The sequence below is a fragment of the Streptomyces sp. NPDC012769 genome, from assembly GCF_042901205.1.
Lineage (GTDB): Bacteria > Actinomycetota > Actinomycetes > Streptomycetales > Streptomycetaceae > Streptomyces.
The window spans coordinates 778,370-835,745 of sequence record NZ_JBIBCP010000003.1; the positions used below are offsets into that span (position 1 = coordinate 778,370).

Consider the following 57,376-nt stretch of genomic DNA (forward strand, 5'->3'; position numbering starts at 1 on the left):
TTCGGTCACTGGACCGGCTCGTCACGGGGCCCGAGCCGCCACGCGGCTCCGTTGTCACCCGGCCCCGCTGTCACCGGCCTCGGAGCCGTTTCCCGATCGCCGTCGTCCCTGGCCGTGGTGTCGGCCCGGCCGTGACTTGCCCCCCTTCGGACACCAGACTGGCTCGTCCGAGCCGCCAGGCGGACCCGCCGTCGTTGGGTCCGAGCGGCGACACGAGCCGTCACCCGGCCCCGCCGTCGTGCCCGGAGCGGTGATCCGGCCCGGTGCCATCACCCGGCCCCGCCGGTCGCCCGCCGGGGCACCGGGTCGGTCGGCGAGCCCCCGGTCACCCGGCGCGTCACCGGCCGCTCGCCCATCCGCCCCCCCGTCGATCACCCGGCCCGCATCGCCAGCCGCTCGCGCGCCTCCGCCAGGTCTTCCGCCGTCGGGGCGTCGTCCTGGGTGAGGCGGCGCCAGTAGCCGGCGAAGTGGATCGCGCGGCGGTCGACAGCCCGCTCCTCCACGAGGTGGCGGCGCAGCGCCCGGACCGTCCCGGCCTCGCCGGCCAGCCACACGTACGGCGCACCCGCCGGGAAGCCTTCCGTCGCCGACCGGACGGCCGCGATCAGGGACTCGTCCCCGGCGGGCCCGTCCCCGTACACCCAGCGCACCGCCAGGTCCCCGGGCGTCGGCAGCGGCTGCCGCTCGGCCGCATCGCCCTGGGCAGCGCGCAGGCGTCCGTCACCAGGAGCGCCCAGTCGCCCGCGCCCGGGTCGACGGGCACGACGAAGTGGTCCGAGGGCCCGAACATCCCGAGGACGTACCCGGGCCGGGCCCGGCGCGCCCAACGCGTCGCCGGACCGTCCTCGCGCCGCCGTGCACCAGGAAGTCGACGTCCACGGTCCCCGCGACCGGGTCGCGCGCCCGCACGGTGTAGCTGCGCATCCAGGGCCGCCGCTCCTCCGGGATCGCGCCGTACGCCGCGAACCGGCGCACCACGTCGCCGTCCGGGTCCGGGTCCGGGGCCGGCAGTACGGGCTCGGCCTGGCCGGGGCGCGGGAAGAACAGCTGCACCTGCGCGTCGGGGGCGGGCGAGGGCCGCCGGGGCAAGGTGACCTGGATCCTACGGGGCGTGAGCGGCCGGACGGCCACCACGCGAACGTGGCGCAGAGGAAGGGGCAGGGACTGGCCCTCGTGCGGGGAGGTCATCGGGGCTCCCGGTCAAGGTGTCGGTCTCGGTGTCGATGTCTCCGCGTCGATCGCGTGACTCGGCGGCCGGCCTCCCCGTCCCCGTCGACACGCCGACGACACGGCGTCGGCACCCACCGCCGCCCCCTCCGCCCCGCGCCCGGATGCGGGACGCGGAGCCGGACACGAGAATGGCCAGTGCCTGCGAAACCAGAGGAGGCGGCATGAACGGTGACACCGACAAGACGTCCCGGGGGGACATCCCGACGCCCGACAGGTTGCTGCACGCCGGGTCGGAGGGTGAGTTCACGGCCGAGGACCTGGTCCTCGCGTCCGGTCGCGACGTGAACCCGAAGAACCTTGCCTGGGCCGAGCGACGCATGGCGGAGAAGGGACGCGCCTCCCTCGACGAACTGCTCCCCTGAGCGGAGCGGCCCGCTCTCCCGAGCGGCGCGGACGAGCCCGTACGCCACCGGCCGGCGCACGGGCCTTCCGCATTTATGGAACACGTTCTACCGTGGCGCCGCACCGCGCGGAGCATCGGAGCGCCGAGCCACGGGAGACGCCATGCACCTCGAGTACACGCCCGCCCAGCACCGTCTGCGCGCCGAACTGCGTGCCTACTTCGCCGAACTCGTCCCCGAGGACGTCCACGCGCGGTACGCCGACCCCGCCTCCCAGAAGCGCTTCTACCGCGAGACCGTGCGCCGGCTCGGCTCCGACGGCTGGCTCGGCGTCGGCTGGCCCACCGAGTACGGCGGGCGCGGGCTGACCCCGATGGAGCAGTTCATCTTCTTCGACGAGGCCGCCCAGGCCGGCGTACCGCTGCCGCTGATGGCCCTCAACACCGTCGGCCCGACGATCATGCGGTTCGGCACCGACGAGCAGAAGGCGTACTTCCTGCCGAAGATCCTCTCCGGCGAGATCGACTTCGCCATCGGCTACAGCGAGCCCGACGCCGGCACCGACCTCGCCGCCCTGAAGACCCGCGCCGTCCGCGAGGGCGACGAGACCACCGGCCACTACACCGTCAACGGACAGAAGATCTGGACCACCAACGGCGACACCGCCGACTGGGTGTGGCTGGCCGTCCGCACGGACCCCGCCGCCCCGCCGCACAAGGGCATCACCATGCTGCTGGTGCCGACCACCGACCCCGGCTACTCCTGCACCCTTATCAACACCCTCGCCTCCCACGACACCACCGCGAGCTACTACGAGAACGTCCGCGTCCCCTGCTCCCGCCGGGTCGGCGAGGAGAACAAGGGCTGGCGGCTGATCACCAACCAGCTCAACCACGAGCGCGTGACCCTCGCCGCCCACGGCACCATGGCCATCCGCGCCCTGCACGACGTCCGGCGCTGGGCCGCCGGCACCAAGCTCGCCGACGGCCGCCGCGTCCTCGACCTGCCCTGGGTGCGCCGCACCCTCGCCCGCACCCACACCCGCCTCGACGCCATGAAACTCCTCAACTGGCAGATGGTGAACGCCGTCCAGAACGGCACCCTCACCCCCCAGGACGCCTCCGCCGTCAAGGTCTACGGCTCCGAGGCCCGCCGCGACGCCTATGCCTGGCTCATGGAGGTCACCGGCTCGGCGGGCGCCCTCAAGGAGGGCTCGGCCGGCGCCGTCCTCCACGGCGAACTCGAACGCGGCTACCGCTCGGCCGTCATCTTCACCTTCGGCGGCGGCAACAACGAGATCCAGCGCGAGATCATCTCCTGGATCGGCCTCGGCATGCCCCGGGTCCGCCGCTGACCGTCAGTGGGGCCGGGCGCGGTCAGGTGACGGGGTGGCCGTCCTCATCCGTGTGGGACGCCTGGCTCGAGAACTTGTTCAGGAAGACGTCGTACCGGCCGTCCGGGCGCTGGGTGAGCGTCGCGCCGTCCTGCCAGACGCCGTTCTCCTGCCACCACTGCGACCCGGCCGGGTCGCCCTGGTTCTGGTGGACGTTGTGCATGCCGAGGTCGCCCTCGGGGTCGTCGGTGAACGGTTCGCCGAAGACGAGGATGCGCCGGCCCACCAGCAGCATCGGCTCCAGTGCGGCCGCCGCGTCGAGGTTGGACCCGGCGTGCCAGGGCCGTGAGCCGAAAAGGTCGAGGAGGTCCCGCAGCCAGGACGGCGGGCGGCGCTGGAACAGCACCCCCGACCGGTCCACCAGGGCCGGGTGGCGCAGATAGTCCAGGGCTCCGGACTCCGGCCGGGGCGCCAGCTCGTGGTAACCGGGGGCGAGGGCGGCGCTCGGCCCGACGTCGACGGGGTCCAGGACGAAGGACTTCCACTGCACGCCCACGTTGGACTTGTGGCTGTCCACGTCGATGGCGCAGCGGTAGCGCCCGGCGGGCGCGTCCACCTCCAGGTTGACGTGGAACCACCGGCCCTGGTCGTCCGGCTGGTCGCGGTAGTGGCGGTAGAGGGTTCCCGAGAGCACTCCGTAGTGCGCGAAAGGCATGCGGCCAGTCAATCACCGACCGTCACCCCTCGTCACGATCCGATGACTGTGTGTGGCGGCGTGCCGGAACCCGGCGCCGACAGGCCCAGGCTCAGAAGCGCGGCCTTCCCCGCCGCGGTGTGCTCGCCGCCCGCGAGCAGCAGCGTGCGGGCCGCCTGGTAGCGGGAGCCGGCCGCGTCGAACGCCGCCGCGGCCGCGAGCAGCCCGGCCCGATCGCCGTCGAGCAGCGCCCGCGCCCGGTCCACCAGGGCGCCGGCGACCGGATCGCCCGCGACCACGGAGCGCGCGGCGACGATCCGGTCCCTGGCGTCCGGATGTCCGGCGAGCACCGACGCCTCCGCCCGCAGCGCCGCGTACCCGTGCGACCAGACCCAGGAGACCCACTTCCAGACCCGCTCCGGTTCCGGCGCCACCCGGTCCAGGGCCGCGCCGGCGTCCCCGTGGTGCAACAGGACCATGGCGTCGAGGACCGCGCCGTAACCGTGCCGGTACTCCTCCTCCGTACCGGCCAGGTCCGCGACCGCGCACCAGGCCGCCCGGGCGTCCCGGTCCCCGCGCAGGCCGTGGACCATGGCGACCGCGGCGGCGGCCGGGCCCAGGGAGAACGACCGCCGGCGGCCGTCGCGCTCCCACGCGTCGAGGAAGACCGCGCTCCCGGCCAGCACGTCGTCGAAACGGCCGGCGAACGCGTCCGCGACCAGCAGCCACGACAGCGCGTGATGGCCCACCTCCGCGAGCAGCGGATGGTCGGCGAGCCGCCTGCCCCACCGCCGCGCGTCCGCGAGCGCGCCCACCCCGACGGCGGTCCCGGCCGCCATGGCGAGGGCGTCCACCAGCTCCCGCGTGACGGCGGGCGTACGGGGCAGCGCGTCCAGGACGTCGATCCGGCGCCGAGCGGCGGCCGCCGCCCCGAACGAGTCGCCCGCCCAGCTGCGCGCACCGGACAGCGCGTCGAGGGCGGCCGACTCGGCCACCGGATCGCCCGCGAGCCGGGCCAGCCCGACGGCCCGGTCCGCGGCGGCCACGGTCTCCGGCACCGTGTTCGCCGTGGCGCCCTGGACCGCGCCGAAGGCGTCCGCGTCCACCGCCGCCTCCGCCAGCGCGACGGCCGCCCGGGCCGCCGGGTCGTCACCGGAGAGCCGCCGCGCCTCCGCGAGCACACCGGCCACCTCCGCCACGGCGGGAAGCCTGGCGAACGCGCTGGAGAAGCGGTACGCGACGGTGGCGGCGGCCGCCAGGTCCCGGCCCGCACCGGGGGTGTCCCCGGCCCGCAGGGCGGTCTCCCCGGCGGCGCGGTACAGGCGGTACATGTCGTCGCCGATCCTGCGGCACCCGGCCACCGCCGCCGCCTCCCGCAGAGCCGCCGCCACATCGGCGCCGTCCCCGGCGAGCCCGGCCGCCTGCTCGTACCGCTGCTGGGCCTCGCCGAGCAGGTGGTGGGCGAAGGCGAGCCCGGCCAGGGCCAGGGCGAGCCGGTGGGCCTCCTCGCGCCGCTCCGGCAGCTCGGCGGCTCCCGCGAGAGCGGCCCGGCAGTCCTCGGCAACGGCGTCGAACCGGCCCCGGGCCTCCGGGCCTTCGGCACCCGACAGAGCGGACGCGCCGGCCAGGCACCACTCCAGGTGCCGCGTACGGACCTCCGCCCGCTCGCCCGCGGCGGCCAGCAGCTCCGCCCCGTACTGCCGGATGGTCTCCAGGGCGTGGTAGCGGGTGCCGGCAGCCGACGACACCACGGACAGCAGACTCTGCTCGGCGAGCCGGCCGAGACCGTCGGCCACCGCCGCCGCCTCCAGCGGGGCGGCCCCCGCGACCTCGGCGGCCGCCTCCGCCGTGAACGGCGCCGCGAAGACCGACACGCGTCTGAGCAGCGCCCGGTCCCGCGGCTCGAGCAGGTCATGGCTCCAGTCGAGGACCGTGCGCACCGACCGGTGCCGCTCGGCGGCCCGCGGACCGCCCGCCAGCACCCGCAGCGGGTCCGACAGCCCCGCCTCCAGCCCGTCCAGACCGAGCGTGGCGCACCGCGCCGCCGCCAGCTCGATCGCCAGGGCCATGCCGTCCAGCCGCTCGCACAGCGCCGCGACCCGCTCGCGCACCACCGGGTCCGCCGCCGGGACGGCTCCCGCCGCCCGGTCGAGGAAGAGCGCCACCGCGTCCGACTCCGTGCCGCCCGCACGGGACAGCGGCGGCACCGGGAAGACCCGCTCGAAGGGCACCATCAGCCGGGCCCGGGTCGTCACGAGCACCCGCAGCCGCGGGCAGGCCGCGAGGAGCCGTTCGAGGAACGGGGCCACGCCGCCGAGCAGATGCTCGCAGTTGTCGAGCACCAGCAGGGCCTGACGGGCCGCCAGCGCGGCCGGCACGGCGTCGTCGATGCCCAGACCGGGCTGCTCGCCCACGCCGACGGCCGCGGCGACCGCCGCCCCCACCCGCCCCGGATCGGTGACCGAGGTCAGGTCCACGAACCACACCCCGTCCGCGCCCACGGCCTCCGCGCCCACCGCGCCGGGGTCCGCCGTGTCGGCACCGGAGGCGGCGGCGGCAGCCTCCGCGGCCACCGCCAGCGCGAGCCGCGTCTTGCCGACCCCGCCGGGGCCGACGGCGCTCACCAGCCGGTACGAGGCCACCGCCTCGGCCAACTCCCGGCGCTCCCGCTCCCGTCCGACGAACGTGCTCAGCGGCGCGGGGAGCGCGGGAAGCGCGGGGCGTACGGGAGACGGCGGCGGTACGGGCTGCGCGCGCTCGACCGCGCGCCGGGCCAGCGCCCGCCGGTCCGGCAACTCCCACTTCCGCAGCATGGACGAGACATGCGACTCGACCGTGCGCACGGAGATGAACAACCGCGCGGCGATCTCCGCGTTGGTGAGGTGTTCCCCGAGCAGTGCGAGGACGTCGGCTTCCCGGGCGGAGATCATCGGAGTGGACACCGCCTCATTATCCGTACCTCGAACTCCCGTGCGCGGGCGAGTCCGTGGTGCGGTCCGTGGCGCATTCCGTGCCCGGCACGGAGGCGGGCCGTGGCGCCGGCGGGAGAGGTTGTGACCACCACCGCACACCGAACGAGCCGACCACCACCGCAGGGAGCCATCGATGAACAACGCCGAAGCCCGTTCCCGCGTCCAGCGCCGGCGGGACACCGAGCACCGGCTGACCCACGACGTCGACCTCTGGGTCGCGAGCGCCGCCACGGACGGCGCGCCGTACCTGGTGCCGCTGTCCTTCGACTGGGACGGCGAGACCCTCCTCCTGGCCACCCGCGCCGACACGCCGACCGGTCGCAACCTGGCCGCCACCGGAACCGCCCGCCTGGGCCTCGGCCCCACCCGTGACGTCACCATGATCGACGGGGACGTCGAGGTCCTCGCCATCGACGCGCTCGACCGGGAACAGGGCGATCGCTTCGCCGCCCGCACCGGCTTCGACCCCCGCGCCCTGGGCCCCCGATACCGCTGGTTCCGCGTCACGCCGCGCCGTATCCAGGCGTGGCGCGAGGAGAACGAGCTGCGCGGCCGGAACCTGATGAGCGACGGCCGCTGGCTGGTCTGAACCCCAATGGACCTTGGCCGCGTCACATCCCGACCCCGTCACGTCCCCGGCGCGCGGGCGAGCAGCCAACGCCGGCTGCGGGTGCCGGCCTTGGCGATGACCGACTTCAGGTGGTCCTGGACCGTGTGCTCGGACAGGAACAGCACGGCGGCGACGGCGTAGCTGTCCGCGCCCTCCGCGAGGCGCCCCAGCACCTCCCGCTCCCGCGTGCTCAGGCCGTACGCGCGGCCGAAGACGTCGAGGCGCTCCGGCCGGGTCGTCTCCTCGATGGTCACCGCGATCTCCCTCTCGTCCTCGGGACTCTCGGTATCGGGACTCTCGTACTGGCGATCGCTCTCCCCGGCCTCCTCCGGTCCGCCCGTCCGCCCGCCGATCCTCGCCGCGCGCAGCGTCCGCCAGAGACCGTCGGCCAGCGGGACCGGGGCCCGTGGCGGACGGGCGTCCACGCCCGCCTCCCGGGCGAGCAGCTGGGCGGCCACGTCGTAGACGGCGGCGTGCACCGGCGCCCGGCCCTTGTCCGGCGGGATCAGCCGCGCGAGACAGGCGTCCGACTCCGGCGTCCGGCCGCGCACCCGCAGGTCGGGCGAGAGCAGCAGCACCAGCGGACCCGGCCGGACGGCGCCCGGCGGCCGGACCGTGAAGGTCGCAAACGCCAAGGCCTCGAAACCGCGAACCGCCCTTCCTGGCCACCCAGGGCCGGGCGGACCGGGCGAAGTCACCCGCGCTCGCGGGACGACCGGAGGCCCGCCTCCGCGCGACGGAGGAGGAGTGGCACACTGACGCGGGTCGATCATGAAGGAAGCCTCCACCCCCTCACGAGGAGCCTCGCCGTTGAGCATCACCATCCCAGGACAGATAGACATCGCCGGCCCGGTGGGCAAGCTGCTCCACCGGCGCCGGCTCCAGAACGGCACGGTCATGCAGTCCTTCGGCATCGACCCGGTCTCCGGTGACGTCTTCGTGCTCCAGGTCATGGAGGGTGGGCTACGGCTCCCCGACGAGGCCGCCGCCGTCGACTACGCCACCCGCAAGGCGCGCGGTGACCTGTGCCTGAGCCGGCTCAGCCGGACCGGCACCCTCACCGGCCACATGTATCTGCGCGGGTTCGGACACGGCGTCAACCTCGGCGTGGAGAACCGCGGCGGGACGATCTGGCTGTGGACCGAGACGGCGTCCCTGCCCAACAGCAAGAACGAGGGTTACGGCTCGGCCGTCACCAGCTTCGCGTACGGCGACGGCGACATCGTCGACCACGGCACCGCCCGCCACACCACTCCGTACACCCCCGACCCGGCCGCCCGCTTCGTCACCCCCACCATCGACCACGGCGCGGGCGAGCTCGTCATCCGCTACACCCTCGGCGGCGTCACGAGCTATGCGCGGTACGACCTGGCGCGGGCGACGGCTGGGGACTGGCAGGTCCTCGGGCGGCTCACCCCGGCCGTCCCCGCGGCCGGCACCGACTTCCAGGGGTACGCGTCCCACGCCGGCGTGCTCTACACGCTCAAGGGCCAGAGCCTGGACGCCGTCCCGCTGCCCGGCAACACCTACATCACCGCCTTCGAGTGGGCCACCGGCAACCAGCTCGACCACCAGCACATCACCGCCGGCCCCGGCCTGGTGTGGCGCGAGGCCGAGGGCATGACCGTCTCCGTCCTCGACGGCGTCCCGCACCTCCACTTCGGCTTCGCCTGCGACGACCCCGGGCCCCGCACCTGCACGATCATGTCGCTGTCCGCGGCCCCCGAGACCGACGGCGTGAAGGTCCTCACGGACTGGCGGCCGATCACTCTCGCCGCCGGGGTGACAGCCGATCAGCACACCCCGCGGGGGCGGCTGATCAGCCTCGCCGGCACCACGACCCTCCAGCTCTCCGGCGGGGTCAGGGGCACCTTCACCGCCGACACGGTCATCGGCACGCTGCCCGACTCCCTCACCCCGAGCGTGGTCGCCCGCGCCACCGTGCCGCGCGACAACACCGCCGGCGGCGCCAGCGTCGCCCGCGTCGAGGCCGGGACGGACCGCATGCTGCGCCTGTACGGCGGGCGCTCGACGGACCCGATCACCTGGGCGCAGCTCGACGCCTTCAGCGCCGTCTGGCGCTGACCCCGACTCTTCCTCCCTTTCGCCCTCCCAAGGAGCCGACCACCCATGTCCCCCGTGTCCCGCAACCGCCGCAGCGTCCTCGGTGCGGCCCTCGCCCTGCCCGCCGCCCTCACCGTCGGCGGCCTCGCGGCCGCCACCCCGGCCGCCGCCGCCGGTGTCGACGCCGGTGCCTGGACCCCGCTCGTCCTCGAGCCCGGGATCACCCCGAGCGCGGGCTCGACGCCCGAGGTCCGTCTGGTGACGATCGCCGGCACCACGTTCCTCCAGGCCCGCGGCCTGGTCACCTGCAGCCTGGCCGCCGACGCCCGCATCGGCCGGCTGCCCGACGGCTTCACCCTCCCGACGGCGTACGTGCGTGCCGTCGCGCCCCGCAACAACAGCCAGGGCGTCAACGCCTGCCGCTTCGAGATCAACCCGTCCGGCTCGGTCAGCGTCTACGGCGGCAACGCCGGGAACCCGATCACCTGGATCCAGTTCGACTCGGTGCAGACGGTCTGGCACTGACCCGATCCGGTCTGGCACTGACCCGGTCCGCGACCGATGATCCGGTGGCGGCCCGTCCGGTTTCGACCGATCACGTACCGACCGTCGACCCCGGCGGGCGCCGGGCCTAGCCTGAGGGAATGCGGCCCGAAGCGACGACGCCCGACGGCACGAACGACGACACCAGGACGCCCGACGACGCCCCGGCACCCGGCCCGACGCCCGCCCCGGCCCCCGGCCCGGACCCGGGGCTCTTCGGCCCCCGGTCCGTCACCTGGCAGCTCCACGGCGACCCCGTCATGTGGATCGGCGGGGTGCGCGCCCTGTACCTCCAGGCGCTGCACCCCGTCGCCGTCCGCGGAGTCATGATCAACAGCGATTTCCGGCGGGACGCCTGGGGCCGCCTCCTGCGGACCGCCGCCTTCGTCGGCGCGCTCAGCTACGACACCACCGAGGCGGCCGAGGCCGCGGGCGCACGGATACGCAAGATCCACCGGCTGCTCGGCGTGGACGACCCGCACCTGCTGCTGTGGGTCCACTGCGCCGCGATCGACTCGTACCTCCACGTCGTACGCCGCTCCGGCATCCCCCTCACCGACGCCCAGGCCGACCGGTACGTCGACGAACAGCGCGTCTCCGCCCGACTGGTGGGCCTCGACCCCCACGACGTGCCCGGCAGCACCACCGCCCTCGCCCGCTACTTCGAGGACATCAGGCCGGAACTCGCCGCCGGGCAGGACGCGCGCACCGTCGACGCCTTCCTGCGCAGGCCCCCGGCGCCGCCGGTCCTCCGCCCCGCGCGCGAGGTGATCTGGCGGCGCGTGGCCGCCCTCGCGTACGACACCCTGCCTCCGTACGCCCACGCGCTCTACGGCCGGCCGGCGCCGCCGCCCGAGACCGTCACCCACCGGCTCACCGCCACCGCCAACCTGCTGCGCCGCGTGCCCGACCGGCTGCGCTGGCGGCTGCCCCCGAGGCACATCCTGCGCGCGATGGACCGGCTCGGCCCGGAGACCCGACCCGCGCCGTACGGACTGCGCGCCACGGCCGCCATACTGGACGGGCCGGGGAAGGAGCGGCACGACAACGGGGCAAACGGGGGCGACAGCACGCGATGGCGGACACGGACACCAGGCTGATCCAGGGCCGGTACCGGCTGCACGAGGTGATCGGCCGCGGCGGCATGGGCGAGGTGTGGCGCGCCACCGACGAGTCGCTCGGCCGGCGCGTCGCCGTGAAGTGCCTGCGGCCGCTCGGCCAGCAGCGCGACCCGGCGAGCCTGGCCGTGCTGCGCGAACGCTTCCGGCGCGAGGCCCGCGTCGCCGCCGCCCTCCAGCACCGCGGCATCACCGTCGTCCACGACTTCGGCGAGTCCGACGGCGTGCTCTTCCTCGTCATGGAGCTCCTCGACGGCCGCAACCTCAGCCAGCTGCTCGCCGACAACCGCAAGCGGCCGCTCCCCGTCGCCGAGGTCGTCGACATCGCCGAACAGGTCGCCGACGCCCTCGCCTACACCCACCGCCAGGGCGTGGTGCACCGCGACCTCAAGCCGGCGAACATCGTGCGGCTCGTCGACGGCGCCGTGAAGATCTGCGACTTCGGGATAGCGCGACTCGGCGCCGACATCGGCTTCACCTCCCGCCTCACCGGCACCGGCATCGCCATGGGCACCCCCCACTACATGAGCCCGGAGCAGATCGGCGGCGGCGAGGTCGACCACCGCAGCGACCTGTACTCGCTGGGCTGTGTCCTCTACGAGCTGGCCACCGGCGTCCCGCCGTTCGACCTGGGCGACACCTGGGCCATCCTCATCGGGCACCGCGACAACACGCCCGCGCCGCTGCGCAGCCACCGGGCCGAACTGCCGGGCTATCTCGACCTGGTCGTCCTCGACCTGCTCGCCAAGACCCCCGACGGCCGTCCGTCCGACGCGGCCGTGCTCCGCGACCGCCTCGCCTCGGGCCGCGCCGCGTCGTCCCCGGCCTTCCCGTTCCCGACGACGGCCGGCCTGCCCGCGCTTCCCGCGTGGGCACTCGCCATGGGCACCGGGCGCGCCGCCACGACGACCCTCGCCGGGCGGGCCACGCTGCCGTACGACCCGGCCACGGCGCTCACGGGCGAGTGGACCGGCGCGGTGCGTCCGACGCGGCCGGGACAGCCGCCGACCCCGCCTCACGAGAGGGTCCAGGCCGGGGCGCAGGCCCAAGTCGACGCCCAGCCCCTGGCCTCCGCCATCCCGTCCCCCGTCGCGTCCGTGCACGGCACCGCCCCGGAGCTCGTCGCCGTGCTCGCCGGGCGGCACCGGGCCGGGCTCGGGCTGGGGCGGCTCGGCCGGTGGGAGGAGGCGGCCGATCTGCTGCGTACGGTCGTACGGGACCGCGCGCACGTCCTCGGCGCCGACCACCCGGACACCCTCGCCAGCGGCTACGAACTCGCCTTCGCCCTGGCCCGCCTCGGCCGGCCGGCCGAGGCCCTGCGCCAGTTCGGCACGGTCGCGGAGGGACGGGCCAGGACCCTGGGCACCGACCACCCGGAGACGCTCGCCGCGCGCCAGGAGACCGCGTACGCGCTGGGCGGACTCGGCCGTCACATCGAGGCCCACGCGGTGTACGAGGCGGTGCTCGCGGCCCGCGAACGCGCCATGGGCGCCGAGCACCCCGACACCCTGCGCTGCCGCCACAACCTGGCCTTCACGCTGGGGCGGATCGGCCGGGTCGCTGAGGCGTACGCGACGGCCTGCGAGGTCGCCGACGCCCGGGCCCGGCTGCTCGGGGCCGAACACCCCGACACGCTGGCCACCCGCCACGAGGTGGGCCACGCCCTGGGGCGGCTCGGGCGCTGGTCCGATGCCCTCGCCCACCACCGCGAGGTGGCCGACGTCCGAGGCACCGTCCTCGGCCCCGACCATCCCGACACGCTCGCGGCCCGCTACGAGGTCGGCATCTGCCTGGGCCGCCTCGGCCGCGCGGAGGAGGCGGCCGCGCTCTACCGGGAGCTCGTCGCCGCCCGCACCGAGGCCGCCGGTCCCGACGACCCGGAGACCCTGCGCGCCCGGCACGGCCTCGGCGTGAACCTCGGGCGCCTCGGGCGCTGGGACGACGCCCTCGCCGAGGCCCGCGCGGTCTGCGACGCCCGCGGCCGGGTCCTCGGCGCCGACCATCCCGACACCCTGGTCAGCCGACGAGAGACGGCCATCGCGCTGGGCTGGCTGGGCCGGTGGACGGAGGCCCTCGCCGAATACCGCAGGGTGACCGAGGCCCGCACCCGTCTCCTCGGCCCGGACCACCCGGACACCCGGTCCGCCCGCGCGGACGAGACCCACTGCCGCGAACGCCTCGGCGGGGCCGCGTAGCCCGGTCCCACGGCGCCCCGCGCGGCCTTCCGGTCAGAGCCTTCCGGTCACCTGGACGAACCGCTGCCCGCCCAGCACCGACGCAAACTCGGCCAGGAAGTCCGGCGCGAGGTCCGGCCAGTCCCAGAAGGCGAAGCCGAGGTGGGCGAAGGCGAAGAAGTCCTCGTCCCAGCCCCACGCGGCCAGGTCGCCCGCCCGGCCGCACGTGCCGCAGGCGGCCGTGGCCGTCCCCGTGCGCTCCCATGCGCGTATGGACGCGGCGAACGGATCGAAGGCGCCCTCGACCGCCTCCCCCTCGTCGCCGAAGAATCGGGTCCGGGCCGCGCAGTGCGGGCAGACCGCGAACGCGCAGAAGAACGGGCAGCCGTGGAACACCGTCCGCCCGGCGTGGACCGCGACCCCGCCGCCGGCCCCGTACCGCTGACCGGCCGCCGCCCGCGTCCACCGCGGGCCGGGCGGATGCCCGTACTCCGCGAAGAAGACGCAGTCGCCACTGCGCTCGGCGCGCACGATCCCCTCCGAGACCAGCCAGCCGAGCCCGCGCCCGGCGAGCTCCCCGGCCTCCTCGGCTCCGACGTCCGGCACGACCAGCGTCCGGTAGTGGTTCCCCATGGTCCCGACCGTAGGGCACCCCACTGACACCACCTCAGCGCCGCGAGCCCCCGCGGGACCGGCATACGACACCTGGTGGGAGCGTCGCCGAGGTGCTAGCAAGAGGCATGACCGCACCGCAGAGCTCCTACGACGCCGTCATCGTCGGCGGCGGACACAACGGCCTCGTCGCCGCCGCCTACCTCGCCCGCGCCGGACGCAGCGTCCTCGTCCTCGAACGGCTCGGCTCCACCGGCGGGGCCGCCGTGTCCACCCGGCCCTTCGCCGGGGTGGACGTCCGTCTGTCCCGCTACTCGTACCTCGTCTCGCTCCTCCCCGAGAAGATCGTCCGCGACCTCGGGCTGCGCTTCGCGGTGCGGAAACGGTCCGTCTCCTCGTACACGCCCTACCGCACCCCGGCCGGCCACTCCGGCCTCCTCGTCGGCGGCGACACGGACCGCACCCGCGCCTCCTTCGCCGCGCTCACCGGCTCCGACCGCGAGTACGAGGCGTGGCAGACGTTCTACGGACGCACCGCGCGGGCCGCGCGCCGGATCTTCCCCACCCTCACCGCACCGCTGCCGACCCGCGCCGAGCTGCGGGCCCGGGTCGACGACGCCGAGACCTGGGACATGCTCTTCGAGCAGCCCATCGGCGTGGCCGTCGAGAAGCACTTCGCCGACGACCTGGTCCGCGGGGTCGTCCTGACCGACGCCCTCATCGGCACCTTCGCCGACGCCCACGACCCCTCCCTGCTCCAGAACCGCTGCTTCCTCTACCACGTCATCGGTGGCGGCACCGGCGACTGGGACGTCCCCGTGGGCGGCATGGGAGCCCTCACCGACGCGCTCGCGGAGGCGGCACGCGCCGCCGGTGCCACGATCCTCACCGGTCACGAGGTCACCCGGATCGACACCGACGGCACTCGCGCCGAGGTCGCGTACCGCACCGCCGACGGCGGGGGCGTCGTCGGCGCCGGTCACGTCCTCGTCAACGCCTCCCCGCAGGCCCTCGCCGCCCTCCTCGGCGAACCGGCCCCGCCGGCGGCCGAGGGCGCCCAGCTGAAGGTGAACATGGTCCTCACCCGGCTGCCGAGGCTCCGTGACCGCGCCGTCGACCCGCGCGAGGCGTTCTCCGGCACCTTCCACATCGCCGAGGGCTACGCGCAGCTGGCCACCGCGTACGCCGAGGCCGCCGCCGGTCGGCTGCCCGGCGCCCCGCCCTCCGAGATCTACTGCCACACCCTCACCGACCCGAGCATCCTCGGGCCCGAGGCCGCCTCCCGCGGTTACCAGACCCTCACCCTCTTCGGACTGCACGCCCCCGCCCGGCTGTTCGCCGCCGACCCCGACGGCGCCCGTGACGCGCTCCTCGACGCGACCCTGGAGCAGCTCGACGCCTGCCTCGACGAGCCGATCGCCGACTGCCTGGCCCGCGACGCCGACGGCCGGCCCTGCATCGAGGCGAAGAGCCCCCTCGACCTCGAACACGAGCTGCGGCTGCCCGGCGGCCACATCTTCCACCGCGACCTCTCCTTCCCCTACGGGGAAGAGGAGGGGCGCGGAGCCTGGGGCGTCGAGACCGCGCACGCCAACGTCCTGCTGTGCGGGGCGGGCGCCGTGCGCGGCGGCGGGGTGAGCGGCGTGCCCGGCCACAACGCGGCCATGTCGGTACTCACGGGTGCGGCCGGTTGACGTCCGGACCGCCCCCGCCAGCGGCGTGAAGCTGATCTGCGAGGGCGCTTAAGAAAACCTCGATGGACCACGGGCCCGACGTACGGAAGATTTCCTCCAGGGATCTTGGGCGCTTCGCCGCGCCCTGACCCGTACATCACAGGACGCGTACGTCGGGAGCCGTGACATTGAAGGCACTGGTCAAGCAGAAGGCGGAGCCGGGACTCTGGCTCACGGACGTGCCCGAGCCGGAGACGGGCCCCGGTGACGTCCTGATCAAGGTCAAGCGGACCGGGATCTGCGGCACCGATCTGCACATCCGCTCCTGGGACGGCTGGGCCCAGAAGACCATCGCCACCCCCCTGACCCTCGGCCACGAGTTCGTCGGCGAGGTCGTCGAGACCGGCCGCGACGTCACCGACGTCCAGGTCGGCGACCTGGTCAGCGGCGAGGGCCACCTCGTCTGCGGCAAGTGCCGCAACTGTCTGGCCGGCCGCCGTCACCTCTGCCGCGCCACCGTCGGCCTCGGCGTGGGCCGCGACGGCGCCTTCGCCGAGTACGTCGTGCTGCCCGCCTCCAACGTCTGGGTGCACCGCGTCGCCGTCGACCTCGACGTCGCCGCGATCTTCGACCCCTTCGGGAACGCGGTGCACACCGCGCTGTCCTTCCCGCTCGTCGGCGAGGACGTCCTCGTCACCGGCGCCGGCCCGATCGGCATCATGGCCGCGGCCGTCGCCAAGCACGCCGGCGCCCGCCACGTCGTCATCACCGACGTCAGCGAGGAGCGCCTCGACCTGGCGCGCAAGACCGGCGTCTCGCTCGCGCTCAACGTCGCCGAGCAGACCATCGCCGACGGCCAGCGCATCCTCGGCCTCAAGGAAGGCTTCGACGTCGGCCTGGAGATGTCCGGCAACCCGCGCGCGATGCGCGACATGGTCGCCAACATGACCAACGGCGGCAAGATCGCCATGCTCGGCCTGCCCAGCGAGGACTTCTCCGTCGACTGGGCGAAGATCGTCACCTCGATGATCACCATCAAGGGCATCTACGGCCGCGAGATGTTCGAGACCTGGTACGCCATGTCGGTGCTCCTCGAGGGCGGACTCGACCTCTCCCCGGTGATCACCGGCCGCTACGCCTACACCGACTTCGAGGCCGCCTTCGACGACGCCGCCTCCGGCAGGAGCGGCAAGATCATCCTCGACTGGACCGTCTGACCTCCGGACCACAGCACTCAGGAGCCCTTTCCATGTTCGACTCCGTCCGCGACGACCTGCGCGCCACCCTCGAAGACATCCGCCGGGCCGGACTGCACAAGCCCGAGCGGGTCATCGGCACCCCCCAGTCCGCGACCGTGGCCGTCACCTCCGGCGGCCGCCCCGGCGAGGTGCTGAACTTCTGCGCCAACAACTACCTGGGCCTCGCCGACCACCCCGAGGTCGTCGCCGCCGCCCACGAGGCCCTGGACCGCTGGGGCTACGGCATGGCGTCCGTCCGCTTCATCTGTGGCACGCAGGAGGTCCACAAGGAGCTCGAGGCGCGCCTCTCGGCCTTCCTCGGCCAGGAGGACACCATCCTCTACTCCTCCTGCTTCGACGCCAACGGCGGCGTCTTCGAGACCCTCCTCGGCCCCGAGGACGCGGTCATCTCCGACGCCCTCAACCACGCCTCCATCATCGACGGCATCCGCCTCTCCAAGGCCCGCCGCTTCCGCTACGCCAACCGCGACATGGCCGACCTGGAGCAGCAGCTCAAGGAGGCCACCGAGGGCGGCGCCCGGCGCAAGCTGGTCGTCACCGACGGCGTCTTCTCCATGGACGGCTACGTCGCCCCGCTCGACGAGATCTGCGACCTGGCCGAGCGCTACGACGCCATGGTCATGGTCGACGACTCGCACGCCGTCGGCTTCGTCGGCCCCGGCGGCCGCGGCACCCCCGAGCTGCACGGCGTCATGGACCGCGTCGACATCATCACCGGAACCCTCGGCAAGGCCCTCGGCGGCGCCTCCGGCGGCTATGTCGCGGCCCGCGCCGAGATCGTCGCCCTGCTGCGCCAGCGCTCCCGCCCGTACCTCTTCTCCAACACCCTCGCCCCGGTGATCGCCGCCGCCTCCCTCAAGGTCCTCGACCTGCTCGAGTCCGCCGGTGACCTGCGGGAGCGGCTGAACGCCAACACGGCCCTGTTCCGCTCGCGCATGACCGAGGCGGGCTTCGACATCCTCCCCGGCGACCACGCCATCGCCCCCGTCATGATCGGCGACGCCGCCGAGGCCGGCCGCATGGCCGAGCTGCTCCTGGAGCGCGGCGTGTACGTGATCGGCTTCTCCTACCCGGTCGTGCCGCAGGGCCAGGCCCGCATCCGCGTCCAGCTCTCCGCCGCCCACTCCACGGACGACGTGAACCGGGCCGTCGACGCGTTCGTCGACGCGCGCGCCGCCCTGCGAGACTAGGGGCATGATCGAAGCGCGGCGGCTGCACATCCTCCGGGCGGTGGCCGACCACCGCACCGTCACGGCGGCTGCCGCCGCGCTCTACCTCACCCCGTCCGCGGTCTCCCAGCAGCTCGCCGCCCTGGAACAGGAGACCGGCCACCGCCTGGTGGAGCGCGGCGCCCGGGGCGCCCGGCTCACCCCGGCCGGCGAGATCCTGCTCGACCACGCCAACGCCGTCCTCGCCCAGCTGGAGCGCGCGGAGGCCGAGCTCGCCGCGTACGGCTCGGGCGAGGCCGGCACGGTGACGGTGGCGGCCTTCGCCACCGGCATCGGCCTCGCCGTCGCCCCCGCCATCGGCTTCCTCGCCCGCACCGCGCCCGGCATCCGGGTCCGGGTCAGGGACGCCGAGGGCGACGAGAGCCTGCTGATGGTCCTGGACCGGCAGGTCGACGTGGCCGTGGCCGTCGAGTACCGGGGCGCGCCCGGCGAGGACGACGCCCGGCTCACCCGTGTCCCGCTCTACGCGGAGCCCTTCGACGCCGTCCTCCCGCCGGACCACCCGCTCGCCGCCCGGGAGCGGATCGCGCTGGCGGACCTCGCGAAGGATCCGTGGATCGGCCAGTCCGCCGGCAACCCCTGCCACGACGTGACCGTCCTGGCCTGCGAGTACGCCGGTTTCGCGCCGCGCCTGGAGCACTCCTCCGACGACTTCCGCGCCGTGGTCGCCCTCGCCTCGGCCGGCGCGGGCGTGGCCCTGGTGCCCCGCTCCGCCCTGCGCGGCACGGACCTCACCGGCGTCTTCGTCCGCCCGGTGGACGGAGTCGCCCCCACCCGTCGGGTCTTCGCGGCGGTCCGCCGCGGAGCCGAGGACCATCCGCTGATCCGGCCGGTCCTCGACGCGCTGCGGGACGCCGCCGCCTCCGGGGACTGAGGCCGCCGGATCCCGGCGGCGCCCCGCCGCTACCAGATGGTGCTGAAACCGAGGCGGAGCCTTTCCCGGTCGGTCGCCACGTCGAGGGCGCCGTTCTTGACGGCGAGAACCTCGTCCGCGGTCAGCGCCTTCCGGTAGAGGCGGACGTCGTCCAGGGTGCCCTGGAAGAGCTGCGTCACCCCGGCCTGCTGGCTGGGGAAGTCGGGCCGGGCGCCGATGTGGACGTTGAACTCCTTGGCCGGGGTGACGTCGCCGGTCGGTGCGACCGCGGTGGTCTCCGGGCCGCCGTCCACGGCGAGGACGAGCCGGTCGCCCGCGCGCTTGAACACGACGTGGTGCCACCGGCCGTCGTTGTACGAGGACGGCAGGGTCACCTCGGCGCTCGCCGTGTCCGTGCCGACGGTGGCACGCAGGACGCCGAGCTCGGGTTCGGCCCGGATCGAGTAGTGCCGGAGGTTCTGGCCCGCACCGGGAGTGCCGTACGCCCATACGATCGGCCGGACCCCGGTCGTCGCCGCGTGCTGGAACCAGGCCGTGACGGTGAAGTCCCTTGCGGTGACGTCCTTCGGGTCGTCGACGCCGACGCGCAGCGACTCCGAGCAGACCAGACGCAGGTAGTCGTCCTTGCCGTCGAAGCTCATGGCCTTGCCGGAGAGGCGCTCCCCGAGCTGGGCGCCGCCGTGGATGATCGCGTGGTTGCCGGGCTCACCGGGCGCGCGCGTGCGGGTGTCGGCCGTGCGCGGGCGGCGCAGTTCGGTCCTGGCCCCGTCCATGGCGGTCTCGTCGAACGCGGTGAAGACGATGCCCGCGTGCGGGACGTTGACGCCGGTCTCGTACAGCACGCCGAGGGAACCGCCGTCCAGGAGGGTCAGATCGGAGTAGCCGGTGCGGCCGGCGGAGACGAGGGTGCCCACGGTCTGCCACGTGCGTCCCTCGTCGTAGGAGGAACGGATGGCCAGTTCGCGCCGGTCCTCCAGCGCGCTGGGACCGAGGCGGGACGTCCCCGAGTACAGCAGGCGGTCGGGCTTGCCGTCCCTGTCCCGGGCGTGCAGGCGCAGCAGCGAGCCGAAGACGGGCGCGGTGTCCAGGTTGGGCACCGGGGCGAACGGGGTGGCGAAGGTGGCGCCGCCGTCGGCGCTCGTGGTGGCCAGCCGGTGCTCGTTGGTGGCGCAGCGCGTGGGCTCGGAGTTGCGGGCGTTGACGTACACGGACCCGTCGACGGTCTCGGCGACCGTCAGCTCGGCCGGGTACGCACCGGCCTTGGTCGCCGAGGAGGTGGCGCCGAGCTCCCAGGTGAGGCCGCCGTCGTCGCTGTAGTACAGCTGGCCGCCGGCGGTGGTGTTGCCGCCCGCCGTGTGGTCGCCCGGAACGATCAGTCGGCCGTGGTGCTTCCCGCGGCTGAGCTGGATGCCGTGGCCGGGGCCGGTGGAGACCCAGCCCCACCCGTCGGCCTTGAGCTGCGGCAGCGCGACGGGGGCCGACCAGTTCACTCCGCCGTCCATGCTGTGGACGGCGTGCACGGTACGGGGGTAGAGGGCACCGTCACGGTCGGGGGCGAGCCCGTTGCGGTTCCAGTCGCTGCTGGAGTAGAGCAGGGTGATCCGGCCGGTCACCGCGTCCACGACCGGGGCGGGGTTGCCGTGCGCGAGCACGTCCGAGAGGCCGACCACCACCTGAAGCGGCTGCCAGGTCTTGCCGCCGTCGGTGGACCTGCGCAGCACGAGGTCGTTGTGGCCGACGTCGTGGCAGCGGATGTCCGGGTGACGTACGCGGCCCTCGGCGAAGGCGAGCAGCGTGCCGTCGGCAGCGGTGACGACGGCGGGGATCCGCGTGCAGTAGTAGTTCGCCGTCGTGGGCGGTTCCGTCCTGTTGTCGACGACGTAGGTCGTGTTCGCCGGGAAGGGCGTGGACAGCCGGTCCGGAACCGCGTTCGTGGCGGCGGACTCGGTGGCGGTGGTGCCGGTCGTGGCGGCCGCCGGCGCCGGCGGCGCGATCGCCGTGACGAGCGCGGCGAGGACGGCGAGGGAGAGCGCGCCCAGCCACGCGGACAGGACGAAGCGGCGCGCGCCCGGCGGGCGGCGCTCGGAAAGGGGCAGCATGAAGGAACACCTCGATCGGAAGGCGAAGGAGAGGACGTGGGCGGCTGGGCCCCTGAACGGTTGTGCCGTTCGTGGGCGGGCCGGTTGCGGCGACCCCCGCGCGGTCGAAGGCCACCGCGAACGGGTGACGCGACAGACGCTCGCCTTCGCGTTCGTCTCATCCCCCCGGTGAGATCTTCTCGCCGGAAGGTACCTCATGTGATCATCCGCGCACAGTCCGCTCCGCGTGCCCCGGAGCCCCGACGCTCCGTCAGTCCGCCGACCTGATCCAGCCCTTCGCCTCGACGCGCGCCCCGTCCGCCGGCTGCGCCTCGTCGAAGACCGGGCGCCCCGCCGCGTCGAGGACCCGCAGCGCGTCCACGTACACGCCGCGTCCCACGTATCGTCGGTCGGTCGCGCAGCGCCAGCGCAGCCGTACGGGGCGGGTGGCCGGATCGCGGGGAAGCGCGGCCCTGACGGTGTGCCAGACGCGGCCGGACCAGCCGCTCGCTGCGCCCGAGGGGTGGGGCCGGGGCTCCGAGCCGGGCCGTACGGTCGTGAACGGCACCGTCGTCCAGCTCGCCCCGCCGTCCGTCGACGCCTCCAGGAAGGCGCCGTCCGCGCCCGGTTCGGTGTCCCACCACAGGGCGCACTCCAGGCGAGCGGCGTCGGGGAGGTCGGGCAGGGTCAGCGTGGCGGTGGTGGCGCTCGCCATGCCGGAGAACCAGGCGGTGCGCCCCCGCGCCGGGCGTACGGGCACGGCGCGGGCCAGCGCGTCGGCGGTGGCGACGCGGGGCGCGGAGCCGGAGCGCCAGCTCCGCACCGGGTGCACGGAGTTGCCGAGGACGACGAGGAAGGCGTCGGTGGTCGGGTCGAGGACGAGACTGGTGCCGGTGAAGCCGGTGTGCCCGGCGGTGCGCGGGGTGGCCAGGGCGCCCATGTACCAGTGCTGGTAGAGCTCGAAGCCGAGGCCGTGCTCGTCGCCGGGGTGGGCGGTGTTGAAGTCGGTGAACATCAGCTCCACCGAGGCGGGGGAGAGGACGCGGGCGTCGCCGTAGGCCCCGCCGTTGAGCAGGGTGCGGGCGAGGACGGCCAGGTCCCAGGCGCAGGAGAACACCCCGGCGTGGCCGGCCACCCCGCCCATGCCGTAGGCGTTCTCGTCGTGGACCTCGCCCCACACCATGCCGCGGTCCAGACCGGACCACGGCTTGCGGGCGTCCTCGGTGGCGGCGATGTCCGGCCGCCAGGAGAGCGGGGGGTTGAAACGCGTGCGGTGCATCCCGAGCGGAGCGGTGATCTCGGTTCGGAGCAGGTCATCCAAGGTGCGACCGGTGATCTCCTCCAGGATCAGCTGGAGGGTGATCAGGTTGAGATCGGAGTAGAGATAGACCGTGCCGGGCGGATGCGCCGGCACCTCGTTCCACAGCAGCCGCAGCTGCCCCTCCCGGGTCGGCTCCTTGTAGAGCGGGATCCAGGCGCGGAAGCCCGAGGTGTGGGTGAGCAGCTGACGGACCGTGATGTCCTGCTTGCCGCCGCCGCCGAACTCCGGCAGATACGCCGTGACCCGCTCCTCCAGCGTCAGCGTCCCGCGCTCGATCTGCTGCACCGCCAGGATCGAGGTGAAGAGCTTGGAGACCGACGCCAGGTCGAAGACGGTGTCCTCGCGCATCGGGATCCGTTGCTCCGCCGGCAGCTCGACGCCGGTGTCGGTCTTCTCGTCGTACGCCGCGTAGCGCACGGCCATGCCGATCGGCCGGTGCAGCGCCACGGTCCCACCGCGCCCGGCGAGCAGCACGGCGCCCGCGTACCAGGGGTGGACGGGGGAGGGGCGCAGGAAGGATTCCGCCTCGGTGACCAGCCGGTCCAGGTGCTCGGGCAGCAGTCCGGCCCGCTCGGCGGAGCCGTGCCGCAGGGTCGTGCGCCGTACGTCTCCGCCGCCCGGGGCGCGACCGCCCGAGTCTTTGCCGCCCGAGCCGTCACCCCCGGGCCCGTGGGCCGCCGCTCCCGGCACCGCACCGATCATCAGCGCACCTCCCAGGGCGAGGACCCCGCCGCCGAACGCCCTGCGGCTCGGGCCCCGTCCGTCGCTCCTCGACTCCTCCGTCATGTCCACCCTCTCACCGCTCCCTGAGATCTATGAAAGAAAACTTCGGCTGCTCCGGCAAGATCTGAAACTTTCCTACCGGAGGGGGAGCGGCGGCGGAAGCGCGCGGCATCGCAAAGAATCTGACGTGGCATCAGAAAATCTCTTCCCTCGGCACGACGGCTGCGGCATCCTGCCGCCCATGAAGACGGAGCTGAGTCGCACCCTGGGGATCGAGCACGCCATCTTCGGCTTCACGCCCTTCCCCGCGGTGGCCGCCGCCATCACCAGAGCCGGCGGGTTCGGCGTCCTCGGCGCGGTGCGCTACACCGCGCCCGACGACCTCGCCCGCGACCTCGACTGGATGCAGTCCCACACCGACGGACTGCCCTACGGACTCGACGTCGTCATGCCCGCCAAGAAGGTCGAAGGCGTGACCGAGGCCGACGTCGAGGCGATGATCCCCGAGGGGCACCGCGAGTTCGTCCGCGCCACCCTCGCCAAGCACGGCGTCCCCGAACTCGCCGAGGGCGAGGCCTCCGGCTGGCGCATCACCGGCTGGATGGAGCAGGTCGCCCGCGGCCAGCTCGACGTGGCCTTCGACTACCCCATCAAGCTGCTCGCCAACGCCCTCGGCTCCCCGCCCGCCGACGTCGTCGCCCGCGCCCACGACCACGGCGTCCTCGTCGCCGCCCTCGCCGGCAGCGCCCGGCACGCCCGCCACCACGCCGACGCCGGCATCGACATCGTCGTCGCCCAGGGCTACGAGGCCGGCGGGCACACCGGCGAGATCGCCTCCATGGTGCTCACCCCCGAGGTCGTCGAGGCCGTCGCCCCGCTGCCCGTCCTCGCCGCCGGCGGCATCGGCAGCGGCGAGCAGATCGCCGCCGGTCTCGCCCTCGGCGCCCAGGGCGTCTGGCTCGGCTCCCTCTGGCTCACCACCACCGAGGCCGAACTCCACTCCCGCGCGCTGACCGAGAAGCTGCTCGCCGCCGGCTCCGGCGACACCGTCCGCTCCCGCGCCCTGACCGGAAAACCCGCCCGCCAGCTGCGCACCGAGTGGACCGACGCCTGGGACGACCCGGCAGGACCGGGGCCGCTGCCCATGCCGCTCCAGGGCCTGCTGGTCGCCGAGGCCGTCTCCCGGATCCAGAAGTACGAGGTGGCGCCGCTCCTCGGCACACCCGTCGGTCAGATCGTCGGCCGGATGAACTCCGAGCGAAGTGTCCAGCAGGTTTTCGACGACCTCACCCGGGGCTTCGAAAGGGCGGTCACCCGGATCAACCGCATCGCCGGAAGGAGCGCGCAGTGACGCACCCGCCCACCGGGTTCTGGGCCCAGGCCGCCGCCGACCCCGACCGCACCGTCCTGATCGCCCCCGACGGCGAGGAGTGGACCGCCGGACGGCTGCTCGCCGACGCCAACCGCCTGGTCCACGGCCTGCGCGCGGCCGGTCTGGAGCGCGGCGACGCCTTCGCCGTCGTCCTGCCCAACGGCACCGCCTTCCTCACCGCCTACCTCGCCGCCGCCCAGGCCGGGTTCTACCTCGTCCCCGTCAACCACCACCTCGTCGGCCCCGAGATCGCCTGGATCGTCTCCGACTCCGGCGCCAAGGTCCTCCTGGCCCACGAGCGGTTCGCCGAGGCCGCCGCCCTCGCCGCCGACGAGGCGGGCCTCGCCCCGAGCCGCCGCTACGCCGTCGGCGAGGTCGCCGGCTTCCGCCCGTACGCCGAACTCCTCGACGGCCGGCCCGAGACGGCCCCCGAAGGCCGCACCCTCGGCTGGGTCATGAACTACACCTCCGGCACCACCGGACGGCCCCGGGGCATCCGCCGCCCCCTGCCCGGCAAGCTCCCCGAGGAGACCCATCTCGGCGGCTTCCTCGGCATCTTCGGCATCAGGCCCTTCGACGGCAACGTCCACCTGGTCTGCTCGCCGCTCTACCACACGGCCGTGCTCCAGTTCGCCGCCGCCGCCCTGCACATCGGCCACCCGCTCGTCGTCATGGACAAGTGGACCCCCGAGGAGATGCTGCGGCTCGTCGACACCCACCGCTGCACCCACACCCACATGGTGCCCACCCAGTTCCACCGGCTGCTCGCCCTGCCCCAGGAGACCCGCGACCGCTACGACGTGTCCTCCCTGCGTCACGCCATCCACGGCGCCGCGCCCTGCCCCGACCACGTCAAGCGGGCCATGATCGAGTGGTGGGGCCACTGCGTCGAGGAGTACTACGCGGCCAGCGAGGGCGGCGGGGCCTTCGCCACCGCGGAGGACTGGCTCAAGAAGCCGGGTACCGTCGGCCGCGCCTGGCCCATCAGCGAGCTCGCCGTCTTCGACGACGACGGCAACCGGCTGCCGCCCGGGCGGCTCGGCACCGTCTACATGAAGATGAGCACCGGCGGCTTCCGCTACCACAAGGACGAGGCCAAGACCGCGTCGAACCGCATCGGCGACTTCTTCACCGTCGGCGACCTCGGAGTCCTCGACGAGGACGGCTATCTCTTCCTCCGCGACCGCAAGATCGACATGATCATCTCCGGCGGGGTCAACATCTACCCCGCCGAGATCGAGGCCGCCCTCCTCGCCCACCCCGCCGTCGCCGACGCCGCCGCCTTCGGCATCCCGCACGCCGACTGGGGCGAGGAGGTCAAGGCCGTCGTCGAACCGGCCGAGGGTCACGAGCCCGGCCCCGCCCTCGCGGCGGCGATCCTCGCCCACTGCGAGAGCCGGCTCGCCTCGTACAAGCGTCCGAAGTCGGTCGACTTCATCCCCCACATGCCCCGTGACCCCAACGGCAAGCTCTACAAGCGCCGCCTGCGCGCCCCCTACTGGGAGGGCCACGACCGCCCGCTGTGACGTTCCTCCTGAGTCCCTGTCAGGCCCCTGTCGTACGCGGCGAACGGAGGGTGATCCACCCTTTATGGCAGGATTCAGGGCATGAGTTCGAGTACGGCAGGACTGACACGACAGTGGACCACCTGGGGCCCGGTGGTCGCGGCCGTCGGCCTCGGCCTCGGCTGGGGGCGGGACCTACCCGGCTTCGCCGTGGCCCTCATCGCCGTCTGCCTCTTCGCCGCCGTGCTCGCCGCGGTCCACCACGCCGAGGTCGTCGCCCACCGCGTCGGCGAGCCCTACGGCTCCCTCGTCCTCGCCGTGGCCGTCACCGTCATCGAGGTCGGACTCATCGTCACCCTGATGGCCGGAGGCGGCGACAAGGCCGCCACCTACGCCCGCGACACCGTCTTCGCCGCCGTCATGATCACCTGCAACGGCATCGTCGGCCTGTCCCTCCTCGTCGCCGCACTGCGCAACCGCGTCGCCGTCTTCAACGCCGAGGGCTCCGGCGGCGCGCTCGCCACCGTCTGCACCCTGGCGACCATGACCCTGGTCCTGCCCACGTTCACCACCAGCCACCCCGGGCCCGAGTTCTCCACCGCCCAGCTGGCCTTCGCCGCCGTCGCCTCCCTCTGCCTGTACGGGGTCTTCGTCGCCGTCCAGACGGTCCGGCACCGCGACTACTTCCTGCCGGTGCCCCGACCGGTCCCCGCGGACGGGAACGCCGGCGAGTCCGAGGACGAGCACGCCGCGCCGCCGACCGCCCGCGAGACCTGGATCAGCCTCGGCCTGCTCGTGCTCGCCCTCGTCGCCGTCGTCGGCAACGCCAAGCTCGTCTCGCCCACCATCGAGGACGGCGTCGAGTCCGCCGGCCTGCCCAAGGCCGTCGTCGGCGTCGTCATCGCCCTCATGGTGCTGCTCCCCGAGACCCTCGCCGCCGTCCGCGCGGCCCGCCGGGACCGGATGCAGACCAGCATGAACCTGGCCTACGGCTCCGCCATCGCCAGCATCGGCCTCACGATCCCCGCGATCGCGCTCGCCTCGATCTGGCTGTCCGGCCCCCTGGTCCTCGGTCTGGGCGCCCTCCACATGGTGCTGCTCGTGCTCACCGCCGCGGTGAGCGCCCTGACCGTGGTGCCCGGACGCGCCACCCTCCTCCAGGGCGGCGTCCACCTCTCGATCTTCGCCGCCTTCGTCTTCCTGTCGTTCAGCCCGTGACCGGCCTCGGTCCGTGACCGGTCTCCGTCCGTGCCCGACCTCAGTCCCTGACCACCACGACCCGCAGGCCGGGCGAGCGCAGGATGTCCTTCTCGCAGAACCGGGAGGTCACCCAGCGCTCGCCCGCGTAGAGGCGGGTCTGGTCGCTGTGGTGTGGCGAGTTCGGGTTCGAGGACTGCGCGTACGTGAGCAGGGTGCGGGCCACCGGGCAGCGGCTGCCGTCCCAGCCCACCGCCTGGACATGGCTCGTGCCGTGCGCCACCTCCGTGTAGCCGCCGCCCGCCGGGTTCCACACGGGCTCGGTCTTGTTCCAGACGCCCAGCGCCTCCGTGCCGCCGCTCACGGGGATCCGCGCCCCGTTCCGTACCACGAACTGATGCGCGCCGAGCGGGGCGTCGAGGGCGATCCCGGCCGCCCGCAGCTCCGCCACCGCGGCCTTGAGGGCCGTGGCGAACGCGGGGGAGTCGGTGGCGAGGGTGTGCGGGGTGCGCACCGGATCGGCGGCGGAGAACGGCACCTTCCACTGGTCGGCCGGCTTCGCCGTCGCCGTGAACTTCCGCCAGAACCGGTCGAAGAGCAGCGCGCCCCGGCTGTCGCCGTCCATCGTGCGGTCCCAGGCCCCGATCACCCGGCAGGCCTCCGGGTCGTCGGCGAGGACGGCCGCACAGGCGCGGGCCGTGTCGGCGGCCGCCAGGTCACCGGCCGGCGCCCGGTTCGCGAACTGCTGGCGCTGCAGGTCGGCCACGGTCAGCCCGCCCCGCCCGGCCATCGCCGTCACGTCCTCGAGCCCGCCGCGGGTGCGCAGCGAACGCGGGGTGCCGACGGTGCCGAAGATCCGCTCGTAGCCGGTGATCGGCCGGTCCGCGTTGGCCAGCCAGGCGCTGTCGTTGGAGTTCTCCACGTACGGGGCGTCCCGCAGCACCGGCATCCGCGCGGGCCCGAACACCCCGGGCTGCACCGCGTCCGGGTCCGAGCCGAGCGCGCAGTCGCCGCGCGAGCCGTCGAGCACCGCGACACCGGAGGCCGGATACGTGGCGCGGCCGAGCGGGGTGGAGCAGCGCCGGTCCAGCTCGTCGGTGATCCGCGGCAGCACCTGCGCCTGCGTGAACAGGGTGTGCCCGGCCGAGTCCGCGGCGATGGTGTTCACCCACGGCAGCCCCTGGGTGCGGCGCAGCGCGTCGGCCACGTCCCGGGTGGAGCGGGCCTTGGCGAAGCCGAGCGCGGTGTCGGAGCCCCGCAGGTTGGCGGCGTTGGGGTCGTTCAGCGCGAAGGCCGTCGTCGCGGTCCACGGCAGCGGCAGCTGCGCGCCGAGCCCGGAGACGACCGGCCCGTAGCGGGTCCACCACTGGGTACGGGTGACCGGTGCGCCGTCCCTGACCGCGACCGTGACCGTGCGCGGGGTCATCCGCTCCGGCCTGCCGTCCACCAGGTACGTGGTGGGGTCGGCCGGGTCGAGGGCCAGCTGGTGCAGGTTGAGCGGGACGCCGGTGGCGACGGTGTGGCTCCAGGCGACCTTGTCGTTGAAGCCGATGTTGACGACGGTGGTGCCGAGCAGGGAGGCGCCGGAGACGTTCAGCTCGCCCGGGACGGTCTGCTGCGACTGCCAGAAGCGCCGGCCCCCGTGCCACGGGTAGTGCGGGTTGCCGAGCAGCAGCCCGCGCCCGTTCGCGGTGGCGGAGCCCTGGAAGGCGACGGCGTTGGACCCCATGGTGGCGTTCTCGGCCGCGAAGAGCTCACGGGCGGCCTCGGCCGTACGCGCCGGGTCGGGCGCCCCGGAGACAGGTGACCCGTCGGCGGGCACCCCGGAGACCGGCGGCCCGGAGACCGGCGCCCCGGTCGGGGGACCGGCCGCGACGATGCCGTCCACGGCCCGGCCCTGGCCGCCCAGGACGGAGACCGCCCAGCCGCGGCGCGCCACGTCGAGCGCGGTGACCGGCCGCACCCAGTCGGCGCCCGCGCAGGCCGGATCGGTGACGCGGTTCTTTCGCAGCCAGGCGTTGTAGCCGGCCGCCCAGCCGCGCATCAGCTCCCTGAGCTGCCGGGACGGCCCGGCCGGTGCGGGCAGGGCGAGCACCGCCTCGACCGTCCCCGCCTCCTTCACCCCCCGGAAGAACAGGTCGCTGGACAGGTTCTTCGTCGCCGAGGACAGCGAGCCGTCGGGTGCGGCGTCCGCGCCGAAGTGCCGCGAGCGCTCGCCGTTCACGGTCACGAAGCCGTCGGCGAGGACACAGACCTGGTCCGCGGCCTGCGCCCAGCCGGTGCCGAAGCCGAGGCTCGCGTAGTCCTTGCCGACGATGTGCGGGATGCCGTACTCGGTGTACCGGATGACGGCCGACAGGCCCCGGTCCGAGGGACGGTGGGTCAGGCCGGCCGGGTCCGCCGCGGCGGCGGCCGGCAGCGAGGCGGTGACGGTGGCGAGAGCGGCACCGACGAGCGTCAGACGCCTCAGTCGGGTGGGGAAGAAGGTGCGGAGGTGCAACGTGCCTCCCAACGGGCATGCGGGACATGCGGGTTGGGGCCATGCACTCAGCTGAGCGCTTGCTTTGTCAACATGCCGTTCGGTATCCGAGGTCCGCGCCGGTCCGTCCCGCGCCGGTCCGTCCCGCACCGGGTCCGCTCCGCATCGGGTGCGTCCCCCGCCGGCCGGGTACTTGACCGCCCGCCCGGCCCCACCGAGGATCATCGGTCATGGACCGAGTACCGCGCAGACTGCTCACCCGGACCGTCGACGGCGTCCTGCGCATGAGCGCCCAGCGCGTCCCCGACCGGATCGCCCTGCGCTACGCGGACCGGACCTGGACCTATGCCGAGCTGGACGCCGCCGTCACGACCGCCGCGGCCGTGCTGCGCGAGCGGTGGGGTCTGGAGGAGTACGACCGCGTGGCGGCGTACGGGCACAACTCCGACGCCTATCTGATCGCGTTCCTGGCCTGCTCCCGCGCCGGGCTGATCCACGTCCCGGTCAACCAGCACCTCACCGGCGACGACCTCGCGTACATCCTGGAGCAGTCGGGCAGTTCGCTCGTCCTCGCCGACCCGGACCTCGCCGGCCGCGTCCCGGACGGCGTCGCGGTCCGGCCGCTGCGGGACGGCCCCGGCTCCCTCCTCGCGGAGGTCGCCGAGCGCCCCGACACGTACGACTCGGACCGCGACGCCCGCGACCTCGTCCAGCTGCTCTACACCTCGGGCACCACCGCCCTGCCCAAGGGCGCGATGATGACCCACCGGGCCCTGGTCCACGAGTACGCGAGCGCCATCGAAGCCCTCGACCTGCACGAGGACGACCGGCCGGTGCACTCGCTGCCGCTCTACCACTCGGCGCAGACGCACGTCTTCCTGCTGCCCTACCTGGCGGTCGGCGCCGAGAACACCATCGTCGACGGGCCCGACGCGGGCGTGCTCTTCGACCTCGTCGAATCCGGGCGCTGCGACAGCCTGTTCGCCCCGCCCACCGTGTGGATCGGGCTCTCCCAGCACCCCGAGTTCGCCGTCCGCGACCTCTCCGCCCTGCGCAAGGCCTACTACGGCGCCTCGATCATGCCCGTACCGGTCCTGGAGTCACTCCGCTCCCGCCTGCCCGCCCTGCGCTTCCACAACTGCTTCGGCCAGTCGGAGATCGGCCCGCTCGCCACCGTCCTCGGGCCCGACGAACACGAGGGCCGGATGGACTCCTGCGGACGCCCGGTCCGGTACGTCGAGGCGAAGGTCGTGGACGAGGACGGCCGGGACGTGCCGGACGGCACCCCCGGCGAAGTCGTCTACCGATCGCCCCAGTTGTGCAAGGGCTACTGGAACAAGCCCGAGGAGACCAGGGAGGCGTTCCGGGACGGATGGTTCCGCTCGGGTGACCTCGCCGTGCGCGACGCGGAGGGCTACTTCACGGTCGTCGACCGGGTCAAGGACGTCATCAACTCCGGCGGTGTCCTCGTCGCCTCCCGCCAGGTCGAGGACGTCCTCTACACCCACCCGGCGGTCGCCGAGACGGCCGTCGTCGGCCTCCCCGACGAGCGCTGGATCGAGGCGGTCACCGCCTTCGTCGTCCCCCGCGCCGAGGTCACCGAGGCCGAGCTCCTCGCCCACGCGCGCGACCGGCTCGCCCACTTCAAGGCCCCGAAGCGGGTGGTCCTGGTCGAGTCGCTGCCCCGCAACGCCAGCGGCAAGATCCTCAAGCGGGAGCTGCGGGACCGCCACACGGCCCCATGAGGTGCCGCCCCCATGAGGTGCCGGCCTCATGAGTGCCGGCCTCATGAGGCCGCGGCCTCCGTGAAGTCGGTCAGCCCTCGCGCTCCTCCATGACGCACAGGATGTTGCCCTCGCTGTCCTTGAACCAGCAGCCCCGCATCGTGTCCGACTCCACGACGCCGTCGACCGTCTTGATCCCCGGCAGGTCGTAGTCCTCGAAGGTCACGCCCTTGGAGCGCAGCTCCGACATCTCCGCGTCCAGATCGCCGACCTTCCAGCTCGCCAGCGTGTGCTGGGCCTGGCCGCCGTACGGCGTCTCATAGAGACCGATCGTCGTGCCCCCGGTCTCCAGCCTGGTGTCCTCGGGCGACTCCTTCGTGAGGGTGAGACCGAGGGTCTCGGTGTAGAAGCGCTTGGCACGGGCCATGTCGCTCACCGGAATGATCGCGGCTATCGGGGATTCCGCCAGCATCGCCACCACCTCCTCCCTCCAGGCTACGCAGCGGCCGGGCCGGGCGCCCGCCCCGCCGGACCGCGCCCGTCCTACGGGGTGCGCAGGTCCAGGAGCCGCCTGATCTTGCCCACGCTCCGCTCCAGGGTCTCCGGATCGACGATCTCGACCGCGACCGAGACGCCGATGCCGTCCTTGACCGCCGCGGCGATCGCCCGGGCCGCCTCCGCGCGCTGCTCGGGCGTCGCGTCCGGGCGCGCCTCCGCCCGTACGGTGAGGGCGTCGAGCCGGCCCTCGCGCGTCAGCCGCAGCTGGAAGTGCGGCGCCACGGCGGGAGTGCGCAGGACGATCTCCTCGATCTGGGTGGGGAAGAGGTTCACGCCGCGCAGGATCACCATGTCGTCGCTGCGGCCCGTGACCTTCTCCATGCGCCGGAAGACCCGCGCGGTGCCCGGCAGCAGCCGGGTCAGGTCGCGGGTGCGGTAGCGCACCACCGGCATGGCCTCCTTGGTCAGGGAGGTGAAGACCAGCTCGCCCTCCTCCCCGTCCGGCAGCACTTCGCCGGTGAGCGGGTCCACGACCTCCGGGTAGAAGTGGTCCTCCCAGATGTGCAGGCCGTCCTTGGTCTCCACGCACTCCTGGGCCACGCCCGGGCCGATCACCTCCGAGAGTCCGTAGATGTCGACCGCGTCGAGGGCGAAGCGCTCCTCGATCTCCCGGCGCATCTCCTCCGTCCAGGGCTCGGCGCCGAAGACGCCGACCTTCAGGGAGGTGCCACGCGGGTCGACGCCCTGTCGCTCGAACTCGTCGAGCAGGGTGAGCATGTACGAGGGCGTCACCATGATGATCTCGGGCCGGAAGTCCTGGATCAGCTGCACCTGGCGGGCCGTCATGCCGCCGGAGGCCGGGATGACCGTGCAGCCGAGCCGCTCGGCTCCGTAGTGCGCGCCGAGGCCACCGGTGAACAGCCCGTATCCGTACGCCACGTGGACCTTGTGGCCGGGCCGGGCGCCGGCCGCACGCAGTGAGCGGGCCACCACGTCCGCCCAGGTGTCGAGGTCCCGCTGGGTGTAGCCGACGACGGTCGGCCGCCCGGTCGTCCCGCTGGAGGCGTGGATGCGGCGGATCCGCGACGGCTCGACGGCGAACATGCCGAAGGGGTAGTGCTCGCGCAGATCGGCCTTGGCGGTGAAGGGGAAACGGGCCAGGTCGGCGAGCGAACCGCAGTCCTCGGGGCGGACGCCCGCCGCGTCGAAGGACCGCCGGTAGAACGCCACGTTGTCATAGGCGTGCCGCAGGGTGGCGCGCAGCCGCTCCAGCTGGAGGGCCTCCAGCTCGTCGCGTCCGAGCCGCTCGCCCGCGTCCAGCAGGTCGTCCATGCGCCGCTCCCTCCGCCTCGAAACGGGCGACCGATCATTCGGTAGATCATCTGTGGGCCCAGTAAAACCGGCACTCCCCGGGTCTTGGCAAGAGGGGGGCACGGGTTTTGTCGGTCGGCACGGAACCGACGGCGAGGTCCGTCCCCGTGCCCGAACCGCACGACGGATCCCGGCGGGCCCGCCGGACCGACCCGATCCGCCCGCCGGGCGCCACGGCGCGCTCACCTCTTCGGGTGTGATTGCCGCCGCGAGCGCGCCGCCCGTGCCGGGGGAGGGAAGGGACCGACGATGAGGCCGTCCGGCTTCCCCTTGCCCGCCCCCGGACGAAATGGACCGTCATGTCCGACCGCACTCGCCCCACGACAGCGGCGGTGGCCCGATGACCACGACCACACACCCCGGCACCCCCGATGACGCCGCCGACCCCCCGGTGCACTTCTGGGCCGTCCCCGACCTCACCGGACTTGCCTTCGACCCGCTCCTCGCCAAGCTCCTCCACGAGGACCCCGTCACCCGCGTCCGCCTCCCGCACGGCGAGGGCCACGCCTGGCTCGTCACCCGCTACGAGGACGTCAAATTCGTCTCCGTGGACCCCCGCTTCAGCCGACAGGCCGTCTACGGACGCTCCATCACCCGGCTCGCGCCCCACTTCATCCCCATGGAGGGCGCCGTCGGCTTCGCCGACCCGCCCGACCACACCCGGATGCGCCGCGTCGTCGCCCGCGCCTTCAGCGCCCGTGCCCTGCGCTCCCTGCGCGACCACGCCCAGGACGTGATGGACCGGCTCCTGGACCGGCTGGAGGAACACGGCCCGCCGGCCGACCTCATGGACATGGTCAACCGGCCCTTCCCGCTCGCCATGGTCAGCGAACTCATGGGCGTCCCCGAGGGCGACCAGCCGCTCATGGCCCAGTGGTCCGACACCATCATCTCCGCCGGCGCGGGACGCGAGGCCAGCGAGAAGGCCAAGGCCGAGATGGCCCGCTACTTCACCGAACTCATCGGACGCAGCCACGGCACCGGCAGGGAGTTCCTCGCCGCCGTCCTGGCCGACGCCATCGACGAGAACACCCTCGACGAGCAGGAGGCCGTCGGCCTCGCCGTCCTCATCCAGATCGGCGGCGCCCACGCCGTCCGCAACAACAGCGCCAACATGGTCTACGCGCTGCTCACCCACCCCGAGCACCTGGCCAGACTGCGCGCCGAACCCGACCTCCTCCCGCAGGCCGTCGACGAACTGCTCCGCTACATCCCGCACCGCAACGCCGTCGGACTCTCCCGGATCGCCATGGAGGACGTCGAGGTCGGCGGCGTCACCATCCCCGAGGGCGACCCGGTCTACGTCTCCTACCTCACCGCCAACCGCGACCCCTCGGTCTTCCCCGACCCGGAGAAGCTCGACTTCGACCGCGGCTACAACCCGCACGTCGCCTTCGGCCACGGCCCGCACTACTGCCCCGGCTCCGCCCTGGCCCGCATCGAGTCCGAGATCCTCCTGGACTCCCTGTGGACCCGCTTCCCCGACCTCAGGCTGGCCGTGCCCGAGGAGAAGATCCGCTGGCAGCGCGGCGCCCTCATCCGCGGCCCCGAGACCCTGCCCGTCACCTGGTGAGAGGAACGACGCCACGATGACCCTCAGCGGTCTCATCGTGCCACCCGGGGAGGGCAGGACCCTGTCCACCCCGGCCCAGCACGTCACCTTCAAGGTCACCGGCGAACACACCGCCACCGCCTCCACGTTCGAGGTCGTCGTCCCGCCGGGCTTCGACGTCGGCGCCCACACCCACGGCCGAGCCGAGGAGCTGTTCTATCTCCTCGAAGGCGAACTGGAGGTGCTCGCCTTCGAACCGGAGGTACGCACCGCCGACAGCTGGCGCGGCTGGCGCTCGGCCGACGGGCGGCACCCGGTGCGCGCCACCCCGGGCACGCTCATGCTCGTCCCGCCCGGCTGTCCGCACGCCTTCGCCAACGTCGGCGACACCCCCGTACGCATGCTGTTCCAGGTCTCGCCGCCCACGTACCACGAGACCTACTTCGAGGAGCTGATGGGGATCCTCGGGGCCACCGGGCCCGGCGGCGAGGTCGACCACGACGCCATCGCACGACTCCGCGTCCGCTACGACATCGAACAGATCACCCCGCTCCGCCACGACGCCGGCGCCGGCCGGGAGGCGTCACCCGCCCCCTGACCCCGCCGGATCCGTAATCCGGTGGCGCCACGGCCCCCGCCGGTGCTGGGGTGGACGCCATGGACCTCACCGCGCTGCGCACCCGCTACGACCGACAGCTCCGCCTCGGCGCCCGCCCCGACGGGCCGGGCGCCCGGGTCGAACGCGACGGACTCGTCGTCCGCCAGACCGGCCCCGCGCACGGCTGGAACGGTGTCCTGTGGTCCGGACTCGGGCCCTACGACGCCGACGCGGCCATCGCCGCGCAGATCCGCCACTTCCGGGCCGCCGGCCGCTCCTTCGAATGGAAGCTGTACGGTCACGACGGCCCCGCCGACCTCGCCGCACGCCTCCTCGCCGCCGGCTTCACCCCCGACGAGGAGGAGACCCTGATGGTCGCGGAGGCAACCGCCCTCCCGGCGCACGAGGGCCTCCCCGACGGCGTGGAGATACGGCCGGTCACCGACGAGACCGGTGTACGGGCGGTGGTGGAGGTCCACGAGCGGGCCTTCGGCACGGACTCCTCGCACATCGGGCGGCGCCTCCTCGACCAGCTCGCCGAGGCGCCCGGCACGGTCGCCGCCGTCCTCGCCGTCGCCCACGGGGAGCCCGTCAGCGCCGCCCGCCTCGACCTCCCGCCCGACACCGACTTCGCCGGACTGTACGGCGGCGGCACCGTCGAGGCCTGGCGCGGCCGCGGCCTCTACCGCGCCCTCGTCGCCCACCGCGCCCGGATCGCCGCCGACCGCGGCTACCGCTACCTCCAGGTCGACGCCGCCCCGACCAGCCGCCCCATCCTGGCGCGCCTGGGCTTCGCGGAGCTGACCACGACCACGCCGTACGTGTACGCGATCGAGGACCGCGAGGACTAACGGGTCCAGTGCGAGGGGCGCTCGAAGCCTTCCGGCAGGCGGGTGGCGGCGTCGCCGCGGGCGGAGTTCAGCTGCGGCTGGGTGAGGAAGAGCGCGCCCGTCAGGTCGGCGCCCGAGAGATCGGCGTCCCGCAGGTCCGCACCGATCAGATCGGCCAGCGAGAGGTCCGCCCCGCTGAGGTCGGCCGCGATGAGCAGCGCCCCGCGCAGGTCCGCGCCGCGCAGCTTCGCCCCGCGCAGCCGCTTGCCGATCAGATCCGCGCCCCGCTTGTTCTTCGGCTTGCCCCCGGCCGCCGCCCGCACCAGGGAGCTGCTCTTCAGGAGCAGCGGGTTCACCTCGGCCCGCACCGGGCCGACGTCCAGCTTCTCCAGGTCGGCCGCCGTGCCCCCGGTCAGCTCCGTCACCCGGGCGAGGGCCCGGTCGAGGTCGCGGTGCAGCGGGCGGGTGGCGGCGAGGGCGCGGGCCTCCGCGAGATGGCGCAGCAGCTCGTGCAGCTGGCGCATCACCGGGAACACCTCGTACATCTGCCGCGCGGTCCCCGGCGCCTCCCGCCAGGACACCCCGCCGAAGGTGACCTGCGAGACCTGCTGGCCCGCGCCGAAGCAGTCGTAGACGGTGCAGCCGGGAAAGCCGCTGTCCCGCAGCCGGGTGTGGATGCCGCAGCGGAAGTCCTCCTGGAGGTTCCGGCACGGCTCGCCCGAGGACTTGTCCACCGCGAAGTCATGGGACCTGGCGAAGGGCAGCGCGACACAGCACAGCCCGAAGCAGTTCGCGCAGTCACCGCGCAGCTCGACCGGGAGGATCGCGGCCTGAGGGGTCTCGGACACGGTGAAACGCATTCCTTCGCTGGTGGGAGGGGACGGCGGCGGACATCCCACCGTATCGCGCTCTCGGCGAATTCGATTGCCGCGCCCTTCCGCCGACCTCCATGATCGACGGCATGCCTCAGTTCACGACGTACGACGGAACCGTGCTCTCCTACCGGACACGGGGCACGGGGGACCCGCTGCTCGTGCTGCCCGGCGGCCCCCTGCGCGACGCCGTCTACCTCGGCGACCTCGGGGGACTGACCGCACACCGCACCCTGGTGGTGCTCGACCCGCGCGGCACCGGCGGCAGCGAGGCGCCCGCCGACCCCGCGGGCTACCGCTGCGACCGCCAGGTCGCCGACGTCGAGGCCTTCCGCGCCCACCTCGGCCTCGACCGGATCGACCTCCTCGGCCACTCCGCCGGCGGCACCCTCGCCCTGCTCTACGCCGCCGCCCACCCCGAGCGGGTGCGCTCGCTCGTCCTGGTCACCATGCGCGGACGGGCGGTCGGACTCGACACCGGTGACGAGGAGTGGGACGAGGCCGCCGAGATCTTCGCCGACCAGCCGTGGTACCCCGAGGCGCGCGCCGCCCTGGAGGCCATCGGCCCCGACACCCCGATGCCGGAGGCCGCGGCGATCGTGATGCCCTTCTCCTACGGCCGCTGGGACGAGGCCGCGCGGACGCACGCGGCCGCACTCGACGAGCAGACCAACTGGGCCGCGCAGCCCCATTACCACGCCGAAGGGGCCTTCGACCCCGAGGCCACCCGGCGCGCGCTGAAGGGGCTGACCGCCCCGGTCCTGGTCCTCGCGGGCGCGTACGACGGCGGACCCACGCCGGCGAAGGCCGCCGCGATCGCCGACTGCTTCCCGCACGCCGAGCTCGTGGTCCAGCCGGCCGCCGGACACTTCCCGTGGGTCGACGACGCCGGCGCGTTCCTGCGCCCGGTCGCCGCCTTCCTGGACCCGGAGGTCCGCACGGTCACCGTCGACGGGGTCCGCCTGGCCTACCGGGTCAGCGGCCCCGAGGACGCTCCGCCGGTGGTGCTGGTGCACGGCCGCGGCGGGAACAGCACCGACTGGACCGACCTCGCGAGGGAGCTGGCCGCCGACCGGCGGGTCTACGCGCCCGACCTGCGCGGCCACGGGCTCAGCGACTGGCCGGGCACCTACGGCTTCGGTGTCTTCCGCGACGAACTGGGCGGATTCCTCAAGGCCCTGGGGCTGGCCGGCGCGACCGTGGTCGGGCACTCGATGGGGGGCGCGGCGGCGTATCTGCTCGCCCAGCGCGAGCCGGAGCTGATCGGCCGCCTGGTGCTGGAGGAGGCTCCGGTCTTCTTCCCGCTCGACCCGCCGCGCGGCCCCGCCGAGCCGCCGAGTGGCCCGGTGGGACTCGACTGGGCGGTGGTGGGCGCCACGGACGCGGAGCTGAACGATCCCGACCCGGCCTGGCGCGCGGACCTCTCGGAGATCACCGCGCCCACCCTGATCGTCGCCGGGGGCAGGAGCAGCCATCTGCCGCAGGAGCAGCAGGTCTGGATGGCGGAGCGGATCCAGGACACCGCGTTGGTCACGATCAAGGGCGGACATCTGGTCCATCAGAACCGGCCGGAGAAATTCCTGGCGGCGCTGCGGGAGTTCGGCGTCTGATCCTGCCGGTCAGGCGGTGTCCGCCTCCGTGGCCACGCTCCTCGCCCAGCGGTAGTCCGCCTTGCCGCTGGGGGAGCGCTGGATCCGGTCGGTGAGGACGAGCTGGCGCGGCACCTTGTAGCCGGCGAGCCGGGTGCGGCAGTGGTCCTGGACCGTCGCCAGGTCCAACGGCGAGGCGCCGGGGCGCAGTTGGACCACGGCCGCCACGTGGCTGCCCCAGGTCGCGTCCGGCACGCCGGCCACCAGGGCGTCGTACACGTCCGGATGGGACTTGAGCGCCTGCTCGACCTCCTCCGGATAGACCTTCTCCCCGCCCGTGTTGATGCACTGCGAGCCACGGCCGAGGACGGTGACGATGCCCTCCTCGTCGACGGTGGCCATGTCGCCGAGGAGCACCCAGCGCTCGTCGCCCCTGGCGAAGAAGGTCTCGGCGGTCTTGGCCGGGTCGTTGTAGTAGCCGAGGGGCACGTGCCCGCGCTGGGCCAGCCGGCCGATCTCGCCGACGGCGACGGGTTCGTGCGTGACCGGGTCGACCACATCGGTGCGCTCGTTGACGTGCAGCCGGAAGCCCTTCGCGGGGCCCGAGTCGTCGGTCGCCCGGCCGTTGGAACCGGACTCGGAGGAGCCGAAGTTGTTGAGCAGCAGCACGTTCGGCACCAGGGCCTGGAACTGCGCGCGCACGGTGTCCGACATGATCGCGCCGGACGAGGAGACGCTGAACAGCGAGGACAGGTCGGTGCCCTTGAGCGGTCCCCGCAGGGCGTCGACCAGCGGCCGGAGCATGGCGTCGCCGACCAGCGAGACGCTGGACACCTTCTCCTTCTCGATGGTGCGCAGCACCTCCTCGGGCACGTACTTGCGGTGGATCACCACCCGCTGCCCGTAGTTGAAGGCGATGAACGAGGTGAGGGTGGACGTGCCGTGCATCAGCGGGGGAGCGGGGAAGAAGGTGATCCCCGCGCCGCCCGCCGCGACCCGCTCGGCCAGCTCCTCGGGCCGCTTCACTGGCTCACCGCTCGGATCGCCGCCGAACAGCCCGGCGAAGAACAGGTCCTCCTGCCGCCACATCACGCCCTTCGGCATGCCCGTGGTGCCGCCGGTGTAGATGATGAACAGGTCGTCGGCCGAGCGGGCCGGGAAGCCGCGCCCGGGCGAACCGGCCGCCTCCGCCGCCGTGAAGTCCGCGCAGTCGAGCACCGGGGCGTCCCCGCGCGGGGCCCCCACCCGCACGAGGTGCCGCAGCTTCTCGGTCCGCGGCAGCGCGGCCGCGACCCGGCCGGTGAACTCGGTGTCGAAGACGAGCGCCGCCAGGTCGGCGTCCCGGTAGAGGTAGACCAGCTCCTCCTCCACGTAGCGGTAGTTGACGTTCACCGGCACGAGCCGGGCCTTGAGGCAGGCCAGCACGGTCTGCAGGTACTCGACGCCGTTGTACAGGTGCAGTCCGAGGTGCTCGCCGGGCCGCAGTCCCGCGTCGATCAGGTGGTGGGCGAGCCGGTTCGCCGCCGTGTCGAGCTCGGCGTAGGTCAGCCGGCGCTCGGCGCCGGTGCCGGGGTGGTCGACGTAGACCAGCGCCTCGCGGTCCGGGACCACGTCGACGACCGATTCGAACAGGTCGGCAAGGTTGTACTCCACCGTTCCTCCTGATCCTGGCCGGACTGACCCGTCGGTGACTGGCGCGGTCATTAGAGCGCCGACGGGCGGAGGTGGGAAGGGGGCGCGCAGAAGAATCTGACTGAGTGTCAGAAAACTATTGAAGTGAACTCCGCACTCCTGCAACCTGTTCCAGAAATGCCAGACGGCACCGAAGAGGGAGACGCCCATGGGCGGCAGCACCGAGCACCTCGACGTGCGGCGCGAAGGCGCCACACTCGTCCTCACCCTGAACCGGCCCGAGGCCAGGAACGCGCTGTCGCTGCCGATGCTCGTCGGCCTCCACGACGGCTGGCTCGCCGCCGACGCCGACGACACCGTCCGCTCGGTCGTCCTCACCGGCGCCGGCGGCTCCTTCTGCGCGGGCATGGACCTCAAGGCCCTCGCCGGCAAGGGCATGGCGGGCGAGGAGTACCGCGACCGCATGACCGCCGACCCCGATCTGCACTGGAAGGCGATGCTGCGCCACCACCGCCCCCGCAAGCCCGTCATCGCCGCCGTCGAGGGCCCCTGCGTCGCCGGCGGCACCGAGATCCTCCAGGGCACCGACATCCGCGTCGCCGGCGACACCGCCACCTTCGGACTCTTCGAGGTCCGCCGCGGCCTCTTCCCGATCGGCGGCTCCACCGTCCGCCTGCCCCGGCAGATCGCCCGGACCCACGCCCTCGAAATGCTCCTCACCGGCCGTCCCTACACGGCCGACGAAGCCGCCCGCATCGGCCTCGTGGGCCGCGTCGTCCCGGCCGGCACCGCCCTGGAGACCGCCCTGGAGATCGCCGAACAGATCAACGCCTGCGGCCCGCTCGCCGTGGAGGCCGTCAAGGCGTCCGTCTACGAGACGGCGGAGATGACCGAGGAGGAGGGCCTGGCGGCCGAACTGAAGCGTGGCTGGCCGATCTTCGCCACCGCGGACGCGAAGGAGGGCGCGAGGGCCTTCGCGGAGAAGCGCGCCCCGGTCTACCGCCGGGAGTGACCCCCCGCGCAGCCCGCCCCGCGCTTCCCGTCCCGCGTCCGTCGCCGTCGCGCGCTCGCGCCCCCCGGCCCCCGCGAGCCCCGCCACCACCAAGGAGCCCCATGACCGCCACCCCGGAAACGCTCCGCGCCCCCCTCGTCGTCGAGTTCCCCTTCACCCGGTCCCTCGGCCCCGTCCAGTCCGCCTTCCTCACCGGCCTGCGCGAGCGCACCCTCCTCGGCGTCCGCACCGAAGCCGGGCGCGTGCTCGTCCCACCCGTCGAGTACGACCCCGAGAGCGCCGCCGAGCTGCGCGACCTGGTCGAGGTCGACGCCACCGGCACCGTCACCACCTGGGCCTGGAACCCCGAACCCCGCCCCGGCCAGCCCCTCGCGACCCCCTTCGCCTGGGTGCTCGTCCGCCTCGACGGCGCCGACACCGCCCTGCTGCACGCCCTCGACGCGCCCGGCCCCGACGCCGTACGCACCGGCATGCGGGTGCGGGTCCGCTGGGCGCCCGAACGGCACGGCGCCATCACCGACATCGCCTGCTTCGAGCCGTACGACGGCGCACGCCGGGAGACGCCGCCCCGCCCGCACGACGGCCGCTTCGACGAGCCCGTCACCGGCATCGTCGCCCCCGCCCGCCTCGACTACACCTACAGCCCCGGACGCGCCCAGACCCGCTACCTCCACGCCCTCGGCGAACGCCGCACCGTCGGCGAACGCTGCCCCTCCTGCGCCAAGGTCTACGTCCCGCCCCGCGGCGCCTGCCCCACCTGCGGCGTCGCCACCACCGACCGGGTCGAGGTCGGCCCCCGCGGCACCGTCACCACCTTCTGCATCGTCAACATCAAGGCAAAGAACGCCATGAACGACGCCATCGAAGTCCCGTACGTCTACGCCCACATCGCCCTCGACGGCGCCGGACTCGCCCTGCACGGGCGGATCGCCGGCATCCCCTACGACCAGGTGCGGATGGGCCTGCGGGTCGAACCCGTGTGGAGCGACGACGGGCGCTACCCCGACCACTACCGCCCCAGCGGAGAGCCCGACGCCGACTACGACACGTACAAGGAGCTCCTGTGACAGCAGCACGCCGGGACGTCGCGATCGTCGCCTTCGCCCAGACCGACCACACCCGGCGCTCCGACGAACTCTCCGAGGTCGAGATGGTCATGCCGGTCCTCCACGAGGTACTCCGCCGGACCGGATGCAAGACCTCCGACATCGGCTTCACCTGCTCCGGCTCCTCCGACTACCTCGCCGGCCGCGCCTTCTCCTTCACCATGGCCCTCGACGGCGTCGGCGCCTGGCCGCCGATCTCCGAATCGCACGTCGAGACGGACGGCGCCTGGGCGCTGTACGAGGCCTGGGTGAAGCTCCTCACCGGCGAGGCCGACACGGCGCTCGTCTACGCGTACGGGAAGTCCTCGGCCGGCTCCGTGCGCGATGTCCTCACCCGACAGCTCGACCCCTACTACGTCGCACCCCTGTGGCCCGACTCCGTCGCCCTCGCCGCACTCCAGGCGCGGGCCCTGATCGACGCCGGCCACACCGACGAGCCCGCGCTCGCGGCGATCGCCGCCCGCAGCCGCCAGGACGCCACCGCCAACCCGCACGCCCAGCTGCCCGGCGCCCGCCCCCAGGGCGACCACGTCGTCGCGCCCCTGCGCACCGGCGACTGCCCGCCGATCGGCGACGGCGCCGCCGCCGTGATCCTCGCCGCCGGCGACCGGGCCCGCGAACTGTGCGCCAGGCCCGCCTGGATCACCGGCATGGACCACCGCGTCGAGGCCCACTCCCTCGGCGTGCGCGACCTCACCGACTCGCCCTCCACCCGCCTGGCCGCCGAACGGGCCGGAGCCTTCGACCCGTCCGCCGCACGGCCCCTCGACACCGCCGAACTCCACGCGCCCTTCACCTCCCAGGAGGTCGTCCTGCGCAGGGCGCTCCGCCTCGGCGACGACGTCCGCGTCAACCCCTCCGGCGGCGCGCTCGCCGCCAACCCCGTGATGGCCGCGGGACTGATCCGCCTCGGCGAGGCCGCCGACCGCATCCACCGCGGCGCCTCCGACCGCGCCCTCGCCCACGCCACCTCCGGGCCCTGCCTGCAACAGAACCTGGTGGCCGTCCTGGAAGGGGACCCGCATGCCTAAGGAACCCGTGGTCGTCGTCGGCATCGGCCAGACCAAGCACGTCGCCGCCCGCCGGGACGTCTCGCTCGCCGGACTGGTCCGCGAAGCCGCCGTACGCGCCCTGGAGGACGCCGAGCTGACCTGGGCGGACGTCGACGCCGTCGTCATCGGCAAGGCCCCCGACTTCTTCGAGGGCGTGATGATGCCGGAGCTCTACCTCGCCGACGCCCTCGGCGCCGTCGGCAAGCCGATGCTCCGCGTCCACACCGCCGGCTCGGTCGGCGGATCCACGGCCCTGGTCGCCGCGAACCTGGTGGCCGCCCGGGTCCATCGCACCGTCCTCACCCTCGCCTTCGAGAAGCAGTCCGAGTCCAACGCCATGTGGGGCCTGTCGCTTCCCGTCCCCTTCCAGCAGCCCCTGCTCGCCGGCGCCGGCGGCTTCTTCGCCCCGCATGTGCGTGCCTACATGCGGCGCACCGGCGCGCCCGACACGATCGGCTCCCTCGTCGCGTACAAGGACCGCCGCAACGCCCTCAAGAACCCCTACGCACACCTCCACGAGCACGACATCACCCTGGAGAAGGTGCAGTCGTCCCCGATGCTGTGGGACCCGATCCGCTACTCCGAGACCTGCCCGTCCTCCGACGGCGCCTGCGCCATGGTCCTCACCGACCGGGCGGGCGCGGCCCGTTCGCCCCACCCGCCGGCCTGGATGCTCGGCGGCGCGATGCGCAGCGAGCCGACGCTCTTCGCCGGCAAGGACTTCGTCTCCCCGCACGCGGGCCGCGACTGCGCCGCCGACGTCTACCGGCAGGCCGGGATCACCGACCCGCGCCGTCAGATCGACGCGGTCGAGATGTACGTGCCGTTCTCCTGGTACGAGCCGATGTGGCTGGAGAACCTGGGCTTCGCGGAGGAGGGCGAGGGCTGGAAGCTCACCGAGGCCGGGGTCACCGAGATCGGAGGCGACCTGCCCGTGAACCCCTCCGGCGGGGTGCTGTCCACCAACCCCATCGGCGCCTCCGGCATGATCCGCTTCGCGGAGGCGGCGCTCCAGGTGCGCGGGCAGGCGGGCGAGCACCAGGTCGAGGGGGCGCGCACGGTGCTCGGTCACGCGTACGGAGGGGGCGCGCAGTTCTTCTCCATGTGGCTGGTCGGGGATCGGCCGCCCGCGGTCTGAGGTCTGTCCGCGCCGCGGACCGGTCGCTACGCTGAGGCCCGGACGTACAGCGCAGTGTGACGATTGCGACGCGAGGGGAGAACGGACGTGGCGGACAGCACCGTGACCCAGCACGCCTGGTCGGGGCAGGACCTGCCGGACCTCGACCTGTCGGGGGCCGACTGGCGCTCCGGCAGCCAGGGGGTGGGCGACGTCCAGATCGCGTTCGTCGAGGGCTTCGTCGCGATGCGGAACGGGCGGCTTCCCGAGGCGCCGTCGATCCTCTTCGGCCCGGCCGAGTGGCGGGCGTTCGTGGCCAACGCCCGCGAGGGCGAGTTCGACCTCACCTGAGGCGGGGCCGTCGCCGCCTAGGGTGGCGGCCATGCACCCAGAGCGCGATCTGACCCGGCTGCTCGCCGGGATGCGGCCGGAACTCCACCCCGGCCGCTACGTCTTCACCACCGTGGCCGGTCCCGCCCCGGCGGGTCTCGCCCCCGTCGTCACCGTCGCCGAACGCGAGGGCCTGACGATGGTCGTACGCCTGGAGGACGCCGACGCGGCCTCGCTGGCGTACGACTACGTGGCCGGCTGGATCACCCTGCGGGTCCACTCGGCGCTCGACGCGGTCGGCCTCACCGCGGCCGTCGCGGGAGCGCTCGCCGACGCCGGCATGAGCTGCAACGTCGTCGCCGGCTACCACCACGACCACCTCTTCGTCGAACACGCCCGCGCCGACGAGGCCTTGGCCGTCCTGGAAGCGCTTGCCCGGCGCGTCTGAGGCTCCTTCACATCACCTTCACCATCATCCTCCGTACGGGCGCGCCCCGGCGTACGCTGGGTCCTTCAGGGGGCATCCGCCCCGGACGCACCCCTCGTGCGCCGGGCGTGCGCCCTCAGTGTGGGGGGGTGGGGTGAACCATGGCAGCACACACCGACGGACCGGCCGGCCAGGGCTTCCGTCGCTTGGGGCAAACGACCGAACGCGCCGCGGTCGAGGAGGAGGCGCACCGTCCGACGGGCCGCGCCCCGGACGGCGTGCCGGGCCGGGACCGGACCGGCGCGCACGCCGACGACGCCTTCCGTCGTGGCAGCCGGACCGCCGTCTCCGGGCCTGGCTTCGGAGCCGTGGAGCCCGCCGCCCGGAGCCGTGACCGGGCCCTCGACCACGGCCTCGGCCAGGGCCGCGAATCCACCGCCGAACGCGCCCCCGCGTCCGCGAAGGGCAGGGGCCTCGTCGCGCAGATCGGACGGTTCGGCACCGCCGCCGTCCGGCTCGCCTGGGCCTGCGCCGTCCTCGGCGCCGACGCCTCCCCGCGGCTCGCCGGCGCCGTCGCCGGACTCGGCGGGGACGAGGCCGCCCGGTGCGCCGAACGACTGCGCGCCGCCCGTGTCCTCGCCCCGGCCGAGCCCGGAACCGAAACCCTCGCCTTCGTCCACCCCCACCTCGCCACCGCCCTCAACGACGCCATCCCCGCCGCCACCCGCGTCGCCCTGCACGGCCAGGCCGCCTGGTGCGTCATCGACGCCGGACTCGGCTCCACCGCCGCCGCCCGCCACCTCATGGAGACCCACCCCGACGCCGACCCCTGGGTCGTACGACATCTACGCGCCGCCGCACGGGAGGCCCTGCGGGCCGGCGCCCCCGAGACCGCCCGCCGCTGCCTCGCCCGCGCCCTGCGCGAACCCCCCGACCGCGGCGAGCGCGCCGCCGTCCTCCACGAACTGCGCCGCGCCACCCTGCTCACCGCGCCCGCCACCGCCGTCGACCACCTCCGCGCCGTCCGTGCGGAACCGGCCCCCGGCGCCGTCCACCGCCACTCCCGGCTCCTCGCCCCCGGCGACCGGCCCGCCACCGACGCCCGCAGCCGTCCGCGCACCCAGCCCGAGAGGTTCCTGCGGGACGCCACCCGCGCCTGAGACCTCTGAGGCGCCCCTGCCGCCGCCCGCCCGGGTGCGCCCTCCGAGGTCGGCCGGGCGCTCCGCGTCACCGCCCGAAGGGCTCCCGCGACGCCGAGCGGAGCAACCGGCCGCGCCGGCCCGCCGACGGGAGCCGACCGGCCGGACCCGCGACCCCGCCCCGGCGCGCCGCATCCCGCGCCGGGGCACGTACCATGGCGGTATGTCCTTCCTCCGCCGCCGTAGCGCCGCCACACCCGCGGGCCCGGACTTCGACGTCCTGGCCATGGACCCCGGGGACTGGCCCGGCAATCTCGGCGCCGGTCTGCTTCCGGCACCCGACGGCAGCTGCCAGGGCGTCTTCCTCCGTTACGACCTGTTCGGCGGCCGCGGCCCCGCGATGATCATCGGCAACCTGCCGGAGGGCTCCCCGGCGCGCGAGCTCGCCGAGGGCCAGGTTCCCTTCGAGGTCGCCCAGCTGCTCGCCGCGCTGGAGAACGACGAGCCGGTCGAGGTCGTCGACAGGGAGGACGTGCCGGTGATGCAGGGCGACAACCTGCTCATCGTGCGCCGCCTCAAGCTTTCCGAGAGCCGGATCTCCTGCGTGCAGTTCGACCGCAGCGACAACGTCCTGGTCACCATCGCGAGTTGGGACCGGCCCATCACCGACGACCTGTACGCGCTGCTCAAGCCGCTGCCCGCCGAGCTGTTCCAGCAGGGCTGACCGGGAGGCGGGGGCCGATGAGCGCACGCGTCGACAGCTGGATCTGGGCGGTCCGGCTCACCAAGACCCGTTCCCAGGCCGCCGCGGCCTGCCGCGCCGGACACGTCAAGGTCAACGGGGAGCGGGCCAAGCCCGCCCAGCCCGTGAAACCGGGCGACGAGGTCCGCGTCTTCCACGGCGGCCGGCAGCGGATCGTCGAGGTGAAGCAGCTGCTCACCAAGCGGGTCGGCCCGGCCGTCGCCGCCGAGGCGTACGTCGACAACAGCCCGCCCCCGCCGCCGCGCGAGGAGATCGTCGTGGCCGGTGTGCGCGACCGCGGTGCCGGCCGCCCCACCAAGCGCGACCGCCGCGAGCTCGACCAGCTCCGCGGACTGCGCCCGTAAAACGCACGCGGTCCGCCCCCGACCGACGGGGGCGGACCGTACGCCTCACGGCACCAGCGCACCGAACGCGGACGCGAGCCGGGCCGCCGAGGTGCCGAGCCCCCTCGGGCCGCGGCGCAGCAGCGCCGTACCGCTGCCCGCGTGGACGTCCTCCGCCCCGTAACGCCGCACCTTGCGGTGCCAGTTGAGGATGCCCGCCAGCCAGTCCTCCAACTCCCGCAGATATGCCCCGAAGGCGGCACGCCCCTTCTCGCCGAGCCCGAAGTCCTCGTACAACAGCGGCACTTCGTGCTTCTTCACATGCTCGTACTGGCGCAGCCGACCCCGCATCAGGTCGTCGACCATCGCCACCGCCGTCGGGTAGTCGCAGTCGAAGAACGTCTGCAGCACCAGCACGCCGTTGTGCACCTCGCCCTCGACCTCGATCTCCTTCTGGTACGAGAAGAGGTCGTTGAGCAGGGCCGCGTAGTCCATGACCGAGCCCTCGAGCGCCCGCACCGTGCCCGAGCGGAAGAGCTCCGGCGGCAGCTCGGCGGCGTGCCGCAGCCGGCACAGCGACATGGTCAGTTCCGAACCGAAGGTGCTCCGGCGCATCTCGATGTAGTCCACGGGGTCGGGCACCCGGTGCTGCGCCTGGTTGTGCAGCTCCCACAGCCAGCTGTCGAGCATCGCGTCGACCGCCGTGCGGAACTGGCTGCGGGCTTCGTCGGTCATCGGACCGGCCGTCCGCGCCCACAGGTCGGCCAGTGAGCGTTCCATCGGGTTCACCGCGAGTGCCGTCCCGGCGGCCGGTTCGTCCAGCGGCATACACGCCTTGAACCGGCTGGTCTGCTCCTTCGCGCCGAGCAGGTTACGCGAGCGCCCGAAGACGAAGGGGTAGTAGTCGTCCCCATAAGTGCCCCAGGTCAGCCACTGGGCGCTGAGGACCAGCTCCTCCAGGCCGGCGTCCGGGTCGAGCCCCGCCGAGCAGAGGGCCAGATCGAAGCCCTCGGCCATCGGCCGGTCCCAGATGTCGTCGAGCAGTCCCATCGCCTCCGCCCAGTCGAGGGACCGGCGCCGGGCCTCCTCGTGGTGCGGGTTGAGCGTCAGCGGGTACGGCAGGTCGAACTCCGGAAGCAGCGAGGGCCCCACCTTCCGGTGCGGTACGTGGGTGAGCGAGCGCAGCCGGCTCACGGCGGGCCGGCCGAAGAGGTTCCGGATGTCCAGGGCCGAGGTGCCGATCACCCCGTCCGTCCGCGAAGGGCCGCTCACCATGCCCTCGTTCATGTAGCGGCTGGAGCGCATGTGCCACTCGTGGCCGCCCGACTGCCAGTCCTGCAGGCCCTTGGTGTACGCGGCGACGGCCGCGGCCTCCCCGGGACCCAGGCCGTGCTCCAGGCACAGCGCCGGCACCTCGGTGAGCGCGGTGTTCTCGAACTGCTGGAGCCGCGAGGTCAGCAGGTCGTTGACGGCCTCGGCCGCCTCCTGCGTCGTACAGCCGAGGAACTTCTCCAGGACGAGGACGCCGTTGCTGTTCTCGCCCTCGTCCTCGACCTCACGCTGGTACGAGAACAGGTCGTTGCGCAGATGGACCGCGTCGGAGAAGGCGTCCCGCAGCACGCGCAGCGGCCGGGAGTGAGCGACCCGCTCGGGCACCTCGGCGCCCGCCGCGTACTCGACGAGCCCCGCCGACCAGGGGGCGCCGCCCACCTTGCGGCGCATCTCGATGTACTCGACCGGGTTGGCGATCCGCCCCTCGTTGATGTTGTCGAGCTCCCACAGCGACTCGTACAGCAGGTGCTCCGTCGCCTCGGCGAAGCGCACCCGCCAGGCCGCCGACATCGACGGCACGGTGCGCCGCCACAGGTCCGCGAGGCCCGCCTCCACCGGATTGGTCGGCTCCGGCATCCCCGCCGCCGGATCGGCGGGCATGAACAGCGGCAGCCGGTCGAGATACGCCTTGCCGCCGGCCCGGTCCTGGGTGCGCTTGAAGATCTCCAGGAAGTGGTCGTCGAAGAAGAACACCCAGGTGTACCAGTCGGTGACGAGGGACAGGGCCCGCTCGTCGCAGTCCGGATGGGTGTAGGAGCAGAGCAGCGCGTAGTCGTGGGACTGGAGGTCCTCCTCCTCCCAGATGCCGGAGCCCTCCAGCATGCCCATCTGCCGAGCCCAGTCGCATGTGTGCGTGCGGGCCGCCTCCACATGGGGATTGAGCCGCGCCGGATACGGGACGTAGAAATCCGGCAGAACGAAGGGCTGAGCCATGCCAGGGAGGCCTTTCGGTGAGCGTGGGGTCGTCCGGCCGAGCATTACCCCTCGACCCCCGCGCTCACGCGAACACCGGAATAGTCATATGAACGCCGGGAGATGCCGCCCGGACCGCGATCCGGCGGCGCCTGGGTCCCACGGCGCGGGTTTCGGTCCCGCCTCTCCTCAGCCCTGGGAAACCCGCACGTCAGCGGCCTTCACGAAGGCCACCCGATGGCCGAACTGGATCTCGTAGTACTCCTCCCGGCCGCGGACGACCTGGTGACCCGAAGGGTCGAACACCGGCGCGAAGTAGTACTCGCCCGGAGTGCGTCCGCCCACCACGTACCGCTGACCGGCGAGCAGCCGGTACGGCAACGGGGACACCGACTGCACCGGAACCCCCGCGGGGTAGGCCGAGGCCTCCGGATACGCTCGCCCGTACACCGGCACCGACGCCAGGCCCTCCCTCGGGGTCAGCACCTCGCCGCGCGCGTTCACCGCCGTCGGCTCCTCCTTCGGATTGTGGAACCACGCCTTCTGCCCGAGGTACCAGATCGCCGTCCACTCTCCCCGCCGCTCCGCCACCGCATAGCTCTGACCCGTCGAGGCACGCGCCCCCGTGTCGTTGACCCCGGTGGTCGAATCCTGCCCGCCCGGCCGCAGACCGATGTCCTTCACCAGCGGCGCGTCGGCGCTCGGCGCGGTGTGCAGGCGCACCGCACCGCTCCCGTGCGGCGCGCACGCCTCCCCGGCCTTCACGCACCCCGTGTACACCGGCCGGTGGGAGGCGTAGTCCGGGCGGATCGTCACCACCCCGGCGTCCGGGCCCGCGCTCGGCGTGATCGGCCGGCCCAGCAGCCGGAAGTAGTGCGCCCAGTCCCAGTACGGACCCGGGTCGGTGTGCATGCCCCGGATCGTCGAGGTGACCGTCCCCGGCACGTTGTCGTGACCCAGCACGTGCTGCCGGTCCAGCGGGATGCCGTACCGCTTCGCCAGATGGCGCACCAGACGCGCGGACGCCCGGTACATCGCCTCCGTGTACCAGGAGTCCGGCGCGGTGAGGAACCCCTCGTGCTCCAGACCCACCGACTTGGCGTTCACGAACCAGTTGCCCGCGTGCCAGCCCACGTCCTTCAGCGGCACGTGCTGCGCGATGTGCCCGTCCGAGGAGCGCAGCGAGTACTGCCACGACACGTACGCCGGGTTCTGCACCAGCTTCAGGGTGGTGTCCCAGGTCGCCTCGGTGTCGTGGATCACGATGTAGTCGATCGACTGCGACACCGGCCGGTCCGCCTTGTCGTGGTTGCCGTAGTCGCCGTCCCCGAACTCCTCGTACGGCGCCGGGATCCACTCGCACGCCACCGTCGCGGGGCACTCCACCGGCCCCTTCGCCGGCGCCCGCAGGCCCAGCGCGGCCAGCTGCCCGGTGTCCGGCGCCACGTCCGGATCGGCCGGCAGGGTCACCAGCTGCCCGCTGTCCGTGCGGCGCGACTGGCCACCCCGGATCACGTCGAACACCTCGTCCGCGTACACCGCCGCCGTGCCGGTGTCCTCCGCACCCGAGTAGCGCGCCACCGCCCCGTACCAGTCGGCCGGATCCGTACTCGCGGGCAGTCCCGCCTCGCGCTGCGCCGCCGCCAGCAGAGCCGCACCACCCTCGATGTTCGCCGCCGTCGTGGTGCGCAACTCCTCGGCCGACCGGCCCGACAGCGCGGCGGCCCGCTCCAGCGTCCGCAACCGCGCCGGCAGCTCCGCCGCCGCGGGCAGCGGCGCCTCGGCCCCCACCCGAGGTGCCCGCGCATCGTCCCCGCGCGCGTCCTCCTCGCCCTCCGAGTGGTGCGGCGCCTCGGCGAGCGCGCCCGCCGCGTCCGTCAGATGCATCGGACCGTAGCCGCCCGTCACACTCGGCGCGCCGCCGTGGGCGTCCCAGCGCGACTGGAGATACGACACGGCGAGCAGCACGCTCGGCGGAACACCGTGCCGCTCGGCCGCCGCCGCGAACTGCCCCTGGAGCGAACCCGCGACGGGCCCCTCGGCGGTGGCGGACGGCGCGCCGGACAACAGGGGGAGGAGCAGGACGGCGGGTGCGACCCGTCTGAGGGAGGTGGAACGGAGCAAGGCAGCCTCCAGGCACGGATGGGGGAGCGGGGGCGTGCGGAACCGAACCCGTACAGGGGTAGCCGCTCCCGGACCATCCGTCAATCACCCCTCGTTGTCGGCGATTTCCCACGTCAGACCGGCTGGAGAGGAGTTTCGCCGGGGCGGCGCGCCCGCCTGCGGCGCGTCAGTGGCGTGGACCAATGACTCAGGGGCGCAGGGGCGCAGACCCGCTCGGGGCTCAGGCCGCCCGTGGGGTGTTCCGCTCCGAGCGGAACGAAGAAGCGCCGCGCTCCCGGTGTGTCGGCACCGGGCGCGCGGCGCGCCACCCCCGTCTCGTGTCGGAACCGCTCAGCGCGTCCCGACCGCCGCGCGCACGGCCCGCCGTGCCATGGCGCAGTCGTCGTGCAGCCGCCGCAGCAGCAGCCGCTGTTCCTCACCCGGCGAGACCGCCCCGGCGGGCACCGGCACCGAACCGGCCGGCGGCGCCTCCTTGATCGTCCGCTGCACCGCCGTCTCGTACGTACGGATCTCCCTGGTCAGCACGATCATCAGATTCACCAGGAACGCGTCCCGCGACGCCGTGCCCGCCTGCTGCGCCAGCTGACTGATCTGGCGCCGCGCCAGCGGAGCGTCACCGAGCACCGCCCACAACGTCGCCAGGTCATAGCCCGGCAGATACCAGCCCGCATGCTCCCAGTCGACCAGCACAGGACCGGCGGGCGACAACAGCATGTTGGAGAGCAGGGCGTCACCGTGACAGAACTGCCCCATGCCCTGCCGGCCCCCCGCGTGCGCGAGACCGTGCAGCAGCTTCTGCAGATCGTCCCGGTCCCGGTCGGTGAAGAGCCCCAGTTCGTGATAGCGGGCGATCCGGGCCCCGTAGTCGAGCGGCGCGTCGAACGTCCCGGCCGGCGGCCGCCAGGCGTTCAGCCGGGCGATCGCGCCGAGCGCGGCCCGCACGTCCGCCCGGGGCGGGGCCTCGACCGGGTGACGGGTCAGCGCCGCCGCCCGTCCGGGCATCCGCTCGATGACCAGCGTGCAGTTCTCCGGATCCGCGGCGATCAACCGCGGCGCACGCACCGGTGGCCGGTGCCGGACGAAGGTGCGGTACGACGCTATTTCGTGACGGAACCGCTCGACCCACGCGGGGGAATGGTCCAGTAAACACTTCGCGACCGCCGTGGTCCTTCCGGTCGTCCCGACGATCAGCACGGAACGGCCGCTGCGCCGCAGCACCTGCACCGGGTTGAACTCCGGGCAGATCCGGTGCACGGACGCGATGGCCATGCGCAGCTGCGCCCCCTGGGGGCCGGACAGGTCGATTCTCCCGCTGGGCGGCTGGACGGTGCTCCCCGCCCAGCGCCTCGGCCGCGCCGCTCCCTGCGTCGGAGCGGGGGCGAGGTACGGTCCGGAACCGGCCGGAATGGTGCGGTGCAGCGGCCGGGGCGGTGCGGACACGGAGGACGATGCTGTGTACATGGAGGAGACAGATCCCTTCGTGCGCCGACGATTTGCGTGCGTCGCCCCGCCCGCCCGACCGATCCGCACCCTGGGGAAAATGAGGGCCGGTCGACGGGGCGGGGTGGCGCGTTCCTACCTGACACCCGGGCGCGGGTGGCGGAACATCGGGCGCACCCTGGCGAACCCTGGCGAATAGTCGCCAGCCCTATGACAGGGGGTTAGTGTCAAGTCAGCCGAGAACCTGGGGGCTTAGACGTGACCGGACAGACCAACACCCGCCTGGCAGACCTCTTCGGCCTGGCCGGCTGGTCCAAGGGCGAACTCGCGAGACTCGTGAACCGGCAGGCGGCGGCCATGGGCCACCCCCAGCTGGCGACCGACACCTCGCGGGTGCGGCGCTGGATCGACATGGGGGAGACCCCGCGCGATCCCGTACCCCGGGTGTTGGCAGCGCTGTTCACCGAGCGACTCGGCCGTGTCGTGACCATCGAGGACCTCGGGTTCGTACGACACGGGCGCGCCGGCAAACGGCGGGACGTCAGGAACGACGACAACCCTGACGGGCTGCCCTGGGCGCCCGAGCGTACGGCAGCGGTCCTCACCGAATTCACGGGAATGGACCTCATGCTCAACCGACGCGGCCTGGTGGGCGCGGGCGCCGCGCTTGCCGCCGGCTCCGTACTCACCAAAGCCATGCACGACTGGCTCCACACCGACCCCGCACGCCCCGGCGCAGCCCCCCGCGCCATCGATCCCCTCCACGCCGACCCCGCTGGGTACGACCGCTACGAGGCCGCCCCCATCGGGTCGGAGGAGATCGAGGCCCTGGAGCGCTCCGTCGAGGTCTTCCGTGCCTGGGACGCCTCACGTGGCGGCGGCCTTCAGCGCAAGGCCGTGGTGGGCCAGCTCAACGAGGTGGGCGGGATGCTCGCTTACCACCACCCCGACCACCTCCAGCGCCGCCTGTGGGGCGTGGCCGCCAACCTGGCCGTGCTGGCCGGTTGGATGTCCCACGACGTGGGCCTCGAACCCACCGCCCAGAAGTACTTCGTGATCGCCGCGCACGCGGCCCGCGAGGGCGGCGACCGGCCGCGGGCCGGTGAGGCGCTGTCCCGCGCCGCCCGCCAGATGGTGCACCTCGGGCGGCCGGACGAGGCCCTCGACCTGATGAAGCTGGCCAAGTCCGGTGCGGGGGAGCGGCTGCTGCCGCGTACCCAGGCCATGTTCCAGACCATCGAGGCCTGGGCGCAGGCGTCGATGGGCCGCGGCCAGGCCATGCGCCGGACCCTCGGCGAGGCGGAGGAGCTCTTCGTCTCCGACCGGGGCGACGAGAAGCCGAGCTGGATGCAGAACTTCGACGAGGCCGACCTCCACGGCATGCAGGCGCTGGCCTACCGCACCCTCGCCGAGCACGACCCGGCCGCAGCGGTCCCGGCGCAGCGCCACGCCAAGATGGCCCTCGAACTGCGGCGCCACGGGCACGACCGCTCGAAGCTCTTCGACCACATCTCGCTCGCCTCGGCCTGCTTCATCGCCGACGACCCCGAACAGGCGGACCGCTACGCCCGGCTCGCCCTGGTCTCCATGGGTGACACGTCCTCGCACCGGACATGGGACAGGCTGCGCGAGATGTACCGGCTGACCGGGCAGTATTCGGGCTACAGCAAGATCGAGGACCTTCGGGAGGAGATCGCGATCGCGCTCCCGAAGGCGCCCGCGAACCGCCCGAGGACCGGAGAGGCATGAGGGGCGCGCGGGATCCGAGGGGCGTCAGGAGCCGTCTTTCGGGGCGCGGTGGGGACCGCGGAGCGGGGCGTCGGAGGGCGCCGCTGTCCGGTGGTTCCTGACGCCTGTGTGCCGGACGCCGGTGCGGGGTTACGGCGGTGATGCCGGCCCTGCCTTGCGCAGAGCGGAGGACCGGGGCCCGGGGACGGGGCCACCGGTCGGCTCAGGCGCGGACCGGGTGGCCTCGGACGCCTGCCTCCCGGACGTCTGCCTCCCGGACAGGGGGCGCTCGGGCCGGACCGGGCTAGCCTCCGACCCGTACCACCATCACACAGGCGTCGTCCTCGCGCGGCCCCTCACCGAACTCCTCGACCACCGACCGGACACAGTCCTGAGCGTCGCGCGCGGCGGCCAGCCGTGGCGCGAGGGCCAGGAGCCGCTCCGTACCGCTGTCGTCCATGCAGTCCCCGGTCCGGGTCAGACCGTCGGTGTGCAGCATGAGCACGTCGCCGGGCAGCAGCCGTGTCTCGGCCTCCTCGTACGCCGCACCGGTCGTCGCCCCGAGGAGCACCCCTTCCGGCCGGGCCAGCGTCCGTCCCGTCCCGTCGCGGAAGAGCAGCGGGGCGGGGTGGCCGGCCTGCGACCAGGTGAGGGTCTGGGTGGCCGGATCGTAGCGGCAGCACATCGCGCTGCCGAGCGCGGGCTGGACGGAGGTCTCCAGAAGCTGGTTGAGGTGACCCATCAGGGCGCCCGGCCGGATCCCGGCCACCGCCATGCCGCGCAGCGCGCCCAGGAGCATCGCCATCGAGGACGTCGCCGCGACACCGTGCCCGGTCAGGTCGCCCACGGTGAGCAGCGCGTCCCCGTCCGGGAGCGCCAGCGCGTCGTACCAGTCGCCGCCGATGAGACCGGTGCTCGCCGCCGGCAGATAGTGTCCGGCCACGTCGAGCGGGGCCGGTCCGTCGTGGGCGAAGCGGAGGGAGCCGCGCCAGGGCGGCAGCACGGCCTCCTGGAGCTCCACGGCCACCCGGCGCTCGGTGTGCTCGATGTGCTGGTGGCGCTGGAGGCTGTCCCGGCTCTCGCGGACCGCCCGCTCGCTGCGGCGCAGCTCGCTGACGTCCCGTAAGACGGCCCACATGGAGGCCGTGCAGCCGTCGGAGTCGAGGACCGGCTCACCGGTCATGTGGACCGTGCGGACCCGGCCGTCGGTGCGGACGATCCGGAACTCGCCGTCGATCGGCTTCCCGTCGATCAGGCAGTCCGTGACCATCGCCTGAAGAATGGGCTGGTCCTCGGCGAACACCATCGACGGCAGCTCGTCGAGCGACATCGGGCCGCTCTCCTGCGGGCGGCCGAAGATCTGGAACAGCTCCTCGGACCAGTGCACGTCGTCGGTGAGCAGATCCCACTCGGCACTGCCGACCCGGGAGAGCAGCGAACCCGTGAGCCGGGGAGCCGGCTCGGGCTGGGCGTAGGCCGCCGGGGCGTTGCGACGCGCCGAGTCCTGACGCGTGGAGTCCTGATACGCCGGGTCCCGATACGGCGAGTCCCGATACGGCGAGTCCTGGTGCGGCGGGGCGTCGGCGAGGTCGCCGGGGAGACCGGCCTTCAGCTGGCCCAGGTGGGCGCGCAGGTCGTCGAGTTGGTGCACCGCCAGATCGCACAGGGCGCGCTGCCAGCGGCCCTGCGGGTCGTCCTCGTCCGTGACGGCGTCCCGGCGCACCGCGTCCACGTCAACGCGCAGACGGCGCGTCTGCGAGATGAGTGCGTCCACCGCGCCGGGCTCGGGCGGTTGGGCGGGACGGTCCGCGAAGAGAGGGGACGGCATGTCGTACTCCGATGCAGGCGACGTGGCGCGGCCAAGTCTGGAAAGTGAAGCCCGGATACGACTTTGGCACAGCCCACGGCACCTCGTAAGCCATTTGGCAACACTCGATACGGTGGTGCTTCTGGCATATGTCAAAGGCCCACATGGGACCGGTAGACATTCGGCCACGCGGCCACGGGTTACGGTGCTGCTGTGGTGAGCGACGAGGTGAACTCAATGGGTACGGCCGTACTGCTGGCCGCGGCGCCGGCCGGACGAGGACGGGCCATGGACGCGGCGTCGGTGCTGCCCGCGCTCGCGGCGGTGCCGGCCGGGGTGCTCGCCGGCACGGACATGGCGACGGTCGTCGAACTGGCGGACCCACTCGACCCCCAGGCCGTCCTCACCCGGCTCCGTTCCGCCGCGGCGGCGCCGGGGCCGTTGGCCCTGTATCTCGCGGGTCAGCTCCAACTCGACCGCCGCCAACGGCTGCCCCACCTCGCGCTCGCCCGCAGCACGCCGACGACCCTGCGCTACACGGGACTTCCCTGGCACTGGCTGGCCACGGAACTCGCCCCGCGCCGGCCCGGCACGACCACCGTCGTCGCCGACCTCGCCGCCGACCCGGAGCTCTGGCAGCGCCTCGCCGCCGACCCCGGCGCGCTCGATCTCGGCCCGGCCGTCCCGCTCTTCGCCC

47 protein-coding genes (1 of these 47 only partly in view) are annotated in these 57,376 nt (G+C 73.6%); 30 read left to right on the plus strand and 17 right to left on the minus strand.

Annotated features, from left to right (window positions below; all coding sequences use genetic code 11):
* Positions 1–371: 371 nt before the first annotated feature.
* Positions 372–650 (minus strand): siderophore-interacting protein, encoded by a 279-nt coding sequence (locus ACFY7C_RS18630; protein ID WP_389651273.1) that lies wholly within the window; start codon positions 648–650, stop codon positions 372–374.
* Between the two features lie 70 nt (positions 651–720).
* Positions 721–1,188, minus strand: a complete 468-nt coding sequence (locus ACFY7C_RS18635) for a siderophore-interacting protein (RefSeq protein ID WP_389651276.1) — start codon at positions 1,186–1,188, stop codon at positions 721–723.
* A 203-nt stretch (positions 1,189–1,391) separates the two neighbouring features.
* On the opposite strand from ACFY7C_RS18635, the gene ACFY7C_RS18640 reads away from it, so the two are divergent.
* Positions 1,392–1,592: a hypothetical protein gene (locus ACFY7C_RS18640; protein ID WP_345491372.1), complete on the plus strand. Its 201-nt coding sequence runs from the start codon at positions 1,392–1,394 to the stop codon at positions 1,590–1,592.
* A gap of 142 nt (positions 1,593–1,734) precedes the next feature.
* Positions 1,735–2,925: an acyl-CoA dehydrogenase family protein gene (locus ACFY7C_RS18645; protein WP_389651279.1), complete on the plus strand. Its 1,191-nt coding sequence runs from the start codon at positions 1,735–1,737 to the stop codon at positions 2,923–2,925.
* Positions 2,926–2,947: 22 nt separating this feature from the next.
* Here the strand turns inward: ACFY7C_RS18645 and ACFY7C_RS18650 are convergent, their stop codons facing one another.
* Positions 2,948–3,619 carry a DUF2278 family protein gene (locus ACFY7C_RS18650; protein ID WP_389651282.1) on the minus strand — a complete coding sequence of 224 codons (672 nt, stop codon included), beginning with the start codon at positions 3,617–3,619 and terminating at the stop codon, positions 2,948–2,950.
* A 32-nt stretch (positions 3,620–3,651) separates the two neighbouring features.
* Entirely contained in the window at positions 3,652–6,540 is a 2,889-nt protein-coding gene (locus ACFY7C_RS18655; protein ID WP_389651285.1) for an ATP-binding protein, read from the minus strand.
* 163 nt (positions 6,541–6,703) lie between these two features.
* Between ACFY7C_RS18655 and ACFY7C_RS18660 the strand changes: the two genes are divergently transcribed.
* On the plus strand, positions 6,704–7,159 hold the full coding sequence (locus ACFY7C_RS18660) for a pyridoxamine 5'-phosphate oxidase family protein (protein WP_389651287.1): 456 nt from the start codon (positions 6,704–6,706) through the stop codon (positions 7,157–7,159).
* Between the two features lie 38 nt (positions 7,160–7,197).
* Here the strand turns inward: ACFY7C_RS18660 and ACFY7C_RS18665 are convergent, their stop codons facing one another.
* Positions 7,198–7,815, minus strand: coding sequence for a LuxR C-terminal-related transcriptional regulator (locus ACFY7C_RS18665; protein WP_389651290.1), 618 nt, complete (start codon positions 7,813–7,815; stop codon positions 7,198–7,200).
* A 175-nt stretch (positions 7,816–7,990) separates the two neighbouring features.
* Between ACFY7C_RS18665 and ACFY7C_RS18670 the strand changes: the two genes are divergently transcribed.
* The 4 genes from ACFY7C_RS18670 to ACFY7C_RS18685 all read left to right on the plus strand — a co-directional run bounded on the left by ACFY7C_RS18670 (position 7,991) and on the right by ACFY7C_RS18685 (position 13,100).
* Complete coding sequence (locus ACFY7C_RS18670) at positions 7,991–9,265, plus strand: hypothetical protein (protein WP_389651293.1); 1,275 nt, start codon at positions 7,991–7,993, stop codon at positions 9,263–9,265.
* Positions 9,266–9,310: 45 nt separating this feature from the next.
* Positions 9,311–9,769: a hypothetical protein gene (locus tag ACFY7C_RS18675; protein ID WP_389651296.1), complete on the plus strand. Its 459-nt coding sequence runs from the start codon at positions 9,311–9,313 to the stop codon at positions 9,767–9,769.
* 119 nt (positions 9,770–9,888) lie between these two features.
* On the plus strand, positions 9,889–10,887 hold the full coding sequence (locus ACFY7C_RS18680; protein WP_389651299.1) for an oxygenase MpaB family protein: 999 nt from the start codon (positions 9,889–9,891) through the stop codon (positions 10,885–10,887).
* On the plus strand, positions 10,863–13,100 hold the full coding sequence (locus ACFY7C_RS18685) for a tetratricopeptide repeat protein (RefSeq protein WP_389651302.1): 2,238 nt from the start codon (positions 10,863–10,865) through the stop codon (positions 13,098–13,100). Before ACFY7C_RS18680 ends, ACFY7C_RS18685 begins: the two co-directional genes overlap by 25 nt.
* A gap of 33 nt (positions 13,101–13,133) precedes the next feature.
* Here the strand turns inward: ACFY7C_RS18685 and ACFY7C_RS18690 are convergent, their stop codons facing one another.
* Entirely contained in the window at positions 13,134–13,712 is a 579-nt protein-coding gene (locus tag ACFY7C_RS18690) for a hypothetical protein (protein WP_389651305.1), read from the minus strand.
* Between the two features lie 107 nt (positions 13,713–13,819).
* On the opposite strand from ACFY7C_RS18690, the gene ACFY7C_RS18695 reads away from it, so the two are divergent.
* From ACFY7C_RS18695 to ACFY7C_RS18710, 4 genes are all read left to right on the plus strand, one after another.
* On the plus strand, positions 13,820–15,385 hold the full coding sequence (locus ACFY7C_RS18695; protein WP_389651308.1) for a phytoene desaturase family protein: 1,566 nt from the start codon (positions 13,820–13,822) through the stop codon (positions 15,383–15,385).
* A 167-nt stretch (positions 15,386–15,552) separates the two neighbouring features.
* Entirely contained in the window at positions 15,553–16,581 is a 1,029-nt protein-coding gene (tdh, locus tag ACFY7C_RS18700; protein WP_389652747.1) for an L-threonine 3-dehydrogenase, read from the plus strand.
* 32 nt (positions 16,582–16,613) lie between these two features.
* The gene (locus ACFY7C_RS18705) at positions 16,614–17,813 is read left to right on the plus strand and encodes a glycine C-acetyltransferase (RefSeq protein ID WP_389651312.1); all 1,200 of its coding nucleotides are present in this window, start codon (positions 16,614–16,616) and stop codon (positions 17,811–17,813) included.
* Between the two features lie 4 nt (positions 17,814–17,817).
* On the plus strand, positions 17,818–18,726 hold the full coding sequence (locus ACFY7C_RS18710; RefSeq protein WP_389651315.1) for a LysR family transcriptional regulator: 909 nt from the start codon (positions 17,818–17,820) through the stop codon (positions 18,724–18,726).
* Between the two features lie 29 nt (positions 18,727–18,755).
* Here the strand turns inward: ACFY7C_RS18710 and ACFY7C_RS18715 are convergent, their stop codons facing one another.
* Positions 18,756–20,825 (minus strand): exo-alpha-sialidase, encoded by a 2,070-nt coding sequence (locus tag ACFY7C_RS18715; RefSeq protein WP_389651318.1) that lies wholly within the window; start codon positions 20,823–20,825, stop codon positions 18,756–18,758.
* A 250-nt stretch (positions 20,826–21,075) separates the two neighbouring features.
* The gene (locus ACFY7C_RS18720) at positions 21,076–22,911 is read right to left on the minus strand and encodes a serine hydrolase (protein ID WP_389652750.1); all 1,836 of its coding nucleotides are present in this window, start codon (positions 22,909–22,911) and stop codon (positions 21,076–21,078) included.
* Positions 22,912–23,089: 178 nt separating this feature from the next.
* On the opposite strand from ACFY7C_RS18720, the gene ACFY7C_RS18725 reads away from it, so the two are divergent.
* The 3 genes from ACFY7C_RS18725 (at position 23,090) to ACFY7C_RS18735 (ending at position 26,943) form a co-directional block, all read left to right on the plus strand.
* Positions 23,090–24,199 (plus strand): NAD(P)H-dependent flavin oxidoreductase, encoded by a 1,110-nt coding sequence (locus tag ACFY7C_RS18725; protein WP_389651321.1) that lies wholly within the window; start codon positions 23,090–23,092, stop codon positions 24,197–24,199.
* Positions 24,196–25,746, plus strand: coding sequence for an acyl-CoA synthetase (locus ACFY7C_RS18730; RefSeq protein ID WP_389651324.1), 1,551 nt, complete (start codon positions 24,196–24,198; stop codon positions 25,744–25,746). Before ACFY7C_RS18725 ends, ACFY7C_RS18730 begins: the two co-directional genes overlap by 4 nt.
* A gap of 81 nt (positions 25,747–25,827) precedes the next feature.
* A complete protein-coding gene (locus ACFY7C_RS18735) occupies positions 25,828–26,943 on the plus strand; it encodes a calcium:proton antiporter (protein ID WP_389651327.1) in 1,116 nt (371 codons plus the stop codon).
* A 40-nt stretch (positions 26,944–26,983) separates the two neighbouring features.
* Here the strand turns inward: ACFY7C_RS18735 and ACFY7C_RS18740 are convergent, their stop codons facing one another.
* The gene (locus ACFY7C_RS18740) at positions 26,984–29,422 is read right to left on the minus strand and encodes a penicillin acylase family protein (protein WP_389651330.1); all 2,439 of its coding nucleotides are present in this window, start codon (positions 29,420–29,422) and stop codon (positions 26,984–26,986) included.
* Between the two features lie 209 nt (positions 29,423–29,631).
* Between ACFY7C_RS18740 and ACFY7C_RS18745 the strand changes: the two genes are divergently transcribed.
* Entirely contained in the window at positions 29,632–31,146 is a 1,515-nt protein-coding gene (locus ACFY7C_RS18745; RefSeq protein WP_389651333.1) for a fatty acyl-CoA synthetase, read from the plus strand.
* 70 nt (positions 31,147–31,216) lie between these two features.
* On the opposite strand, the gene ACFY7C_RS18750 is transcribed toward ACFY7C_RS18745, so the two are convergent.
* Positions 31,217–31,597, minus strand: a complete 381-nt coding sequence (locus ACFY7C_RS18750) for a VOC family protein (protein WP_389651336.1) — start codon at positions 31,595–31,597, stop codon at positions 31,217–31,219.
* A gap of 71 nt (positions 31,598–31,668) precedes the next feature.
* Positions 31,669–32,955, minus strand: coding sequence for a phenylacetate--CoA ligase PaaK (gene paaK / locus ACFY7C_RS18755; RefSeq protein WP_389651339.1), 1,287 nt, complete (start codon positions 32,953–32,955; stop codon positions 31,669–31,671).
* 379 nt (positions 32,956–33,334) lie between these two features.
* On the opposite strand from paaK, the gene ACFY7C_RS18760 reads away from it, so the two are divergent.
* The 3 genes from ACFY7C_RS18760 to ACFY7C_RS18770 are packed head-to-tail and all read left to right on the plus strand — an operon-like array spanning position 33,335 to position 35,995.
* On the plus strand, positions 33,335–34,567 hold the full coding sequence (locus ACFY7C_RS18760) for a cytochrome P450 (protein WP_389651342.1): 1,233 nt from the start codon (positions 33,335–33,337) through the stop codon (positions 34,565–34,567).
* A gap of 16 nt (positions 34,568–34,583) precedes the next feature.
* Complete coding sequence (locus ACFY7C_RS18765) at positions 34,584–35,144, plus strand: cupin domain-containing protein (RefSeq protein ID WP_389651344.1); 561 nt, start codon at positions 34,584–34,586, stop codon at positions 35,142–35,144.
* Positions 35,145–35,203: 59 nt separating this feature from the next.
* Positions 35,204–35,995 (plus strand): GNAT family N-acetyltransferase, encoded by a 792-nt coding sequence (locus ACFY7C_RS18770; protein ID WP_389651347.1) that lies wholly within the window; start codon positions 35,204–35,206, stop codon positions 35,993–35,995.
* On the opposite strand, the gene ACFY7C_RS18775 is transcribed toward ACFY7C_RS18770, so the two are convergent.
* A complete protein-coding gene (locus tag ACFY7C_RS18775; RefSeq protein ID WP_389651350.1) occupies positions 35,992–36,834 on the minus strand; it encodes a pentapeptide repeat-containing protein in 843 nt (280 codons plus the stop codon). The two genes, ACFY7C_RS18770 and ACFY7C_RS18775, sit on opposite strands and share 4 nt — an antisense overlap.
* Before the next feature lie 101 nt (positions 36,835–36,935).
* On the opposite strand from ACFY7C_RS18775, the gene ACFY7C_RS18780 reads away from it, so the two are divergent.
* The gene (locus ACFY7C_RS18780) at positions 36,936–38,456 is read left to right on the plus strand and encodes an alpha/beta fold hydrolase (RefSeq protein ID WP_389651353.1); all 1,521 of its coding nucleotides are present in this window, start codon (positions 36,936–36,938) and stop codon (positions 38,454–38,456) included.
* 9 nt (positions 38,457–38,465) lie between these two features.
* On the opposite strand, the gene ACFY7C_RS18785 is transcribed toward ACFY7C_RS18780, so the two are convergent.
* Positions 38,466–40,088: an acyl-CoA synthetase gene (locus ACFY7C_RS18785; RefSeq protein ID WP_389651356.1), complete on the minus strand. Its 1,623-nt coding sequence runs from the start codon at positions 40,086–40,088 to the stop codon at positions 38,466–38,468.
* A 187-nt stretch (positions 40,089–40,275) separates the two neighbouring features.
* Here ACFY7C_RS18785 and ACFY7C_RS18790 point away from each other — a divergent pair, with 187 nt between their 5' ends.
* From ACFY7C_RS18790 to ACFY7C_RS18830, 9 genes are all read left to right on the plus strand, one after another.
* The gene (locus ACFY7C_RS18790; protein ID WP_389651359.1) at positions 40,276–41,079 is read left to right on the plus strand and encodes a crotonase/enoyl-CoA hydratase family protein; all 804 of its coding nucleotides are present in this window, start codon (positions 40,276–40,278) and stop codon (positions 41,077–41,079) included.
* Positions 41,080–41,180: 101 nt separating this feature from the next.
* Complete coding sequence (locus ACFY7C_RS18795) at positions 41,181–42,146, plus strand: Zn-ribbon domain-containing OB-fold protein (RefSeq protein WP_389651361.1); 966 nt, start codon at positions 41,181–41,183, stop codon at positions 42,144–42,146.
* The gene (locus tag ACFY7C_RS18800) at positions 42,143–43,216 is read left to right on the plus strand and encodes a thiolase domain-containing protein (RefSeq protein WP_389651364.1); all 1,074 of its coding nucleotides are present in this window, start codon (positions 42,143–42,145) and stop codon (positions 43,214–43,216) included. The genes ACFY7C_RS18795 and ACFY7C_RS18800 overlap by 4 nt, the downstream gene beginning before the upstream one ends.
* Positions 43,209–44,375, plus strand: coding sequence for a thiolase domain-containing protein (locus ACFY7C_RS18805; protein WP_389651367.1), 1,167 nt, complete (start codon positions 43,209–43,211; stop codon positions 44,373–44,375). The genes ACFY7C_RS18800 and ACFY7C_RS18805 overlap by 8 nt, the downstream gene beginning before the upstream one ends.
* A gap of 87 nt (positions 44,376–44,462) precedes the next feature.
* On the plus strand, positions 44,463–44,705 hold the full coding sequence (locus ACFY7C_RS18810; RefSeq protein WP_389651370.1) for a DUF397 domain-containing protein: 243 nt from the start codon (positions 44,463–44,465) through the stop codon (positions 44,703–44,705).
* 31 nt (positions 44,706–44,736) lie between these two features.
* Entirely contained in the window at positions 44,737–45,132 is a 396-nt protein-coding gene (locus tag ACFY7C_RS18815) for an ACT domain-containing protein (protein ID WP_389651372.1), read from the plus strand.
* Between the two features lie 140 nt (positions 45,133–45,272).
* A complete protein-coding gene (locus ACFY7C_RS18820) occupies positions 45,273–46,271 on the plus strand; it encodes a hypothetical protein (protein ID WP_389651374.1) in 999 nt (332 codons plus the stop codon).
* A 202-nt stretch (positions 46,272–46,473) separates the two neighbouring features.
* On the plus strand, positions 46,474–46,974 hold the full coding sequence (locus ACFY7C_RS18825) for a hypothetical protein (protein WP_128978357.1): 501 nt from the start codon (positions 46,474–46,476) through the stop codon (positions 46,972–46,974).
* Between the two features lie 17 nt (positions 46,975–46,991).
* A complete protein-coding gene (locus ACFY7C_RS18830; RefSeq protein WP_389651377.1) occupies positions 46,992–47,357 on the plus strand; it encodes an RNA-binding S4 domain-containing protein in 366 nt (121 codons plus the stop codon).
* Between the two features lie 45 nt (positions 47,358–47,402).
* Here the strand turns inward: ACFY7C_RS18830 and ACFY7C_RS18835 are convergent, their stop codons facing one another.
* The 3 genes from ACFY7C_RS18835 to ACFY7C_RS18845 all read right to left on the minus strand — a co-directional run bounded on the left by ACFY7C_RS18835 (position 47,403) and on the right by ACFY7C_RS18845 (position 53,165).
* Entirely contained in the window at positions 47,403–49,601 is a 2,199-nt protein-coding gene (locus tag ACFY7C_RS18835; protein ID WP_389651380.1) for a germacradienol/geosmin synthase, read from the minus strand.
* A 168-nt stretch (positions 49,602–49,769) separates the two neighbouring features.
* The gene (locus tag ACFY7C_RS18840; protein WP_389651383.1) at positions 49,770–51,704 is read right to left on the minus strand and encodes an N-acetylmuramoyl-L-alanine amidase; all 1,935 of its coding nucleotides are present in this window, start codon (positions 51,702–51,704) and stop codon (positions 49,770–49,772) included.
* Positions 51,705–52,034: 330 nt separating this feature from the next.
* Positions 52,035–53,165, minus strand: a complete 1,131-nt coding sequence (locus tag ACFY7C_RS18845) for an aminoglycoside phosphotransferase family protein (protein ID WP_389651385.1) — start codon at positions 53,163–53,165, stop codon at positions 52,035–52,037.
* Between the two features lie 237 nt (positions 53,166–53,402).
* Between ACFY7C_RS18845 and ACFY7C_RS18850 the strand changes: the two genes are divergently transcribed.
* Positions 53,403–54,893, plus strand: coding sequence for a hypothetical protein (locus ACFY7C_RS18850; RefSeq protein WP_389651388.1), 1,491 nt, complete (start codon positions 53,403–53,405; stop codon positions 54,891–54,893).
* Between the two features lie 283 nt (positions 54,894–55,176).
* Here the strand turns inward: ACFY7C_RS18850 and ACFY7C_RS18855 are convergent, their stop codons facing one another.
* Positions 55,177–56,700 carry a PP2C family protein-serine/threonine phosphatase gene (locus ACFY7C_RS18855; protein WP_389651391.1) on the minus strand — a complete coding sequence of 508 codons (1,524 nt, stop codon included), beginning with the start codon at positions 56,698–56,700 and terminating at the stop codon, positions 55,177–55,179.
* A 216-nt stretch (positions 56,701–56,916) separates the two neighbouring features.
* Here ACFY7C_RS18855 and ACFY7C_RS18860 point away from each other — a divergent pair, with 216 nt between their 5' ends.
* Positions 56,917–57,376 carry the 5' portion of a hypothetical protein gene (locus ACFY7C_RS18860; protein ID WP_389651393.1) on the plus strand. Its footprint extends 2,210 nt past the window's final position, so the window shows 460 of its 2,670 coding nt (coding positions 1–460); it begins with the start codon at positions 56,917–56,919; its stop codon lies beyond the right edge, outside the window.

Bases quoted from the DNA above. Each gene is read 5' to 3' on its own strand.
- ACFY7C_RS18685 (WP_389651302.1), top strand. From the start codon at position 10,863: ATGGCGGACACGGACACCAGGCTGATCCAGGGCCGGTACCGGCTGCAC.
- ACFY7C_RS18845 (WP_389651385.1), bottom strand. From the start codon at position 53,165: ATGTACACAGCATCGTCCTCCGTGTCCGCACCGCCCCGGCCGCTGCAC.
- ACFY7C_RS18855 (WP_389651391.1), bottom strand. From the start codon at position 56,700: ATGCCGTCCCCTCTCTTCGCGGACCGTCCCGCCCAACCGCCCGAGCCC.
- paaK (WP_389651339.1), bottom strand. From the start codon at position 32,955: ATGGACGACCTGCTGGACGCGGGCGAGCGGCTCGGACGCGACGAGCTG.
- ACFY7C_RS18735 (WP_389651327.1), top strand. From the start codon at position 25,828: ATGAGTTCGAGTACGGCAGGACTGACACGACAGTGGACCACCTGGGGC.
- ACFY7C_RS18795 (WP_389651361.1), top strand. From the start codon at position 41,181: ATGACCGCCACCCCGGAAACGCTCCGCGCCCCCCTCGTCGTCGAGTTC.
- ACFY7C_RS18705 (WP_389651312.1), top strand. From the start codon at position 16,614: ATGTTCGACTCCGTCCGCGACGACCTGCGCGCCACCCTCGAAGACATC.
- ACFY7C_RS18770 (WP_389651347.1), top strand. From the start codon at position 35,204: ATGGACCTCACCGCGCTGCGCACCCGCTACGACCGACAGCTCCGCCTC.
- ACFY7C_RS18660 (WP_389651287.1), top strand. From the start codon at position 6,704: ATGAACAACGCCGAAGCCCGTTCCCGCGTCCAGCGCCGGCGGGACACC.
- ACFY7C_RS18675 (WP_389651296.1), top strand. From the start codon at position 9,311: ATGTCCCCCGTGTCCCGCAACCGCCGCAGCGTCCTCGGTGCGGCCCTC.
- ACFY7C_RS18830 (WP_389651377.1), top strand. From the start codon at position 46,992: ATGAGCGCACGCGTCGACAGCTGGATCTGGGCGGTCCGGCTCACCAAG.
- ACFY7C_RS18725 (WP_389651321.1), top strand. From the start codon at position 23,090: ATGAAGACGGAGCTGAGTCGCACCCTGGGGATCGAGCACGCCATCTTC.
- ACFY7C_RS18690 (WP_389651305.1), bottom strand. From the start codon at position 13,712: ATGGGGAACCACTACCGGACGCTGGTCGTGCCGGACGTCGGAGCCGAG.
- ACFY7C_RS18715 (WP_389651318.1), bottom strand. From the start codon at position 20,825: ATGCTGCCCCTTTCCGAGCGCCGCCCGCCGGGCGCGCGCCGCTTCGTC.
- ACFY7C_RS18635 (WP_389651276.1), bottom strand. From the start codon at position 1,188: ATGACCTCCCCGCACGAGGGCCAGTCCCTGCCCCTTCCTCTGCGCCAC.
- ACFY7C_RS18775 (WP_389651350.1), bottom strand. From the start codon at position 36,834: ATGCGTTTCACCGTGTCCGAGACCCCTCAGGCCGCGATCCTCCCGGTC.
- ACFY7C_RS18650 (WP_389651282.1), bottom strand. From the start codon at position 3,619: ATGCCTTTCGCGCACTACGGAGTGCTCTCGGGAACCCTCTACCGCCAC.
- ACFY7C_RS18805 (WP_389651367.1), top strand. From the start codon at position 43,209: ATGCCTAAGGAACCCGTGGTCGTCGTCGGCATCGGCCAGACCAAGCAC.
- ACFY7C_RS18750 (WP_389651336.1), bottom strand. From the start codon at position 31,597: ATGCTGGCGGAATCCCCGATAGCCGCGATCATTCCGGTGAGCGACATG.
- ACFY7C_RS18760 (WP_389651342.1), top strand. From the start codon at position 33,335: ATGACCACGACCACACACCCCGGCACCCCCGATGACGCCGCCGACCCC.
- ACFY7C_RS18640 (WP_345491372.1), top strand. From the start codon at position 1,392: ATGAACGGTGACACCGACAAGACGTCCCGGGGGGACATCCCGACGCCC.
- ACFY7C_RS18790 (WP_389651359.1), top strand. From the start codon at position 40,276: ATGGGCGGCAGCACCGAGCACCTCGACGTGCGGCGCGAAGGCGCCACA.
- ACFY7C_RS18745 (WP_389651333.1), top strand. From the start codon at position 29,632: ATGGACCGAGTACCGCGCAGACTGCTCACCCGGACCGTCGACGGCGTC.
- ACFY7C_RS18820 (WP_389651374.1), top strand. From the start codon at position 45,273: ATGGCAGCACACACCGACGGACCGGCCGGCCAGGGCTTCCGTCGCTTG.
- ACFY7C_RS18780 (WP_389651353.1), top strand. From the start codon at position 36,936: ATGCCTCAGTTCACGACGTACGACGGAACCGTGCTCTCCTACCGGACA.
- ACFY7C_RS18815 (WP_389651372.1), top strand. From the start codon at position 44,737: ATGCACCCAGAGCGCGATCTGACCCGGCTGCTCGCCGGGATGCGGCCG.
- ACFY7C_RS18720 (WP_389652750.1), bottom strand. From the start codon at position 22,911: ATGACGGAGGAGTCGAGGAGCGACGGACGGGGCCCGAGCCGCAGGGCG.
- ACFY7C_RS18695 (WP_389651308.1), top strand. From the start codon at position 13,820: ATGACCGCACCGCAGAGCTCCTACGACGCCGTCATCGTCGGCGGCGGA.
- ACFY7C_RS18765 (WP_389651344.1), top strand. From the start codon at position 34,584: ATGACCCTCAGCGGTCTCATCGTGCCACCCGGGGAGGGCAGGACCCTG.
- ACFY7C_RS18680 (WP_389651299.1), top strand. From the start codon at position 9,889: ATGCGGCCCGAAGCGACGACGCCCGACGGCACGAACGACGACACCAGG.
- ACFY7C_RS18835 (WP_389651380.1), bottom strand. From the start codon at position 49,601: ATGGCTCAGCCCTTCGTTCTGCCGGATTTCTACGTCCCGTATCCGGCG.
- ACFY7C_RS18645 (WP_389651279.1), top strand. From the start codon at position 1,735: ATGCACCTCGAGTACACGCCCGCCCAGCACCGTCTGCGCGCCGAACTG.
- ACFY7C_RS18710 (WP_389651315.1), top strand. From the start codon at position 17,818: ATGATCGAAGCGCGGCGGCTGCACATCCTCCGGGCGGTGGCCGACCAC.
- ACFY7C_RS18825 (WP_128978357.1), top strand. From the start codon at position 46,474: ATGTCCTTCCTCCGCCGCCGTAGCGCCGCCACACCCGCGGGCCCGGAC.